56 protein-coding genes and 3 pseudogenes (1 of these 59 running past the window's edge) are annotated in these 57,671 nt (G+C 40.4%); 29 read left to right on the forward strand and 30 right to left on the reverse strand.

The features are described 5' to 3' along the window. From HUS61_RS12195 to HUS61_RS12220, 6 genes are all read left to right on the forward strand, one after another. Positions 1-142: cupredoxin domain-containing protein (locus tag HUS61_RS12195; RefSeq protein ID WP_175082563.1), on the forward strand; the 142-nt coding region annotated here is incomplete at its 5' end. A 9-nt stretch (positions 143-151) separates the two neighbouring features. Continuing rightward, positions 152-487 (forward strand): DUF2933 domain-containing protein, encoded by a 336-nt coding sequence (locus HUS61_RS12200; protein ID WP_016708242.1) that lies wholly within the window; start codon positions 152-154, stop codon positions 485-487. Then, a complete protein-coding gene (locus HUS61_RS12205; protein ID WP_016708241.1) occupies positions 480-1,145 on the forward strand; it encodes an isoprenylcysteine carboxylmethyltransferase family protein in 666 nt (221 codons plus the stop codon). The genes HUS61_RS12200 and HUS61_RS12205 overlap by 8 nt, the downstream gene beginning before the upstream one ends. Next, a complete protein-coding gene (locus tag HUS61_RS12210) occupies positions 1,129-1,551 on the forward strand; it encodes a hypothetical protein (protein WP_016708240.1) in 423 nt (140 codons plus the stop codon). Before HUS61_RS12205 ends, HUS61_RS12210 begins: the two co-directional genes overlap by 17 nt. 10 nt (positions 1,552-1,561) lie before the next feature. Next, positions 1,562-1,933, forward strand: coding sequence for a hypothetical protein (locus HUS61_RS12215; protein ID WP_016708239.1), 372 nt, complete (start codon positions 1,562-1,564; stop codon positions 1,931-1,933). 50 nt (positions 1,934-1,983) lie between these two features. Continuing rightward, entirely contained in the window at positions 1,984-2,334 is a 351-nt protein-coding gene (locus tag HUS61_RS12220) for a hypothetical protein (RefSeq protein WP_004589646.1), read from the forward strand. 217 nt (positions 2,335-2,551) lie between these two features. On the opposite strand, the gene HUS61_RS12225 is transcribed toward HUS61_RS12220, so the two are convergent. Next, positions 2,552-3,283 carry a MauE/DoxX family redox-associated membrane protein gene (locus HUS61_RS12225; protein WP_016708238.1) on the reverse strand — a complete coding sequence of 244 codons (732 nt, stop codon included), beginning with the start codon at positions 3,281-3,283 and terminating at the stop codon, positions 2,552-2,554. A gap of 1 nt (position 3,284) precedes the next feature. Next, a complete protein-coding gene (locus tag HUS61_RS12230) occupies positions 3,285-3,806 on the reverse strand; it encodes a DUF305 domain-containing protein (RefSeq protein ID WP_016708237.1) in 522 nt (173 codons plus the stop codon). Positions 3,807-4,504: 698 nt separating this feature from the next. On the opposite strand from HUS61_RS12230, the gene HUS61_RS21905 reads away from it, so the two are divergent. Together HUS61_RS21905 and HUS61_RS12235 are read left to right on the forward strand one after the other, a co-directional pair. Further along, the gene (locus HUS61_RS21905; protein ID WP_353683143.1) at positions 4,505-4,624 is read left to right on the forward strand and encodes a hypothetical protein; all 120 of its coding nucleotides are present in this window, start codon (positions 4,505-4,507) and stop codon (positions 4,622-4,624) included. Positions 4,625-4,680: 56 nt separating this feature from the next. Then, complete coding sequence (locus tag HUS61_RS12235; protein WP_229677580.1) at positions 4,681-4,821, forward strand: cupredoxin domain-containing protein; 141 nt, start codon at positions 4,681-4,683, stop codon at positions 4,819-4,821. 91 nt (positions 4,822-4,912) lie between these two features. Here the strand turns inward: HUS61_RS12235 and HUS61_RS12240 are convergent, their stop codons facing one another. From HUS61_RS12240 to HUS61_RS12270, 7 genes are all read right to left on the reverse strand, one after another. Continuing rightward, on the reverse strand, positions 4,913-8,023 hold the full coding sequence (locus HUS61_RS12240) for an efflux RND transporter permease subunit (protein ID WP_016708236.1): 3,111 nt from the start codon (positions 8,021-8,023) through the stop codon (positions 4,913-4,915). 54 nt (positions 8,024-8,077) lie between these two features. Continuing rightward, a complete protein-coding gene (locus HUS61_RS12245; RefSeq protein WP_016708235.1) occupies positions 8,078-8,992 on the reverse strand; it encodes an efflux RND transporter periplasmic adaptor subunit in 915 nt (304 codons plus the stop codon). Between the two features lie 2 nt (positions 8,993-8,994). Then, the gene (locus HUS61_RS12250; protein WP_029216105.1) at positions 8,995-10,323 is read right to left on the reverse strand and encodes a TolC family protein; all 1,329 of its coding nucleotides are present in this window, start codon (positions 10,321-10,323) and stop codon (positions 8,995-8,997) included. Positions 10,324-10,392: 69 nt separating this feature from the next. Further along, positions 10,393-10,755, reverse strand: coding sequence for a hypothetical protein (locus HUS61_RS12255; RefSeq protein ID WP_016708233.1), 363 nt, complete (start codon positions 10,753-10,755; stop codon positions 10,393-10,395). Between the two features lie 45 nt (positions 10,756-10,800). Continuing rightward, the gene (locus HUS61_RS12260; RefSeq protein WP_016708232.1) at positions 10,801-11,700 is read right to left on the reverse strand and encodes a cation diffusion facilitator family transporter; all 900 of its coding nucleotides are present in this window, start codon (positions 11,698-11,700) and stop codon (positions 10,801-10,803) included. Then, positions 11,693-12,421: a transglutaminase family protein gene (locus tag HUS61_RS12265; protein WP_016708231.1), complete on the reverse strand. Its 729-nt coding sequence runs from the start codon at positions 12,419-12,421 to the stop codon at positions 11,693-11,695. Before HUS61_RS12265 ends, HUS61_RS12260 begins: the two co-directional genes overlap by 8 nt. A 12-nt stretch (positions 12,422-12,433) precedes the next feature. Beyond that, complete coding sequence (locus HUS61_RS12270; protein ID WP_016708230.1) at positions 12,434-13,087, reverse strand: cation transporter; 654 nt, start codon at positions 13,085-13,087, stop codon at positions 12,434-12,436. An 82-nt stretch (positions 13,088-13,169) separates the two neighbouring features. Between HUS61_RS12270 and cadR the strand changes: the two genes are divergently transcribed. The 7 genes and pseudogenes from cadR to HUS61_RS12305 all read left to right on the forward strand — a co-directional run bounded on the left by cadR (position 13,170) and on the right by HUS61_RS12305 (position 19,595). After that, complete coding sequence (gene cadR / locus HUS61_RS12275) at positions 13,170-13,559, forward strand: Cd(II)/Pb(II)-responsive transcriptional regulator (RefSeq protein ID WP_016708229.1); 390 nt, start codon at positions 13,170-13,172, stop codon at positions 13,557-13,559. Between the two features lie 131 nt (positions 13,560-13,690). After that, positions 13,691-14,314, forward strand: coding sequence for a recombinase family protein (locus HUS61_RS12280; RefSeq protein WP_175082564.1), 624 nt, complete (start codon positions 13,691-13,693; stop codon positions 14,312-14,314). Next, entirely contained in the window at positions 14,278-16,038 is a 1,761-nt protein-coding gene (locus HUS61_RS12285; RefSeq protein ID WP_016708227.1) for a P-loop NTPase fold protein, read from the forward strand. The genes HUS61_RS12280 and HUS61_RS12285 overlap by 37 nt, the downstream gene beginning before the upstream one ends. A 1-nt stretch (position 16,039) precedes the next feature. After that, complete coding sequence (locus tag HUS61_RS12290) at positions 16,040-16,927, forward strand: hypothetical protein (protein ID WP_016708226.1); 888 nt, start codon at positions 16,040-16,042, stop codon at positions 16,925-16,927. Further along, complete coding sequence (gene qatC, locus HUS61_RS12295; RefSeq protein WP_016708225.1) at positions 16,920-18,254, forward strand: Qat anti-phage system QueC-like protein QatC; 1,335 nt, start codon at positions 16,920-16,922, stop codon at positions 18,252-18,254. Before HUS61_RS12290 ends, qatC begins: the two co-directional genes overlap by 8 nt. Then, positions 18,251-18,982 (forward strand): Qat anti-phage system TatD family nuclease QatD, encoded by a 732-nt coding sequence (qatD, locus tag HUS61_RS12300; protein ID WP_016708224.1) that lies wholly within the window; start codon positions 18,251-18,253, stop codon positions 18,980-18,982. The genes qatC and qatD overlap by 4 nt, the downstream gene beginning before the upstream one ends. Before the next feature lie 51 nt (positions 18,983-19,033). Beyond that, positions 19,034-19,595 (forward strand): annotated as a pseudogene (locus HUS61_RS12305) (manganese efflux pump MntP family protein). Position 19,596: 1 nt separating this feature from the next. On the opposite strand, the gene HUS61_RS12310 reads toward HUS61_RS12305, so the two are convergent. The 7 genes from HUS61_RS12310 to HUS61_RS12340 all read right to left on the reverse strand — a co-directional run bounded on the left by HUS61_RS12310 (position 19,597) and on the right by HUS61_RS12340 (position 27,640). After that, positions 19,597-19,815 (reverse strand): GDCCVxC domain-containing (seleno)protein, encoded by a 219-nt coding sequence (locus tag HUS61_RS12310; protein WP_062566147.1) that lies wholly within the window; start codon positions 19,813-19,815, stop codon positions 19,597-19,599. Then, positions 19,803-20,192 (reverse strand): organomercurial transporter MerC, encoded by a 390-nt coding sequence (merC, locus tag HUS61_RS12315; protein WP_016708222.1) that lies wholly within the window; start codon positions 20,190-20,192, stop codon positions 19,803-19,805. The genes HUS61_RS12310 and merC overlap by 13 nt, the downstream gene beginning before the upstream one ends. Positions 20,193-20,252: 60 nt before the next feature. Next, positions 20,253-20,630: a MerR family transcriptional regulator gene (locus HUS61_RS12320; protein WP_016708221.1), complete on the reverse strand. Its 378-nt coding sequence runs from the start codon at positions 20,628-20,630 to the stop codon at positions 20,253-20,255. A 222-nt stretch (positions 20,631-20,852) separates the two neighbouring features. Further along, positions 20,853-21,317 (reverse strand): hypothetical protein, encoded by a 465-nt coding sequence (locus HUS61_RS12325; RefSeq protein WP_016708220.1) that lies wholly within the window; start codon positions 21,315-21,317, stop codon positions 20,853-20,855. Next, on the reverse strand, positions 21,314-23,398 hold the full coding sequence (locus HUS61_RS12330; protein WP_016708219.1) for a hypothetical protein: 2,085 nt from the start codon (positions 23,396-23,398) through the stop codon (positions 21,314-21,316). Before HUS61_RS12330 ends, HUS61_RS12325 begins: the two co-directional genes overlap by 4 nt. Next, complete coding sequence (locus HUS61_RS12335) at positions 23,395-26,166, reverse strand: hypothetical protein (protein WP_074988938.1); 2,772 nt, start codon at positions 26,164-26,166, stop codon at positions 23,395-23,397. The genes HUS61_RS12330 and HUS61_RS12335 overlap by 4 nt, the downstream gene beginning before the upstream one ends. After that, the gene (locus tag HUS61_RS12340) at positions 26,150-27,640 is read right to left on the reverse strand and encodes a site-specific integrase (RefSeq protein ID WP_016708217.1); all 1,491 of its coding nucleotides are present in this window, start codon (positions 27,638-27,640) and stop codon (positions 26,150-26,152) included. Before HUS61_RS12340 ends, HUS61_RS12335 begins: the two co-directional genes overlap by 17 nt. Before the next feature lie 85 nt (positions 27,641-27,725). On the opposite strand from HUS61_RS12340, the pseudogene HUS61_RS12345 reads away from it, so the two are divergent. The 3 genes and pseudogenes from HUS61_RS12345 to HUS61_RS12355 all read left to right on the forward strand — a co-directional run. After that, positions 27,726-27,983, forward strand: a pseudogene (locus HUS61_RS12345) (PhoH family protein); the annotation flags it as partial. Positions 27,984-28,045: 62 nt separating this feature from the next. Continuing rightward, positions 28,046-31,474 (forward strand): response regulator, encoded by a 3,429-nt coding sequence (locus HUS61_RS12350; RefSeq protein WP_175082565.1) that lies wholly within the window; start codon positions 28,046-28,048, stop codon positions 31,472-31,474. Continuing rightward, positions 31,443-32,366, forward strand: a complete 924-nt coding sequence (locus HUS61_RS12355) for a diguanylate cyclase (RefSeq protein ID WP_175082566.1) — start codon at positions 31,443-31,445, stop codon at positions 32,364-32,366. The genes HUS61_RS12350 and HUS61_RS12355 overlap by 32 nt, the downstream gene beginning before the upstream one ends. A gap of 32 nt (positions 32,367-32,398) precedes the next feature. Here the strand turns inward: HUS61_RS12355 and HUS61_RS12360 are convergent, their stop codons facing one another. Further along, entirely contained in the window at positions 32,399-32,779 is a 381-nt protein-coding gene (locus HUS61_RS12360; RefSeq protein ID WP_175082567.1) for a DUF3192 domain-containing protein, read from the reverse strand. Between the two features lie 163 nt (positions 32,780-32,942). After that, a complete protein-coding gene (locus tag HUS61_RS12365) occupies positions 32,943-33,887 on the reverse strand; it encodes a D-2-hydroxyacid dehydrogenase (protein ID WP_175082568.1) in 945 nt (314 codons plus the stop codon). Between the two features lie 94 nt (positions 33,888-33,981). Between HUS61_RS12365 and zntR the strand changes: the two genes are divergently transcribed. The 4 genes from zntR (at position 33,982) to HUS61_RS12385 (ending at position 37,290) form a co-directional block, all read left to right on the forward strand. Beyond that, positions 33,982-34,395: a Zn(2+)-responsive transcriptional regulator gene (zntR, locus tag HUS61_RS12370; protein ID WP_082874003.1), complete on the forward strand. Its 414-nt coding sequence runs from the start codon at positions 33,982-33,984 to the stop codon at positions 34,393-34,395. Beyond that, a complete protein-coding gene (locus HUS61_RS12375; protein ID WP_175082569.1) occupies positions 34,379-35,659 on the forward strand; it encodes an SO_0444 family Cu/Zn efflux transporter in 1,281 nt (426 codons plus the stop codon). The genes zntR and HUS61_RS12375 overlap by 17 nt, the downstream gene beginning before the upstream one ends. A gap of 155 nt (positions 35,660-35,814) precedes the next feature. Then, positions 35,815-36,945 (forward strand): 1-acyl-sn-glycerol-3-phosphate acyltransferase, encoded by a 1,131-nt coding sequence (locus HUS61_RS12380; protein WP_054562756.1) that lies wholly within the window; start codon positions 35,815-35,817, stop codon positions 36,943-36,945. Positions 36,946-37,044: 99 nt separating this feature from the next. Beyond that, a complete protein-coding gene (locus tag HUS61_RS12385; RefSeq protein WP_175078657.1) occupies positions 37,045-37,290 on the forward strand; it encodes a DUF1289 domain-containing protein in 246 nt (81 codons plus the stop codon). On the opposite strand, the gene HUS61_RS12390 is transcribed toward HUS61_RS12385, so the two are convergent. Then, complete coding sequence (locus HUS61_RS12390) at positions 37,287-37,988, reverse strand: transporter substrate-binding domain-containing protein (RefSeq protein WP_258535993.1); 702 nt, start codon at positions 37,986-37,988, stop codon at positions 37,287-37,289. The two genes, HUS61_RS12385 and HUS61_RS12390, sit on opposite strands and share 4 nt — an antisense overlap. A 153-nt stretch (positions 37,989-38,141) precedes the next feature. Between HUS61_RS12390 and HUS61_RS12395 the strand changes: the two genes are divergently transcribed. From HUS61_RS12395 to HUS61_RS12405, 3 genes are read left to right on the forward strand one after another with little or no spacing between them, the layout of a single operon-like run. Then, positions 38,142-38,342, forward strand: a complete 201-nt coding sequence (locus HUS61_RS12395; RefSeq protein ID WP_036966037.1) for a DUF3283 family protein — start codon at positions 38,142-38,144, stop codon at positions 38,340-38,342. A gap of 2 nt (positions 38,343-38,344) precedes the next feature. Continuing rightward, positions 38,345-38,770, forward strand: a complete 426-nt coding sequence (locus tag HUS61_RS12400; protein WP_175082570.1) for a GNAT family N-acetyltransferase — start codon at positions 38,345-38,347, stop codon at positions 38,768-38,770. A gap of 15 nt (positions 38,771-38,785) precedes the next feature. Further along, a complete protein-coding gene (locus tag HUS61_RS12405; protein ID WP_175082571.1) occupies positions 38,786-43,291 on the forward strand; it encodes an EAL domain-containing protein in 4,506 nt (1,501 codons plus the stop codon). Positions 43,292-43,313: 22 nt separating this feature from the next. Here the strand turns inward: HUS61_RS12405 and HUS61_RS12410 are convergent, their stop codons facing one another. Next, the gene (locus HUS61_RS12410; protein WP_282658909.1) at positions 43,314-44,267 is read right to left on the reverse strand and encodes an ion transporter; all 954 of its coding nucleotides are present in this window, start codon (positions 44,265-44,267) and stop codon (positions 43,314-43,316) included. Between the two features lie 9 nt (positions 44,268-44,276). Continuing rightward, the gene (locus tag HUS61_RS12415; RefSeq protein WP_175082572.1) at positions 44,277-46,946 is read right to left on the reverse strand and encodes a bifunctional acetate--CoA ligase family protein/GNAT family N-acetyltransferase; all 2,670 of its coding nucleotides are present in this window, start codon (positions 46,944-46,946) and stop codon (positions 44,277-44,279) included. Between the two features lie 169 nt (positions 46,947-47,115). Here HUS61_RS12415 and HUS61_RS12420 point away from each other — a divergent pair, with 169 nt between their 5' ends. Next, positions 47,116-47,832, forward strand: a complete 717-nt coding sequence (locus HUS61_RS12420; RefSeq protein ID WP_054562750.1) for an SIMPL domain-containing protein — start codon at positions 47,116-47,118, stop codon at positions 47,830-47,832. Here HUS61_RS12420 and HUS61_RS12425 read toward each other — a convergent pair. From HUS61_RS12425 to HUS61_RS12450, 6 genes and pseudogenes are all read right to left on the reverse strand, one after another. After that, on the reverse strand, positions 47,821-49,077 hold the full coding sequence (locus HUS61_RS12425; protein WP_175082573.1) for a lipopolysaccharide biosynthesis protein: 1,257 nt from the start codon (positions 49,075-49,077) through the stop codon (positions 47,821-47,823). The genes HUS61_RS12420 and HUS61_RS12425 overlap by 12 nt on opposite strands. Before the next feature lie 4 nt (positions 49,078-49,081). After that, positions 49,082-49,765, reverse strand: a complete 684-nt coding sequence (locus tag HUS61_RS12430) for a hypothetical protein (protein ID WP_175082574.1) — start codon at positions 49,763-49,765, stop codon at positions 49,082-49,084. A 99-nt stretch (positions 49,766-49,864) separates the two neighbouring features. Further along, entirely contained in the window at positions 49,865-51,700 is a 1,836-nt protein-coding gene (locus HUS61_RS12435) for a DUF885 family protein (RefSeq protein ID WP_175082575.1), read from the reverse strand. A 40-nt stretch (positions 51,701-51,740) separates the two neighbouring features. Continuing rightward, positions 51,741-52,874 (reverse strand): radical SAM family heme chaperone HemW, encoded by a 1,134-nt coding sequence (gene hemW / locus HUS61_RS12440; protein WP_175082576.1) that lies wholly within the window; start codon positions 52,872-52,874, stop codon positions 51,741-51,743. Beyond that, positions 52,871-53,470: an XTP/dITP diphosphatase gene (locus HUS61_RS12445; RefSeq protein WP_175078650.1), complete on the reverse strand. Its 600-nt coding sequence runs from the start codon at positions 53,468-53,470 to the stop codon at positions 52,871-52,873. Before HUS61_RS12445 ends, hemW begins: the two co-directional genes overlap by 4 nt. 7 nt (positions 53,471-53,477) lie before the next feature. After that, a pseudogene (locus HUS61_RS12450) lies at positions 53,478-53,819 on the reverse strand (DUF4426 domain-containing protein); the annotation flags it as partial. Between HUS61_RS12450 and HUS61_RS21910 the strand changes: the two are divergent. Next, entirely contained in the window at positions 53,805-53,879 is a 75-nt protein-coding gene (locus tag HUS61_RS21910) for a hypothetical protein (protein WP_353956784.1), read from the forward strand. The pseudogene HUS61_RS12450 and the gene HUS61_RS21910 overlap by 15 nt on opposite strands. A 97-nt stretch (positions 53,880-53,976) precedes the next feature. Here the strand turns inward: HUS61_RS21910 and HUS61_RS12455 are convergent, their stop codons facing one another. Genes HUS61_RS12455 through HUS61_RS12465 form a run of 3 tightly spaced genes read right to left on the reverse strand, consistent with a single transcriptional unit; the run spans position 53,977 to position 56,086 of the window. Further along, entirely contained in the window at positions 53,977-54,510 is a 534-nt protein-coding gene (locus tag HUS61_RS12455) for a YggT family protein (RefSeq protein ID WP_054562743.1), read from the reverse strand. A gap of 23 nt (positions 54,511-54,533) precedes the next feature. Further along, positions 54,534-55,355: a pyrroline-5-carboxylate reductase gene (gene proC, locus HUS61_RS12460; protein ID WP_062566131.1), complete on the reverse strand. Its 822-nt coding sequence runs from the start codon at positions 55,353-55,355 to the stop codon at positions 54,534-54,536. Between the two features lie 17 nt (positions 55,356-55,372). After that, positions 55,373-56,086 carry a YggS family pyridoxal phosphate-dependent enzyme gene (locus tag HUS61_RS12465; protein ID WP_175078648.1) on the reverse strand — a complete coding sequence of 238 codons (714 nt, stop codon included), beginning with the start codon at positions 56,084-56,086 and terminating at the stop codon, positions 55,373-55,375. Between the two features lies 1 nt (position 56,087). Here HUS61_RS12465 and HUS61_RS12470 point away from each other — a divergent pair, with 1 nt between their 5' ends. Both HUS61_RS12470 and HUS61_RS12475 read left to right on the forward strand, forming a co-directional pair. Next, the gene (locus tag HUS61_RS12470) at positions 56,088-57,128 is read left to right on the forward strand and encodes a type IV pilus twitching motility protein PilT (RefSeq protein WP_054562740.1); all 1,041 of its coding nucleotides are present in this window, start codon (positions 56,088-56,090) and stop codon (positions 57,126-57,128) included. A 14-nt stretch (positions 57,129-57,142) separates the two neighbouring features. After that, positions 57,143-57,671, forward strand: the start of a protein-coding gene (locus HUS61_RS12475; RefSeq protein ID WP_054562739.1) for a PilT/PilU family type 4a pilus ATPase. The gene runs 605 nt beyond the window's last position; the window shows 529 of its 1,134 coding nt (coding positions 1-529); it begins with the start codon at positions 57,143-57,145; the stop codon falls past the right edge of the window.

Genomic DNA, 57,671 nt, shown 5'->3' on the forward strand with positions numbered 1-57,671 from the left:
AATGCTTATTCCTTCATTGGATATAAGCGAACAGCTTAAGTTAAATGAAATTACTCAAATTACCTTATTAAACTTGTCACCGGGAGAGCATGAGTTTCACTGTCAGATGCAAATGTATCGCGGTGTCTTAAAAGTCGTTTAGGAGGGCAATATGAAAAATCAACACCCTAATTTTTGGTCAACACCTACAGGCTGGGCTGCACTGGCACTTATTGCCGCAGTGACCTACTTCTTAGTGCTTGAGCATGGTCAACATACGCTGCAATTTCTTCCCTACTTGATTTTATTGCTATGCCCCTTGATGCACGTATTTATGCATGGCAGTCATGGTAAACATGGTCACGATCATTCACATGCGCCTGATGAAAAAAAGGAAGAGAGCTTTCAAGAACTCACGGATAAAAATGCAGCCTATCGCGATGGCTACATACAAGGCTTAGAAAAGGCACGTAAGGAATCACATAAAAAGGAGAGCAGTGATGAATGAAACATATGATTATGGCTTATGGTCAATGGTGATACTGAACTCAGCAATTTTTATCTTTTTTGCCTTTAGTTTTGTCAAACCAAAAACATCAACTGATTGGAGAAGTCTAAGCGCGTTCTCTGCCTTTATTGTTGCCCTATTTACTGAAATGTATGGCTTTCCTTTAACTATCTATTTTCTGTCGGGGTGGCTGACGGAGACCTATCCAGAAGTAAATTTCTTTGCGCATGAAAATGGGCATTTATTACATACTTTCTTTGGATTTCAAGGTGATGCCCATTGGGACCCATTTCATATAGTGAGTATGGTGTTTATTGTTGCAGGTTTCTTTATGTTGTCTTCAGCATGGAATGTATTGCATCACGCGCAAAAACATCATCAATTGGCTACAACTGGATGGTATGCAAGATGTCGCCACCCACAGTATGTAGCTTTCATTCTAATCATGTTCGGCTTTTTATTGCAGTGGCCGACAATCCCAACACTTGCGATGTTTCCGATCTTAGTCGTTGTTTACGTCAAGCTAGCGAAACGCGAAGAAGCACAGGCGATTGCTGAATTTGGTTCGGAGTACCACAGGTATATGGAATCGACACCAAGTTGGATCCCAAGTTTTAATAAAAGTGTAGAAGGTAAAAATCATGAAAACGTTAATTAAATCAATTTTATTTATTGGTTCACTACTGATAACCACTAGCTTATTTGCCCAAAACAATGAGCATAAACATGAAGGTGCGAACAAAGCTGGTATGCATCAAGGCATGACAATACCACATGAGAACATGGGAGAAATGCATAAAAAGATGATGGAAATGAAAAAGGAAGTCCATGCCATTAAAACTGAAAAAGATCCTGACAAGCAACAGCAGATGATGGTTGAACATCACCGTTCAATGATGAAGATGATGCAATCCATGCACAAAAACATGGAAGAAATGCCAATGCATCAACAAATCAAGATGACTGAACATCATTTAGAAATGATGGAGAACATGATGCCGCAGATGAACCGGAAAATGGAAGAAATGAAAGATAGCAATCAACAGCATTCACACAAACATTAGGAGAAAAATTATGAGCGATTTAGATCATAGAGTTGGCGTTAGAGAGCAAAATTTAGTTGTTCGAAATCTAAAGCTTAGCCATGTCACAGAAGAAAGCTGTGACGAGTTAGTAAAAGAAATAGATCAGCTTTTTGGTATAGATGAAGTTAGTTACAACATCAAAGAAGGTGAAATACACCTTGCCTATGATGCCGCAAACGTAAGCCTTGATGGGATTGAGGAGGTAATCCGTAAGTATGGCGCAGATGTTCATGATGATTGGTGGACACATACTAAAGAAAGTTACTATAAATTTGTTGATCAGAACATCAAAGATAACTCTGTTCATAAGCCTTGGAGTTGTCATCAAGCACCTTCGGGGGCTGGCCGGAAAAACAAATGAATTCATAAAAAAGTGTATAGATAATTAGTTAGTCAAATGAGGTAACAGTGATGAAAACACCCTATATAAAAGCTCTTTTATTGCTTACATTCGGTTTATATTTAGTGGGTTGTTCCAATACCACTTTTTATCATAAATACATGATGAGAGGTCAGGTAGTAGAAAGTTCTGATAATCGAACTCTAATCTGTATTGGTGCTAAGCATGGCGCAGAGGTTGGGCAAAAATACAGTGTTATTAGATTCCATGAAAGAATAGTATTGAGTGAAGGTGAAGATCCCTACACTATCGAAAAGGTAGGAACGGTACAAATTACTAAAATTGTGAATGATCATTTCGCAACTGTAAAGCTAGTGTCTGGTGACATTGCAGCGAAAGATATGGTGGAACTTGAAAACTAATAAAGTGGTGGCGAAAGCCACCACAAGAGCATAACAATAAAACTTAATGAAAAAGCTTTAGTGTTATTTTGTACAACCTTTGAGATTGTTTGCTCAGTTCTGGTTATCTTGATGCCAGTACGACAGAAAAAAATGTTACATATGGATTAGAAAGGTGTGGGCTGGCATCCTAGGTCTAATCTTAACAGTTAAGGGGCCGCCGAATAGAGCTATACCTTTACATCAGCAGCATAATCAATGCTCCCGCGATCATAAATAAGTTTTCAGATAGCGATACAAATCCAAGTGGCACACTGCTATCGCCGCCTACACAGGCACACTTTAACTGGCGTTTGTCAATGTAAACGGCTTTGAAAACTGAAATTGCTCCAACTGTGCCGATAAACAATGAAAATGGTGCCACTGCGAGAGGCTGTAGTTGGGCAACCATACCAATACCTGCATATGCTTCAATGAAGGGATAAATATAACCATATCTTATCCATCTCATCGCTAGTAAATCATAAGTAATAAACGAATTTGTGAAACTGTATAGGTCTTTCAGTTTTTGCACCGCTAAGAGCGTCATTGAAAAAGCTATAAATAGCATCAGTGTTCTGATGGAGATAAATGAGCCGGAAGCAAAATGTTGAGATGCGACAGCAAGAAGTGCAGCTATCGAGAAAATGGCTACAACTGGCGTGTAGGTTGTGCCAGTTTGACCTGCTTCATCTTTACCAAAATACTCTCTTAAGTCATCGTATCCTCCGACACGCTTTCCTTCAATAAAGGTTTGTGGCGTAGTTTTGACATCATGCTTATCTTTGAAGTCATCAGCTTGTTGTCTTGACGTGAGCTTATGATCTTCTACATCATACCCTTGCCTCTCCAGCAAATCTTTCGACCTTAAACCATAGGGGCAGATATGTTCGTCAGTGACCATTCTGTACAGGGTAGCTGTCTTAGTCATCTTAGCCTCCTTTGTTCAGTGTGCCTTCAAACTTTGGGAGCGGTCGTTGCTCAGCCTGAGCTTGTGAGCTGACCTTTCCATTTTCAGAAATATCCTTAATCAGCCATTCCATTTCTTTTATTTCTTTTCGTTGGGCTTTAATAATACCATTTGCCAATTCACGCACGCGTACATCCTCCAAAGTTGAATGCTCACTAGTAAGAATAGCAATGGAGTGATGAGGAATCATCGCTTTCATGTAGGCAGTGTCAGAAATTGTGCTTTGAGAGCGAACAAGATAAAGACATATGGCGAACAGTATTGTCGCCAATAGAAAAATAGCCATGTTGAGCTTCTTGTTACTGTACATGCCAAGCATAAAGGCCAGCATGATCATTGCCATACCTGCTCCCATATACAACGACATATAGATACGCGTTTCACTAAACCATATATGTGATACTGCGTAAGTGTTGAGATACATCATGACAAACATAGCAATGGTTGAGGTGATGATCATTGCAGCAAATCTTGAGTATTTCATAAGTAATCCTTACATTGATAGTGTAAATATTTCCCACTGTTAGCCTATTATTCTCTACATGTGGTCATGTTCTCGAAAAATTGCAAGTAATGAGCCAGTATCAATAAGAGTATTTGTAATACGATTGACTCAATTTCAGCGCAATTATTGTGAATCAGTACTAATCTACACATTTCGGTGTAAGAGTTTATGGGCAAAAAATCTTCTTTGAAGGAGATCAAATCAGCTTATATTTAGAGTTTGAGTTTTGAACTTGTGATAGACACAGGCGGAATTGGCTTTAGTTAACAATCTAATGTGGGAACTCAAAGTACTACAAGCTGAGCTTCAACAAATGTAAGCTCGTGTACAAGTGAAGACACAGTTAAAGCATGTGGAAGAATTAATCTTGATAGTTAGAGTTGTCATTTATTTCACTTTTTAAATGAACGAATATTGATCTTTTATCTCGTTCATGTTCGAAAGCTAAAAGTTTCCTACACATGAAAGTGGTTTTGCAAGAGTATCTACTAGAGAACAAGATTTGAATGCTCAACTGTTCAGTTGGGCTATTATGGTTGTAAAAAAATATTATAAGGCAATGTGTCTGGTACTTCGGTTAGAAATGAAAAAAGTTAAAGAAGCTAATCGATTTCATCAGGTAGGGTGATGAGGTAATAGTTACTCGCCTTGATCGGCTAGGCCGATCATTAAAGTCTATTCTTGAGGACATTGAAAGTACTCACAAACGGGGCGATTGTTCAAAGATTATTAATGGTTCTGTCAGTACAAAAAATGATAATCCGTTTACCAGTTTCATTCATAATCTGCGCAATTAGCAATAATGACGTGCGTTCATAACGGTCATAAAGAGCAATCCCCCTGCGCTGAAATAATGCTTATTCCTTCATTGGATATAAGCGAACAGCTTAAGTTAAATGAAATTACTCAAATTACCTTATTAAACTTGTCACAGGGAGAGCATGAGTTTCATTGTCAGATACAAATGTATCGCGGCGTCTTAAAAGTAATTTAGTTTTAAATAGGTCTTTTTACACACCTGAACGAGCAAAAGTAACTTAACAAAAGGCTTCTCGAAAACATTACGAGAAGCCTCTAAATTAAAGTTAAGATTTGTATTTACTGTAAACAATTCTATATAGAACAGGCAAAACAACTAAAGTAAGTAAAGTAGAGGAAATAATCCCTCCAATTACCACCGTTGCTAATGGCCTCTGAACTTCAGCCCCAGTTCCGACGTTTAATGCCATAGGAATGAAACCTAAGCTAGCAACCAAAGCGGTCATTAATACAGGGCGAAGCCTGATAGTTGCACCTTCGATAATTGAGTTTATTAGCTCTCCTGTTTCAAGTAATCGCTGTTTAATGAATGACAGCATCACCAGTCCATTTAATACAGCTATCCCTGAAAGAGCGATAAATCCAACAGCAGCAGAAATTGAAAGAGGCATGTCTCTTAACCACAAAGCCAATACGCCGCCTGTAAGTGCTAAAGGCACACCACTAAATATGATCAGGGCATCTTTTATTGAACTAAATGCTATGACAAGCAGTGTCAAAATTACAAACAATGTGGCAGGTACTACGATGGATAATCTTTGCGTTGCACTCTCAAGTTGCTCAAATGTTCCGCCGTACTCAAGCCAATAACCAGCAGGCAATTCAACATTTTGTTGAATTTTTTGCTGTGCCTCTTGTACGAATGAGCCTAGATCTCGGTTTCTAACATTTGCTGTAATTACAATTCGTCGCTTACCATTTTCTCGGCTTATTTGACTTGGAACTGTCGTATAATTTAACTCTGCAACTTCGCTTACAGGTACAAACTCACCACTTTCTGTCGCGATTGGCAAATTACCTAGCTGATCAAGGTTGGCTCTCAACAGCTCAGGATATCTAACTACAATTTCAAATCGACGATCACCTTCGAATATTAACCCTGCGCCTTCACCTGACACGACTGTTTTTAACCAAGACTGTAAGTCGCTTGCATCCAACCCGTATAGCGCTAATGCTTCAGGCTTGGGGTTAACGGTAAAGATAGGCACGTCATCAACTTGTTCGAGCCGCGCATCAGCAACACCTGAAATTGTATTGAGTGTAGCCAAAACTTCTTGTGCAGAAATGACAAGTTGGGATAGATCATCACCGTAGAGCTTAATCCCTAAATCAGCTCTTACTCCGCTAATTAATTCGTTAAATCGCATCTGAATTGGTTGAGTAAACTCATAATTATTGCCGGGAATAGAGCTGAGATCTTTTTCCAGCCTTTCAACAAAATCCTCTTTCGTTAAATTAGGGTCGGGCCATTGCTCTCTCGGCTTTAATATCAGAAAAGTATCAGTCACATTTGGCGGCATCGCGTCTGTCGCAACTTCTGCTGTGCCCGTTTTTGAAAACACCGTAACAACTTCATCATATTTCATAATTTGTTGTTCAAGTACCTTCTGCATTTCTACAGCTTGGTCAATACCCGTGCCCGGAATACGCATCGCGTGCAGTGCAATGTCACCTTCATTAAGTTGAGGAACAAATTCAGATCCTAATTTACTACCAAGTAATATGCTAAATGTCACAAGTAAAGCAGCGCCGCAAACAACTAGCCAACGTAGTTTTAAAGCCCACTTCAAAACAGGACTATAAACTGACTTAGCGCCGACAATTACTGGACTTTCTTTTTCGCTGATTTTGCCTTTCAAGAATAAAGCAACCGCAGCGGGGACTAGCGTGAAGGTAAATACCATTGCAGACAATAGAGCGATTATCACCGTTGCGGCCATCGGATGAAACATTTTGCCCTCGACACCCGATAAGGTAAACAAAGGTAAATAGACAATCGTTATGATCAATACGCCAAAAACACTAGGTCGTATAACCTCATTGGTAGCAGAATAAACAATGTCTAGGCGTTCTTTCAGGGAAATGACAGAACTATTTCGTTTTTGGCTTTCTGCTAACCGCCTAATGCAGTTCTCAACGATTATTACCGCGCCATCGACAATCAATCCAAAATCTAAGGCTCCCAGACTCATTAAATTCGCAGAGACTTTGCTTTGAACCATGCCCGTGATTGTTGCCAACATTGCCAAAGGAATTACTGCGGCGGTAATCAAAGCGGCGCGTATGTTACCCAGTAATAGGAACAATACGAAGATAACCAGTAATGCACCTTCAATAAGATTTTTCTGTACGGTGCTAATTGCTTTATCAACCAGAGTTGTCCTGTCATATAAGGGAACTATGGACACGCCTTGAGGTAAACTGTTTTGGATTTCACTAAGCTTGTCACCAACAGCCAATGCCACCGAGCGTGAATTTTCTCCTACCAGCATCATTGCGGTGCCAATCACACTTTCCTTGCCTTCCAGTGATGCAGCTCCTGTCCTTAGCTCTTTTCCTATCGCAACTTCGGCGACATCTTTAACTTTTACAAGTGTGCCGTCGTCGCTTTTTATAATGACGTTTTGGATGTCTTGAATAGATTGCAACTGAGCTTGTGAACGAACAAGAATTTGCTGTCCGCTTCTTTCGATGAATCCAGCCCCTTGATTTGCATTATTTCGCATTATTGCATTTGATAGTGCTTCACTGGTAATACCGAAGTGCAACATCCTTAACGGATCGGGATTGATATGGTATTGCTTTTTATAGCCACCAATTGCATTGATTTCCGTAATCCCTTTAACCAATGCAAGTTGTGGTTTCACTACCCAGTCATGGATCTCCCTTAACGCCATCGCATCATAGGGTAAGCCATTATTCTGCTTTGCACTTTCGTCGGCAGTTATACTGTACATGTATATTTCACCGAGGCCCGTAGCAATTGGTCCCATTTCTGGTTCAATGCCAAACGGTAGTTGCTCCTTAATTGCGCTAAGTCGCTCATTGATTAGGTTTCTGGCAAAATACAAATCTGTGCCTTCTTCAAACACAACAGTCACTTGCGACAGGCCATATCGAGAAAGTGAACGGGTATAATCCAGCTTAGGTAAACCCGCCAAGCCCGTTTCGACGATAAACGTAATCCGTTGCTCTGTTTCCAAAGGTGAATAACCTTGAGCCTGCGTGTTTATTTGTACCTGTACATTGGTTATATCTGGCACAGCGTCAATAGGTAGCTTCTGATAGTTCCATATTCCTAAAGCGATGATAAACAAGGCCATAAGCAACATAGTACCACGTCTACGGATAGATAATTCTAGTATCCAAGCGATCATATTTTCACCTCGATAATACTGAAGCCAATATGTAGAGGACAAAAAGGTCGGAGATTAGTGTTCATGTCCAGCCTCCGATTTTTTTAGATCAGCAACTAGCAGATAACTGTTCTTTACAACCACACTTTCGCCGACGTTCAAACCGTCGATGATAGCAATATTGATAGCGTCTGAAGCGCCAGTTTTTACGGCGCTAGGGTGGTATTCATTGCCTTCTTTAATAAAAACAACATCTTTGCCTTCAAACTCTTGAATGGCTCCTTTTGGCACAACAACTGGAGCAGAGTGTTGACTGGTCGTAACCGCACCTTTAATTACAGTGCCAAGCGGCCACTTGTTGGTTTTGTTATCCAATTTTACAAATGCCAATGAGTATGGCTTGTCGTTTAGTGATGGTGTTAAATAGCTAATTTGCGCACTTTGATTAAATTCAGTGCTATGAATTAGCACCTGCTGGTTAGCGTTAACCTTACTTAGCTGAGTAGGAAACACTGATAGTTGTGCCCAAACCACGTCAAAATTGGCTATTGTCAGCAAGTTTTCACCATTTGTAAGCTCGCCAATATTGGCTTGCCTAGCGACTATACGCCCAGACATTGGTGCTTTTATCGAATATTGATTTAAGCTCTCATTGGATTCAATCACTACCAACGTTTCACCTTTTTTGACCTCTTCGCCGAGATTGACTTTTACTTCCTTAATAACACCATCGAATCTAGCGTTAACGTGCGCAAGTGAGGCAGGATCGGCAACGATTTTTCCATATACAACTTCTTCGTTATGAATAACACCGCTAGTTGCTGCTACTGTTTCAATGCTGTTTTGTTTAGCCATCTCAACAGACATAGAGACTATTTCATCTTTGTGTTCTTCACTGGCTGAGGTCGTGATGGAGGTGAAACCAATTACAGCAACAAGCATTAATTTGAAAAGGCTGATTGGTGAATTTAATATATTTTTCTTTTTCATGATTAATTCTCAATAAAGCTTGAAAGTTGGCTTTCTGTATTGCCGGAAGAAATTAATGGAATGCCTGATAAGGACTCAATGGAGGCGCTTTGTTTGTGAACCTCACTTGCGGCAAAAATAAGCGCATATTGCATCTCAATAAGCTCTTTTTGAACTGAAACTAGCTCTAAATAACTAAAGCGCCCGTCCGAATAGGCTTTTTGCACTAATGACAAAGCACTTTCTTGAGGCGGAATAATACTGGTTTGTAAGGTTTCAACCGTAAGGCGAGCCTCTTCCTGAGCCGCATAAAATGTCGCTAATTGGCTGTAAATTGCTCGCTCACTGGCTTTCCGTTGCTGCTCAACTTCATCGAGTTTTGCTTTTTGAGATTGATAGCTGCCTCTATTTCTATCACTCGTAAACAGAGGGACGCTAATTCCTGCAACCAACGCAGTCTCATTGCTACCTTCAAGTCTTTTCACACCTGCGCTCCACGTTATATTAGCGTGGCTTTGTGCGTTGATTGATTGTAATTGAGCTTGCTGAATTCTCGATTGCTCTGCATAAGCTAATATATGAGGACTTTGAGAAAGTTGAGCCATGATGTATTCGAGTGATATTGTTTTGGGAAGTGCAAATAAATCGCCTGATACACGAGAGAATTGCGGTGATTGTTCTCCCCACATAATAGCTAACTTACGAACACTGGCCTCTAACTGCTTGGAAATGGTTAGCGTCTTTAGTCGAGCTGTTGCTAAAGCTGCATCAGCTCGTTTTTGCTCTGATGACGGTGCCGAACCAACACGAACTTTTTTGGAGACAGTTTGATAGGTTTCTCGTGCTAGCTTTTCTGCATTTTCATTGACGAGCATGATTTGCTGTAACGTCAAAACATCGATATAGCGAGCTGCTACTTCACCCAAAATATCGAGTGTTTGTATTCTTTTTTCAACAGCTATTGCTTGCTGTTGGGCATTAACATAAAGCTTTCTGCTATTTACCTTATCTCCCAATTCCACCACGGAAGATATTGATAAGGTAAGTTCAGCGTCGCTGAATCCAGATACATCACCTGTACCTGCAAAGTTTTCCAATTCAGCGCTGACGTTATATTCAGGTTTTAACCCTGCGGTAGCTAACTCGCCGTCTAAACGCTTTTGTTTGTATTTAAAAGCTGTTAGCTGTGGGTTGTTTGCAAGTGTTCGTTGTATTGCCTCTGACAATGAAACTGAATCAACAGTTAAGTCATTTGCAAATACATTATTAGTTGTCACTAAAAACGACAACAGAAGCAACCGTTTTACTTTCTTCCAAGCAAGTACGGGGGCCTTAAAATAAGACATATTCATATTTTGTCCTGTTTATTTTATGAAACGAGCGTTGGCTTCACCGCCTAACGCGCCAATTAAATAAAAGGACTAACTTTTGGGAGGTCGAAGTAATCTGGAAGGGGGAGCTTCAATGACTACTTTTAAATAATCAAATACCTGACTTGATTTGAAATCAATGTCTCTACTGATGTAAACATGCGTAGCAAACTGTACATGCGAGCCATTGCAGTGTCCGCAATGATGACAATCAGCGGGGTTGTGTTGGTCATTATCTGCTGATGATTGTATTAATTTTTCAGAAGAAATGTGGTCATCTAAAGCATGAACATGCTCGGTTTTTATATGCTCGGAATCAACAATATGAACATCAGCAACTTTTGCCACAGCAGAAAATGACTGAAGTAATATCAGCACTATCATGATGTATGCAGGGAATTGTTTAATATTCATTTCGTTTCAACTATCTCTTAGTTATGCCAATGTTAACACTATCGTTTAGCTTGCGTCACGACATTGCTCGTCTATGAACTCTATTTCAATTGTTGTATGAGCAAAATCAAACTCTTTAAGCTCCTGTCGCAACTCTAGCTTGTACGATTTCAGCTCTTCGTTAGATATTTCAGTGTTTAAAACAATATGGGCGGTTAAAACGTTGTGTTCACCATCAAGTGACCAGATGTGTAAGTGATGTACTTCACCCACAATGGCTTTAGAAACTATTTTCGATTTAATATTTTCAATAAGATCAATATCTGGTGTCGCTTGCAAGAAGAGCATAAGTGTCGTTTTCAGTGTTCTTACAACATTAAATAAAATAAAAAGGGTAAACCCAATTGATAAAATAGGATCGAGTATGGGCCATTCAACAAACATCAATACGATTGATACAATAAATATAGCTATCCAACCTAAAACGTCTTCAAGCAAGTGCCAGTTTAAAACTCGTTCATTTAAGGTCTTTCCATGACTTAGCTTATAGGCAGCGTAACCGTTTACCACCATGCCAAAAATAGCTAATAAAAGCATTCCTTCGACTTGAGGCATTTCGGGGTTAGCTAATCTTGGTATGGCCTCAATTAGTATAAAAACAGAACCAACAGTTAATACCAAACCGTTAATCAATGCGCCAAGCAATGAAAAGCGCTTGTAACCATATGAAAACTGGCTAGAGGCAGGCTTGTTACTGAGCTTATTTAATCCCCATGCGGTGCCTATGGAGATGCTATCTCCTAAATCATGGATAGCATCTGCCATGATTGCCGTACTATTGGTTAACCAACCTCCGATAAATTCGATGATGGTAAACGTGAGGTTTAGAAAAAAAGCCCAGCCAATGCGTCTCGAAGCGTCCTCATCATTGTGAGGGTGATCATGACCGTGAGAGTGGTTATGCATGTTGAGCCTCGGCGGTTACATTTTTTCTTCTAAGCCTTTGTACATTCCAATTAATGATATGACGGATAAAGTTTTGGTACGCCCAACGTTTAATACCCGTTAGATTGGTTCCCTGCTCAGCATAGAATTCATCGGGTGAGTCATAAAAGCCAAAGTCGTCGTGTATGCCTTCTTTTTGAATATAAGTATCTTTACCAACCCAGTTCGTCTCTGGGTTACTTATGCAGGTAGTAGCTATTCCATAACCACAAAAATTATCTTTAGCTTGACTGAATTTGGATTGAATTGAACTTAGGTAAGCTTCGTCGAGAATGAAGCCTTCTAAATTGATCCACTTACCTTCATAGAGCACTTCTACCCAGCTATGGATAATGGATTTTGGGGCAAGCCAAAATACATAAGAAGGAATAGCGCCTTTCTGAAGCTGTTGGTCAATCGTGAAACCATGAAATCGGCACTGAATACCAAGCGCTCGGAATAGAGCCATTAACAAGTTTCCCTTGGTATTGCACTGTCCATAGCCATCCGCTAAAACTTCACTCGCAGATATATCATCGCTGCGGTTGTAACCAAACTGAATCTCATCTTTAACAAAGGTGTAAGCAGCTCCTATTGTGTTGTATTCATCCATTGTATTCCAATTCCGATCTGCTATTAGAGATTGGATGCTGTGATCATCTAAGTCTAATATTTGTGTTTTCTCTAAATAATTAGCACTCATTATCCATCTCCTTTAAGAACATGATTTTGATTTACTTCCACTACAGCTATTGTTTTCGCTTGTTAACTCTGCGTTGCTCAGCTCTTTCTTCGCATCAGTAATAATCAGGTAAGCCCCTCTTAAAATTAGGGTTGCAATCACACTACCAATCACAATGTCAGGCCAGCGAGAATCAAGTAGCATCACTAAAACACCAGCAGCAATGACCCCCAAGTTTGCGATCACATCGTTGGCTGAAAATATCCAGCTTGCACGCATATGGACTTCACCATTGCTTTGCATTCTGATTAAAACTAAACAAATGACGTTTGCTATTAATGCTACAAAACCAAAGCCGATCATGAACCAAGAGTGAGGCTCACCTTCTCCGAGTCTTCTTACTATGTCAAAGATTACCAGTATTCCGAGTGTCAGCTGAAAGTAACCGCTGATAAGGGCTGCATTGGCTTTATGCTTTAAAGATCGGCTCACGGCATATAGAGCAATACCATAGACAATTGCGTCAGCCAGCATATCCATTGAATCTGCTATCAAAGCCGTTGAGTTTGCATATAGGCCCACAGTAATCTCAACGCAGAACATAACCGCATTAATACCTAGCAACCAATACAGCACATGTTTTTGTTTCGCATCTTTTAGTTCGACTTCGCAACCACAACCACTCATTGCACGGCCTTAGTTATTTGCTTGATAACTTAACTATAAAGTCTATAGTGACTATAGAGTCAAGATTTAGGACTAAAGTTTTATGAAGATAGGTGAACTTTCAAAAACGACAGGGTGTTCGATACAAACAATTCGGTATTACGAGAAAGAAGGGTTGCTTTCAACTCCTGAACGTACTGAAGGGAATTACAGGTTATACGGTGAACGGGCTTTAAAAGAATTAGAGTTTATAAAGCATTGCCGAAGTTTGGATATCCCTCTAACAGATGTTAAACGCCTTATGGAACTGAAAAATAAGCCAGAAGAAAGCTGTGCAAGTGTTAATAAGCTCATTGCTCAACAATTGGCCTTAGTTAACAATCGAATGAGAGAACTCAAAGCACTAAAAGCTGAGCTTCAACAAATGGCAAGTTTGTGTACAACTGAAAACACCATTGAAGCGTGTGGAATAATTAAGTCACTTGATAGTTAGAATTGTCATTCATTTTCTATCCGTGTTGTGTACGAATAACTATATTTTATTACGTTCATGTACGAAATTTATTTAATGTACTTTCGTTCACTTGATTGTTAAGATGTACGAAAGTTACAGGTTTCGTACATATGAAAGTTGGTTTTGCAAGAGTCTCAACTAAAGAGCAAGATTTAAATATTCAACTGTCCAAGTTGGACGCTCATGGCTGTGAAAAAATATTTCAAGGAAAACAGTCAGGTGCTTCCATTAGAAATGAAGAAAAGCTAAAGGAACTCATCGATTTTATCAGGGAGGGTGATGAGGTAATTGTTACTCGCCTTGATCGGCTAGGCCGATCATTAAAGTCTATTCTTGAGGCTATTGAAAGTATCCACAAAAAGGGGGCTTGTTTAAATATTATCGACGGCTCTCTCAATACTAAAAATGATAATCCGTTTGCCACCGCCATGATCAACCTATGTGGAGTATTCGCTCAACTTGAGCGGGATCTTATAAAAGCCAGAACCGCAGAAGGTCGCGAAGAAGCGAAGGCTAAAGGCAAACATATGGGTAGGTTGCCTGCTTTATCAGACAAACAAGCGAAAGAATTATATAAAGATAAATTAAATGGTGAATCGATCTCTGCATTAGCGAAGAAATATTCTGTTAGCCGCCCGACGGTTCATCGAACTATTGAAAGAATGGAACAAAAAAATAATAAACAAAAGGAGATGTTATGTGGTCTGATAAAGAGTCGAAAATTGACTTCTTAAACTTTAATGAAACGGCTGAGTCGATTAAAGATCTTATCACTGAAAAGGAATTAATGCCTATTAGTATAGGTGTCTTTGGTGATTGGGGCGCTGGAAAATCCACGATTCTTGAACTTACCAAAGCATCTTTGGAAACTGATGAACAAGAATATATCCAAGTGCATTTCGATGCATGGACTTTCCAAGGATACGATGACGCTAAAGCAGCGCTATTAGAAACAATTGCATCTACTTTAGTAAAAAAAGCAGCAGACGATAAAAATCTAAGTGCAAAAGCAATAGAGTTTGCTGGACGAATAGATAAGATCAGACTGATGGGACTGCTAATGAATGGTGGTGCAGCATTAGCTGGTATACCGACTATGGGTGGTATACAGAAGATCATGGGACTATTCAGTGGTGGTGACGATGGTGAACTTGATGTTGATGATGTAAAAGGTGCTGTCGATGGCGCTAAGGATGTTGCGAAGAAAAACAAAGGTTTGATCAAAGATAAGAAATCATTCTCACCTCCTAAAGAAATTAAAGAATTCCGAAAAGCATATTCTGATCTGTTAAAGGAGTTTGATAAGCCACTTATTGTCTATGTCGATAATTTAGATCGCTGCTCTCCATTTAATGCCATTTCAACACTTGAGGCGATCAGATTATTTCTATTTTTACCAAATACCGCATTTGTCATTGCCGCCGATGAAGACATGATCCGTTTGGCAGTACCTGAATATCACAAAGGTGCATCTCAACGACATCAAACTGATTATTTAGACAAGCTTATTCAAATTCCTGTGCATGTACCAAGGCCCGGTGTTCTTGAGATAAGGGCATATTTAATGATGCTCACCGCTCAAGACCACGGAGTGACAGATGCTCAGTTAGAAGCGATAAGATGTGCCCTTGAAGAATCATTAAGGCTTTCTTGGAAACAACCACAAATTACCGTTGATGAGCTTCTTCAGGATCACGATATCGAAAAGCATTCAGGACTCAGAAGCAAATTTGTAGTTGCTGAACAGTTAGCTCCACTATTAGCTGAATCCACAAACATTAACGGTAACCCTCGCATAGTTAAGCGATTACTCAATCAAGTTAAGATGAGAAAGAAAACGGCTCACCGTCGAGGAATGCAGCTTGACGAGAAAACTATCACTAAGCTGGTAATTTTTGAGAGGTGCTTAGGCACTCAGGCTACTAACAAGCTTTATGAATTAATTGATAAGGAAAACGGATATCCAAAAGTTTTAGCGGATCTCGAAAATTCAGAAGTTGAATTTGATGAAATAAAGTTACCTGAAGAGTGGAAACTCGACCTAGCTTTTATTGATAAATGGTCAAAATTACCTCCAATGTTTACTGAGATGGATTTGACCCCAGCGGCATACCTTAGCCGAGAAAGCATTCCAATGGGTGCTGTTAATGCGGTAATGTCGGGAGCTGCTCAAAAACTTGTAGAAGAATTAATGAAGCAAAAGGTAAGGGTCAGTGGCGTTAACTCTACTGCGATTACCACAACTCCGAAGGAAGAGTACATGTCAGTCATGGATGGTTTGATTGAAAACTTTAAGTTGATTGGTGATTGGACCGAAAAACCAACAGGCATCTATGGAGCCGTGTTACTTGCCAAGCAGGATGATAAATGTTGCTTAAGTCTTCTTACATTCTTAAAAAGCTTGCCTCGTCAAAGGTGGCTCAATCCAATCTTAAAAGAACTAGAGGGAATTAAGTAATATGGGTACGTCCGCATCGTCTACAGGACCGAATAACAAGAGTCCGCTAATTCCATCTTGGGCAGAGCAAGGAGATCCCGTCACAATAGAGCCTGCATCAGGTACTGATGGGGATGATCAAACTGGTTCTGATAACAATCAATCTGATGATCAGAATGACCATACCAACGATATTGACAATGACAAGGTTCAACAAGAAATCGGTGGTTCGCCAACAGCAACGCCACCTCCAAATAGGTTTGCCAGCGCCAGAAGAGCATTTGGTAAATATGCACAAACAGGTGGCTCAACCTCAGATCTAAGGCGTTCATTAAAAAGTTACTCTAGAAAAGGCTCTGGCGGAGGTAAAAGCACAAGCCGGAGACTAGCAAGCGGTATAACGGCTGGTTCTGGATTGCTTGGTGTCATGCGTGGCGACACCGTAACGGTTAATAATCAAAGCTTATCATTAGGTGATCTAACTGGGTTATCGACTGACCAAGCAATTGACAAAATTGCTAGTCATTTGGCACCTGATAATGCCGATTCGGATGCTGTAAGAGTTGCGTTGGATTACGCACTAGAAGAAGCACTCCCCGATACAGAAGAATTTGACCCAAACAGTTTTACTGACGAAGTTATTCAAGAAGCCATAGGCTGTTATTTAACAGATCTTATTTTTCAGGATGTGGTTGAAGGCATGGGCAGAGCTTGGTTTCATGTTGAGCCTGCAAGTAAGCATCATCAAATGGAAGTAGAATTAAGGGAATTAATAAAAGTGATCACACAAGAGCAGTTAGACAAAGTAACTAATGGCAACCCTAGTACTATTAGCAAGGAAAATATTACTAAAATTCAAGCTGATGCAATTGCAATGACAGTGGATGAATGGGAGAGTTTTGATGACTAATTTTTATTTTAACCATGACCCAGCTAACTTGCCTGATTTTTCTGAAGACTGTCATCCTGTCCAAATGTTTCACACGCATCAAAATGACATCACTAAGCACAGCTTGGTGTCAAAACAACTACTACAAACAGTTCGTGATTTAGGATTGCATGTAGATGCTGATGCAATAGATCTGATAACAATTGCAACCGCCGTTACCGCCGCTGATACATTTGAATTGAGGGATAATGCAGAAAATGCATGGGCTAGAAAAATGCATTTACATGTTCCTGTTACCGATGAGGATATGTGGAATACTGTTGAGCCTGAACTAAGTTCTTTGCTCAACTTTCTAACGGGCGATCAATGGCAGTTTACTTTTGAAAAAACAACTATGCCGATGCCGACTCCTAAAACAAGTGAGCAAGCGAAAGCAAAAGCAAAATCATTAATTGGACTCAACTCAGTCTGCCTTTTTTCAGGAGGTCTTGACAGCGCAGTTGGTGCAATTGACATTTTAAACGGAGAGTCAGCCTTAAAACCGCTTTTGGTTAGTCACGCTTATCGTGGTGATGGCGCAAAACAGGAAGATATTAAGCATTTATTATCCCCGCCATTCGGCGAATTGTCCTATTCAATGTCTCCTCATATTATCAAGCATTTAGAAGGTAAAACTGACATTAGCATGAGGGGAAGAAGCTTCAACTTCCTAGCTATGGCGGTACTTGGTATATCAGCCTTAAGAAATGCTAATTGCGATAGCAGTATTGAAACTATTGTCGTCCCTGAGAATGGCTATATTTCTATAAATCCACCGCTTACCAGAAGACGGATTGGTAGCCATAGTACTAGAACTACTCATCCTAATTTTCTAAGCAGGCTTGAATCTTTGCTTAGAGACACTGGGTTTCATGTCAAATTTGTAAACCCCTATCAATTCAAAACTAAAGGTGAAATGTTAGCGGAATGTGTTGATCAAGACGCAATTAGAAAAGCAGTTCCTCTGAGTGTTTCTTGTAGTCATTGGCACAGAGAGCATAAACAGTGTGGGCATTGTGTACCTTGCCTTATTCGAAGAGCGTCAGTTTTTCATGCTGGTTTTACACAAGATGCGCCATACAAGACAAAGCGGTTGAGAGGTCTTATTAAAGAAAAAGATACTCGCGATGATCTCCAAGCGGTTCAAACTGCCATTATCCGGTTGAAACAGACTGACAATTATCGTTCTTGGCTTCGAAAGTCAGGACCAATACCACAAGATAAAGATATACGAGAAAAACTAGAATCAACTATTAAGCGAGGATTAGCAGAGGTTGAATTATTTCTCCAAGCGGATAAATCATCATGATGGATCTTCATTGCCATGTTGATTTATATCCAGATCATAAAGAGGTATTGAACGACATAAAAAGCAGTAATTATTACGTGCTATCAGTAACTACGGTGCCTTCAGCTTTTGAAGGTACTGTTCAGTTAACAAGTGGCATAAAACACTGTAAAACGGCTTTGGGGCTTCACCCTCAACTTGCTCATTTAAGGAAAAATGAACTACCTCTATTCGATAAGCTAGTTGATAGAACTAGATATATTGGAGAAATTGGGCTGGATGGCTCAAAAGGTTATGCTGATTACTTTGATGATCAATTAGAGGTTTTCACGCATATTTTGAAAAAATGTGAAGACTTTGATAACAAAATACTAACTATCCATAGTCTTAATGCGACAGGTGAAGTACTTGAACAACTTAAGTTATACCCCAATGCTGGTACTTCTATTCTTCATTGGTTTTTAGGTACTAAGAAGCAAGTTCTAGAAGCCGTCGAGCTAGGCTGTTTCTTTTCTATTGGGCCAGCCATGCTTACTTCAGCCAGAGCTAAAAAAGTAATATCGTGGATACCTCAAGATAGGATTTTACTCGAAACTGATGGCCCTTTCGCCAAAGTGGCGGGGAATATTCTGTTTCCTTCAAGTGTTGGCACTGTTACTGAATATCTGGCTGAAATTTGGTGTAAAAATAAGGCTTCGATAATTGAGCAACTGTCAGCAAACCTTAGGTGTTTAACATCAGTCAAGTAACTAATTATACGTCACGTAATCTTATAACAATTTTATTCAGGTTTAATCGATTTGTTTGAAGTATTTGTATTAGCTATAGCACTCAGTATGGACGTGTTTGCAGTATCCATAGGCTTAGGTTCTAAAAAAGTAGCAAATGCTGAAAAACTCTTTATTAAAGCCGTTGCTTATTTTGGATTTTTCCAAGGCTTTATACCTCTTTTAGGCTATTACAGCGGTAAAGGATGATCATCTTGGATTGAAGATTATGCACCTTGGATAGCTTTTATTTTGCTATTATTTATCGGTGGCAAAAATGATTTATGAGTCCCAATCTGAAGGAATTGAAGAAGATATTGCTAATGTTACTCATCGTGTGCTATTTGTTCTTGCTATTGCCGCCAGTATTGATGCAATGGCGGCAGGTTATGCAATCACATTGCTTGAGGTAGACATAGCCGTAGCTTGCTTGATAATAGGCGTCACGACGTTTGCCTTTAGCTAGATTGGTGTGAATATCGGCGAAAGAAGTGGCGTATGGCTGGAGTCTAAAGCTGAACTATTTGGTGGTTTAGTGTTAATCGCAATCGCATTTAAGATATTACTTGGTTGGCACAGAACCACCGAATACTAGGCTACTTACCTGAGCAACATGCATTGCCTTCTTGAATAGGAGGACACTTAACTGTTCCATAAGAGCAGTAAACGCAACAATCACCTTTGAACGGTTTAAGTAGTGCTTTACAGCTTTCGCATTCGTAATACCATTGGCAAGCGTTTGTAGGCATGGTTTCAACTTTGCTAAATCCACATTCAGGGCAAGTTATCTTAGATTTTAATTCTATACCTTGCATACTGGTTCCTTAATGGGCTTAACAATATCTAAAATAGACATTACGACCATCCAAATGATCCCAAAGTAAAATAAGTAAGTGCTCCAGTCGTATTGCCATAAAGGATAAAGGGTCAGCAATACTGCAATTGGGCCAATGACACTTAAAATGCCTCTTAATGACTCTCGATGTTGATACCAATTATAGAAATTAACTAACAACGCTAGTGAAGCAAATAATGGCAATAAGGTGTTCACCGCTATCCCTTCAAAATGTGAAAGAAAACCTAACCCAAGCGCAGATGCCAATGAGCCGAGCGCAGGAAAACATGCTGTGCAACTAAGGGCGGCTAGCCAAACGCCACCAGAACCTACTTTATCTAGAATTTTATTGATCATAACTATCTACCTCAATTTTTAAGGTAGTATAAACTCCGTACATAAGTACGGGGTCAATAGCTATTTAAGTGAATTTATTACCGGGCAGGATTGAGGGTCTTGATTGGCCTTGCAAGAATCTGTCATATCTTGAATTACTTTCTCTAACCGCTGTAAATCAGCAATTTTATTACGGATGAGATTAAGTTTTTGCAATCCCATCGATTCTATATCAGCGCAACTGCTACTTAGTGACATCAGTGATTCAATTTCTTTCAGCGTAAACCCTAATGCTTTAGCTTTCAGAATAAATTTGAGTTGATTAGCGTGTGTCTCGTCATACTTTCGATAACCTGATTCGGGTTTTGGAGGCTGCTCTATTAAACCTTGGCGCTCATAAAAGCGGATCGTTTCAACATTGATATCTAAATCTTTTGCCAGTTTTCCAATGGTTCTCATAAACATACTCTTTAGAAGCAGAGACATCATTATACAATTAATGCGGATTGCCTAAACTCAATTTTATTGCATGAACGGGGTCGCTAAGCGTCCGCTTTGTAGAATTAAGTTCACATATCCAGATCACTCTGACCGTCTCTTGTTCGCTCTTGCTGCCTGTCAGGTGAAGTCTAAACCTAATCAACAAAACTGTAAGATGAGATATGAGCTACTACATCTAATCTATTGTTTCGTTGAAACTAATTCAATAATTTCACCAGTAGACGTATCCACTCTTATTTCTGTATGTTGCCCTGAGTGCTGAAGTTGATTTTTTAAATCAGCATTAATCAGTTTGAGCTTATCTATTTCAGCGTACATTTCTTGTAATCGCACCAGTAGCTTTTCAAAATCCTTATCGATTTCCTTAGGGTCAATCTCGTTTTTTTGCTTTTCTTTAGCAAGCTTGCTTTTTAGTTCGGCTACCTTTGTTCTGAGTTGTTTTATTAAATTATCTTTATTTTTTTCTTCCCAAGTTAATTGAGCTTTTTCAATATTTTCTCGTAACTTTACCCATTTTTCTTCTTCTTTAGATAGATTTGCAATATTTCTTTTAGCTCTCGTTGCTACTGCATTTTTGGTTATCTTGCTGCCATCAGATTTCATCTCTTCAAAAGCACGTTTTATATCATCGTATGCGCTACTCATGCTTGTTCTCCTTGGTTTGTATGCGCTTTGCCTTCATCTAATACATAGTCAGCTGCTGCTATATTATTTTTCCAGTGAATAGCAAATAGCTCGTAATCTTCTTGCTCTTCTTTGGTTAATGCCGCATATGCCTCTAGTTTCTGCGTTGCTTCTTTTTTTATTATTTGCCAATTGACCTTGTGGCGTTTGGTAATGATTTTACTACCACAATACACACAGCCACTAGGGATTCCTGCTCCTTTTATCTTGCAAGCTTCTCCCGCAGTGCAGTACCCCGTAGGTAAGCCACGTATGTTTTTAATATTTTTGACGAGAAATTTTTTCAGTTCTTCAATTGAACTGAAATGGATCTGCTTAATCACAGTCGAATCTTTACTTTGACTATCAGTAATACCTATTATCAGATCTTTAGATGTTTTATTAATTTGCTCACCAGCACCACCTTTAAGTGATTGTGACTCGGCTTCATCTATTAACTCTTCTGCAACACGGTCAATTAAAATCTCATTAAACTCTTCAGTAGTTTTAATTAAAGTTGTTGAGGCCAAAAATGCTCTTCGAGTATAAACAAACGTCATTAGGCTAGTTAAATGTTTAAATTGATATCTAATATCATCAAGCTCACCTAATTTATTGGCAATGACAAAGTAGGCCAACGTATGTCGAAACATGTGAGCGGTTAATCTAAACGTATCGCCTTCTTCGTATGGGACACCTCTATTCTCTCCTCTAACTTCTTTGTAGTTAGATTCAAGGCGTTCAAGCTCTGCTATATCATCATCGTCTAGAGTTAAGTCAAAAAGCTCAATGTTTTCACTGTTTTTAACCTCAAATTTTGTGAATCGCCCAGTATCGCTAAAACTAACACTACAGCTACTATGTGAAACCCCGAAAAGACGGTTTCTTTCTAACCCTTCTTTCAAATTGTGTGCTTGACTACTTGTTATATTGGCTCTGCATGAAGAAAGTACAGCTTTTGCCCTTTCTTGCATACCGATCACATATTTTTCGTAAATACCAACACACTCATGTACTTCAGCGTTTGAAAACCATTCCATCTCAACCTTACTGTTGTCGGTTTTGGTCATAATTGCCGTAATGTAATAAATATCATCTTTGTAATTGGCACAGCCAACCTTGCATGTAAGTACTTCGTTATATCTCATACCTGTATAGGCCAAGATATTAATGTATGTGGCTAATTTTAAATCTTCTAATTCTTCGGATAATTGAATGAATTCCTCTTCATTGGGTAAGTTTCTTACATGTTTTGCTATTAGCTCACCTGTATTCATTTTGGGCGGTGGTTCAATGGAGCCTTCATGTAAACTATCTATTAAGCGTGCATTTAATTCTAGCCATCGTTCTATCTTATCCTTAGAGTTTTCAACTATTTTTTCTGCAAACTTCAGAATTTTTTTCATTACTTTAGTAGGAATGACAGGGTGCGAATAAGTGACTGGTCTCGGATGGTGTAACTCGTTTAGTTGGTTAAGCACATCAATAAAAACACTACACACCTTAGGGCCAAAAAGACGAAAGCTTCGTTGCACGTCAAATAGTTTAGTAAATGAGTGTGATTGTCTGTAAATAGCTATTTTCCCGACTTCATATAAATAGTCTTTTATGAGATTCCTAATAACTAAGTCAGATTTGAACTCCAACTCATGAAATGAGTGATAACCTCTTTGTCTTAAGAAGGCTGCAATTAAATTTAGATACGTTACATCATTTTGAAGTGTAGAGATTTTTAGAGGTTTACCGCCTACAACATCACCATGTGTGAGTTTAATTAGTGAATAAATTCGAATTTGATATGCTAATTCATCAACACCTTTAAAATTCACATTTCTTTGCGTTTCTTCATAGCTTATCCAAGTGTCATCGCCAAAGTGAATAGTGCCATGTTTAGCAATATTCAATGCTCTGTTTTCCCACAAAGCAATCGAATTAAAAGCGCTAGTATCATCAACTTTAAAATCTTCTAACACCTGAACCAAAGGTTTTATAGTGATTTGACCTGTATGTGTTTTTACAACAGCGATATCAAGTAGTTTTGTTTTAGTTATCTCTTTGGTCATAGCAAACCTGTGTTTTTCCAATGAGGATGAATACCCTCTGTTCTCAATAATTCTTTTCCATCAATCACAGCTTGAGCATTAAGCTTGGCAATATCAGTTAATATTTCGTTAACTCTATTTTTCAACTGCTCTATGTTTTCCAGTTGCTCTGTTACAGAGTCAAATGTTGCGGCTGAGTTTTCCATATCAGCAACAACAAAATCCCGGTATGACAAAAGTTTCCAAACATGCAATGCGTCAGCAACACAGCGATAGAACGGACACCACAAGCATGCGTTAAAGTCGGCACATGCATGCTCGTTTGTATCTCGCTGGTCTAATAATTTCCTGTTTTGAGATTCGAATGCCACTACTGCGGATTTATCTTTTGAGTTAATGCATGTGCCATTCGGGACTTTTTTACCGTCTTCTGGTGGAGTCTGCAAAATGATTACTTTGTCGGTAACATCGCGAACAAAATAGTCTGCCATTGTTTTTGTCGCTCTGTTGATTGTCATTGCAACATCTTTGTTATCTTGCATTAAATAATGACGCAAGAACGTTTCATAAGAGTGCTTGCCAGCTTTTTGATACCACTTAAATTCTTTGGCAACTTTTCGGTAAATGTAGTTAAGCCCTGATTTTCTGATCTTTTGCGAATTAAATACGATATCACACCCAAGCTCAGTCAATATCCTATCTATAGAGGTCTTGAAACGTGATGCTGTTAATAATTGAATCTTTACTTCTCCAATACTATTTACTTTGGGAAAAACAAAAATTCTTTTTGATAGGTTCTCAATAGAAGGGCGGTAAATAGACGTAAGTCTAGTCGCAGCCTTAATATCAAATATTACTGGTTCGACAACGTCGCCGTATAAGACGCCTTCTTTTTCTAGATCTTCGGCTTTAATTTCAAATTTATGCCATTGAGTTTGATAATTAGCTCGGCGTTTAAATAAACGAAGAGCAGGAGTTTTACTTGAATGTAATGGCGTGTTAAAGAAAAATAAGTCGTCAGTATCAAGCTCTAGCGTAGGAGTTGAATTCCAACCAGTTTTCAATATGACTTTTGCTGCATAAAGTGTAACTTTGTCTTTAATTGTGAGTAAGGTCTCAGAAAGCCCTTTTTCTATGTAATATGCTAATTCTACTACTTCTCTATATGAGTAGAGTTTATCTTGATTCTGAGATAGTTGCTCTTGATGTTGTGCAGTTAATTCGGTGTTGACCGGAAAGCTTTTAATAGTATCTAGACCATAAAACGATAGTAATTTGTCGATAGCGCTCTGATATTGATTACCAACAAAAACCGACAAATCGCCTTGTTTTGATTTTAGTTGAATTGCCTCTCTTATAGCCTTTAGTATCTCACAGTTATTTTCAACAAAAGCATGAACCCCATGACTGGCAATAAGCTTCATTTGTTCATCTGTTAATGATGATGCATTTTCTTTCAATGCTCTAGCCATACTACCTATGTAACCTTTGAGAGTGACGATACCTATGCTCTCGCCATCAATTCGCTTTGTAAAAACTTTATGGTATTCGACTAGGTTTTGATAAAATTTATAGGCATTGTCATATACCCACTCATGCTTCTGCCATTCGGTAGTGTCACTTTCTTTAAGGTAATAGCCCAATGAGTAGGGTAATAAACTTTCCTTTGCGATTTTTTCACCCGTAACAAAGTGGTAAAGGTCCAATGCAGCGTTTAGTAGCAGTAAAAACTGCTGGTTATTTTGAGTTTCTTCTTGGTAATGCTTATAAAGGTATTTAAATCCCTGAAGGCCATTTTCTGCAAACCCTTGAATTCCACGCTCACTAAGCAGCTTAATTATTGGTGATGCTACGCTACCAGCACTATTCAACCACCTTGGAAATGATAAAGTTGAGGATCTAACTCTTGTTGTATTAGCTTCCGAAGCGCTTGCTATCTGATTTTTCAAAAAAGCATCAACTTCATTGCCAAATTTGGATGATATGCTTTGTGCATACCCTATTACTTCGGCTTCAGTTTTAAATTGATTGACTCTAGCTTTACCCCACACATCGGGTAGTATAAATTTTAAAAAAGTACGGAAGTTGTGATTGCATATAAATGATGAAACGAATTCCCTATCCTGTAATGTTGCCAATAATGGCAGTTTGACGCGTTCAGTATTCTTAAAAGTATCATGTAGACAAAGATTTATAATAGCTGTCGCAGTTTTGAGGATATTGTCCCTAATAGAAGAATCTTTGAGGCTTAATTCTGGAAGGACGAGATAGTCCAGATATTTATTTAGTAATTTACGAATCTCTTTTACTTGATGGAATTCAAGTTCGAATAATTTAGTTATGTCGATTGAAGTAGCCCCATTTACTAGCCTAAAAGGAGCGTTGATAGCGTTATCATAAAAATGAAACTTAGCTAAGTTTTCTAAGGCTTCTTCTATACGAGTAGCATAACTAGGTAGCTTGACATCATTTATTTCATTAATGCAAAAGTATTCCAGTTCTTGCCAAATTTCAAAGTCTGATAGAGCATTTAATCCCGAAGTTTGAATTGATGTCGCAGTATCTGTACTAACCTTATTAAGGGCTAGAGGAAGAGTATGTTGTAAACTGACACAAGCATTCCGCAAGCGACTCATTGAAATAGCAGTGTCGTCATCTGCGCTAATATTGTTTTCTTTGTCATATGCCCTGTTAAATAAAACGTCTAACTGTTTGGCTAGAACAATTGAATGAGGTTTAAATCTAGCAGGAATACGATTGGACTTCCGCGTTTTAACTTGCTGCTGCATCTTCAGCCTCACGCATCAGTAATTCGTCAACATCACCGTAGATATCTTTCACCCACTCTGACATTGCTCCGTATGCATCCACTGCTACACTTTTGGCAAAGTCGATGTAACGTTTGGTTGTTTTAAAACTTTCGTGACTCATCAAGGTCATTAGTGTCTGTCTGATGGAACTCTCCGATTCACCTTTGTCAATTAGGTATTTAGCGACATAAGTAGCAAAGGTAGCGCGTAAGTCATGGAATGTGCGTAATAGTATTTCTAATCCCTGCTTCCTTTGTTCTTTTCTAACTATGGAAATAGTATTCCCCGGTGTATCTTCGCTTATCCGCGATCCTGAACTATTCATAAACAAAGGAAGCGGATGTTCACTATTGTCCATACCATGATTAGTCTCATGTTTGGTACGTCGCTTCATATTTTGAATTGTCAAAGTGTGATTGTACAAAAGCTTCATTAGAACTCGCGCTATTGTTAATCTCACTGGCTTATGTCCTTTTCGTACAATGTTCAATTTTGGAATACGTTTCTCGTTTTCTTTTTCATCAGGATCAAAAAGGTCTTTCTGGTCGATGGCTGAAATCTCAAAAGAACGAAGTCCACCTAGCAAAGCACATTGCAAATAAAGCTTATAAGTCTCTTTTTGAGCCGTATCCGTCTCCAGCAACTGTTTAAGTTCTTTTGGAGAATATGGTTGTAGATCTTTTTCGGGTGAGTCTTCCTTTTGTTTCAATGTATTTGGAATGCTCAAATTACTAACCCACTTCCATAAGCCTCCAGAACGTGTGTTGCTAGTAGGTAATTGAAACAATGAACTTACACTTGATTTAGCTTTCGATTTAATACGTACCTGTTTGTATTCAAGTGAGAAGGGGAGGCTATCTATAGCCCCGCGCTTATGGCTCCATATATAGAATGCTTTAACAGCTCTAATTCGTTCTTGAGCGCTGTTAAAGCTTATGCGTTTAGACTTATCTTTGGTTTCGACTCTTTCACATAAATGTTTGTGATATCTCCACACAGGTAACCTAGAAATATCATCATCTACAGATTGTTTTGAAAGTGGTGCAGCTATTACTTCAAAATAGGATGCATCATCTTTATCCAACCAATCTAAGAAAGCTTTTAAGTGCTTAGCTATACTGCAAACAGACTTAACATCTAATGGCTTTCCCGGTTGGCTGGCATGATAAGCGTCACTAAAAGCCTCATTGTCTATTTGATTCTTTTTGAGACTGAAATGACCTTCAAAGCGGTGCATTAAAAATAAGTTCATTTCTTGGCATTCGGTGAAGCGAGTCGGGTGATATAGCACTGGAAAATTAGGTTCTATTTTATCGTGCCTATATGAGTGAGTTCTGATGCCTTTTTCAGTCTTAATAGGTTGCCCTGATTTATCGAGATGAAAAGACATTCCTTTTCCAAAGTTGACTGATGTTTTAATTATTTTAGTTTTTGTTGTATTTCGAAGTATCATTTTCGTTCACCTTTGATTCTTAGCTAGAGTATGTGTGTAAAAGCTTTTTTGTTCAAGTTTATTAAGGGTATGATAGTATTATATCAATTCGGGGGTGATTTTGGATGAAAGTCAAAACTTAACTGCTTCACAACTGAAGACCATTATTACTCGCTGCGGCGAAGGCACTAAACTCATTTGCTCAGGTAACCTAGCGCAAATTGATAGTAATTACCTCACGCCAGTTACCTCAGGCTTAACTTATATTGTTGAACGTTTTAAAGATTTTCAGGGCAGTGCCACTGTTAACTTAAACGGTGTGGTACGTAGCCGCTTAGCCAGCTTTGCTGAAGAAAATTTATAACTTGCCAGTATTCCTATGCCTCGTTAACCTAGCTGTTATCGAGGTAAGGTACTTATAAGCCAGTGAATTTTTTACCGTTAAAGCATTACTATCGCTCTTTGGCAGTGGCACTTATTGTGCCACTGCTGGTGGCGTTTTTTTTGTGTTTACACCTATATAATTTAAAACTTGAGCGGGCGATAGAAAGCAGGCAAAACGGTTTTGATAATATATCAGCTCAGCTTAGCCATGCTATGAGTGCCGCAGATGGCCTTATAGACACCATGTTCAAGCTTTACGAGCAGCCACTTTCTTATGATTTTGATCCTAGTTGGGCACGCAATGTGAACCAGTTTGATCACTATTATTACCAAAGTGTTGGTGATGGAGTGGGGGAGGTTGTCGGGCAAGGAAAGTTTGCCTCAACCGCTTATGCAATTAATCAATGGCGACGAGTTATTGCCCTCGGCCCGTCTTTTAATACCACGCTGTCGCTTATTCAATCTTTAGAGGCGGTTGCTTATGTTAATGAGCAAGGCTTTGTTTATATTAAGCGCCGTAGCACAGCAAAAAGTGAATTTCTGACCAGCGTGTTAGATAACAAATTTCGACCTTTATCAATAAATAGCAACAAACTTGCTTCGAGCTCTGTATTGACGATTAATGGTCATGCCTACTTTGCTATTGGCAAGCAACGAGCTGCCAATAGTCGTGATTACATCGTGTTGATTTATGACCTTAAAGCAATTTCTAACTGGTTAAAAAAAATAGCGCCTAACTATGGTGAGTATATTTTTATCAACCAAGATAACCAAGTTATTGCCAGCTCAAAAACAGCACTTAATACTGCCATTAGTGCTAGCGAGCATTGGCCGAATGTCGCTGTAGATATGAGCAAGAATAACCACAGTCATTTAGTGCAAGAAGCAACAAACTTACCTATTTACACTCGTTTCTATGAATCAAAGCAAGCCCTGAGTGAACCGGTAGGCTACGACATTTTTTTAGAATTCGCATTTTTGAGTGTGTTTTTAGTGATGATGTTCAGCGCTGTTTTTTGGTTAAGTCAGCGTATTTTTGTAAAACCAATGACACACTTGATGAATTATCTTGAGCAGCATGATGAAGGCAAACAAGCGTTAGTTCATTATCGTATTCCTGTTGATTGGCAGCCTTGGTTCAGCCGTGTGAAAAAGGTGTTTAGCCGTAATGAAGAGCTCGTTCAGTCGTTACAAGAGGCAAATAAAGCGCTTGATTCGCAAGTACAGGTAAAATCAAAACAATTACGCCGTAGTATTGATGCGAAAGAGCGTCACTTAGCGCTATTAAATACCATGCTCAATAACGTACCGGATCTAATTTATTTTAAGAATATTGATGGTTCATTTTTAGGCTGTAATAAGGCGTATGAGCGCTATATCGGCTTGCCACAAGAGAAGTTAGTTGGGCAGCAATTATGTGATATTAGCGATGATAATGGCGAGTTAAACGAGCTTGAAAAGCAAGTACTCAAAGACCGCCAAGCTTATCAAAAAAGATTGACCACAGAAGATAACAGTTATCTATTTAGCATCGTGCCATTTTATAACGAGCATCAGCAATTTCTCGGCACCATGGCGATTGGTCGTGATATTACCGAGCAGCATAATGCGCTCAATGCATTACAAAGCTCCGAAGCAAAATTACGTAGCGCCATGGAGTATGCCGCTAATGGGGTGCTGTTGGTATCGCTTGACGATCAGGTGCTGCAAGCAAATAAAGCGGCACGTAAAATCTTTGCAATTGAAAACGCCAATGAGCTCAAATTAATAGACTTATTTGCTGAGACGTCTTATCAGACATTAAAAAATACCCTGACAGAGCTGTTGCATGAGAAGAAAAAAGTTTATCACTTTAGTCTTGAACAGCAAGATCTACAGCGCTGGCTACAAATTAGTGTGTCATTAGTTTGGAATGCTGAGCAAACCCCTGATTACTATGTTGTTCATGTACAGGATGTGACGGATTTAGTAAAAGCAAAAGATGACGCAGAGCGGGCTACATTAGCTAAGAGCCGCTTCATTGCAAACCTTAGTCATGAAATACGCACACCACTCAATGCTGTACTAGGCTTAATTGACGTGATTGCATTGCAAGGTTTAACACAGCCGCAGCGTAATCATGCCGAACAAGCAAAATCAGCAGCCAATAGCTTGCTTACTTTATTGAATCGTATGCTCGACTTTGCCCGCGCTGAAAGCTCGCAAGTACAACTTAACAAAGCCCCTTTTAGCGTACCTGACTTAATCGACTACTGTCAGGGAATAACAGCCCCTTTATGCGCAAATAAAGATATCGAGTTTAAAGTCGAATGCGATAAAAGCATTAGCGATAACTTAGTGGGTGATCAAATTTGCTTGCAGCAAGTACTGGCTAATTTACTGACCAACGCTGCCAAATTCACCGAACAAGGCACAGTGACATTAAACTTAATGCTGGTGGAAGAGTCAGCTGAGCAGCAACTCATTTGCTTTACTGTTAAAGACACCGGTATTGGTATTAGCAAGGCAGATCAAAGCCGCTTATTTGATGCATTTACTCAAGGTGATGAATCATTAACGCGCTCTCATCAGGGGGTTGGTTTAGGCTTAGCGATTGTTAAGTACGAAGTTGCGCTAATGGGAGGCGAAATTAAGCTGGAAAGCGAAAAAGGTAAAGGCAGTGAGTTTTGCTTTTGCTTACAGCTAGATAAAGCCGCGGAGCCTGTGAAAAAAGAGCTGGTTTCATTGCCTTCTAGTACTGATTTATCTGGCATGTTAGTGCTGGCTGTGGATGATAACCCGCTTAATTTAAGCATTATTAAAAGCATTTTAGAGCAAATTGATGTCACCGTTGTGTGTGCACATAGTGGTGAAAAAGGCATTGAGCTGGCAAATAGCTTAAGGCCCGATCTCATTTTTATGGATATTCAGATGCCAGAAATGGATGGTTGTCAGGCAACGCGTATTATTCGTCAGTCATTCACCAAAGAGCAAATGCCGATTTACGCACTCACTGCACACAGTGAAAGCGAAGATATTGAGCATTCCATCGCGGCGGGTATGAATAAGCATTTAACTAAACCGATTGTTGCTAGTAAGTTGTTTTTAGCAATGAGTGAACTTGATAACACAAAAGAAGTCTTTTTTGATCAAGCTTTTATACTGTCTCAGTTTGCAAACAATACTAAGTTAGTATTAACTATGTTGTCGAAGTTTGCGACTATGGCAGCAGAGCAGTTATTACAAATCTCTACATTAAAAACTACCGATGAGTTGGTCCGTGTGGTTCATAATGTAAAAGGGTCAGCCGGAAATCTCGGTTTTAAGCGATTGTCAGCGTGCGCTCAGCAATGTGAAGCTAGGCTTAAAGCAGATGGCGAACTGCCCGAACAATTAAATGATGAATTGCAGTGGCAAATAAAACAGGTCATCGCATTCATCATCGAACAAGGATCTACTGATGTTGAAAAGAGCCAAGGTACTGATTGTTGATGACGATCCGTTAAACCGCTTGGTATTAGAGAAAACATTGCAGCAAGACTATGATGTTTTTTGTGTTGAGAGTGGCGAAAAAGCACTGACGTTTTTAAAAACGCAAACTGTTGATTTGTTGATCTTGGATATTGTAATGCCCGGCATTGACGGCTACGAAGTGCTTACTAAGTTAAAAGAAAGCGCGACTACCAGTATGTTGCCTGTAATATTCATTTCTGCCAATACCAGTCACGATGATGAAGCGAAAGGCCTTGAATTAGGCGCGATGGACTACATCACTAAACCATTTAGTGCTGCTATTGTGCGTGCTCGAGTGCGTAATCAGCTGCTGATCAAACAAAAAAATGACTTGCTAGAAATGCTCGCCTCAATTGATGGCCTAACCGAGATCCCTAACCGACGTTATTTGGATGAAAATTTAGCGCGAGAGTGGCGTCGTTGCCGTCGAGATCAAACCCCGTTATCGGTGTTATTGATGGATGTTGATCACTTCAAACGTTACAACGATTGCTATGGTCACCGAGCAGGTGATGATTGCTTAAAACAAATTGCTCATGCCTTAGTTGGGGCGTGTGAACGAGGCAGTGACTTTGTTGCTCGTTATGGTGGTGAAGAGTTTGCTGCGGTGTTACCCAATACTTCAGCTAAAGAGGCTATGTCGTTTGCAAATAAACTGCGCAATGCGGTGAATGATTTAAACATCCCTCACAAAGCGTCGCTAAATGCCGAACATGTCACAATTAGTATTGGTATTGCGACCACAGAAAATGGTCAGGTTTATGCAGAACAAGCCTTACTTGAAGAAGCTGATTTAGGTCTTTATCAGGCTAAAGATGCCGGACGAGATCAGATAGTATCGAGAATGATCGCAGTAAATGAACATGAGTAGGCAAAGCCTACTCGCTCGTTTCAAATTATTTATTAACCATTGCTAAGTGATTTATAAATCGTATCACCCACGCCAATTAACTTATCATTTTTAAATACGAGTGGCGTACACTCGTCTTTAGTCATCTTGCCATCAGAGTGAATACTATGTGTTGCATAGAATAATACTTGGTAAACATCATCACCTTGCTTTAATAACTCGGTAAAGTTAGGTGTATTTAGTTTGTTTAATACAGTTTGGTAGCTCGTATCTAATGCAAGATTAGAAATCACTTCACGGTTATTTTTATGCTGTTGCTGCCAGCTAGAAGAGTTACCAGCCCAATGTGTATCGGCTTCGCCGTCAGAAACAGCAATGACACAACCAGTTAAAAATGGTGCAGTTAGCGCGGCAATTAGAAGTGCTTTTTTCATGTTATTTTATCCCGAAGAAATTGTTTTATAGTTATTCACTTAAAAGCAAACTGCTTGCCAAACTTATAAATTGTAACTAAATCAATTGTTTATGTTGTTTTTAGTCAATGGGCTAAGTAATAAATTGCTAACTACTTAGCTCTATTGACTAATAAGTTGCGGTTTAGACCAACCTGTTACGTGCTTCGCCTTGATTAAATGCCTGGATATTTAATGCAATTTCGTTAACTAGGCGCACGATAGATTCTTGGCTGGCCCATGCGATATGTGGAGTAAGTAATAAATTTTTACCTTTGTATAGTGCCAGCGGGTTTTCTTGCTCTGCGGGTTCTTTACTAAGTACATCAACACCGGCTCCAGCAATAACATTATTAGCTAATGCGTCAGCTAAATCGGCTTCGTTGATGATCCCACCACGAGCAGTATTAATGATGATAGCTGACGGTTTCATCATGCTTAATTCTGCCGCAGCGATTTGGTTGCGCGTTTCATCAGTAAGCGGGCAGTGAACACTAATGATATCGGCTGTGGTTAGGGCATCATTGAAACTAACACGACCTTGACGAGGCGTTTGGCCTTTTCGTTCACTAATGATGACATTGGCACCAAAGGCGCGTGCTACATCGGCAACGGCTTTACCCAGTGAACCATAGCCAACAATAGCCAGTGTTTTACCGGCAATTTCATTAAAGCTGTAATCTAAACGGCAAAACATAGGGCTTTGCTGCCATAAGCCTTGCTGGCAATCATTAATGTATCTGTGAGTATTGCCCAGTAAATTAGTGATAAGAGTAAAGGTATGCTGCACCACACTCGGTGTTGAATAGCCCGCGACATTTGTCACTGCGATGTTATGCTCTTTGGCTGCTACCAAATCAATATTGTTAGTCCCTGTCGCTGCAACGCATATTAATTTTAAATTAGGTAATTTGCTCATGGCGTGCTGATCAATCACCACTTTATTACTGATAACGATATCTGCATCTTGGCAGCGCTCAACAACCTGTTCTTGAGCGGTTAAATCGTAACAGGTTAACTTACCTAATTGCGCTAAGGCATCTAACGAAGTGTTGGCTAATGTCGCTGCATCAAGGACAGTAATATTCATGTGCTTTCCTTTTTTAATTTATTGCTTGACCTTGGGGTGTACTCCAAGGTTTATAGTGAGCATAATAAATAAACGCTTCACAATGGAGACGGTGATGAAAATAGGTGAGTTTGCCCGTCAGTTGGGTGTCTCAACAGATACGCTACGGTACTACGAAAAGCATGGTTTGTTAACGCCTAGTTCGCGTTCAGACGTGGGATATCGTTTTTATTCTGAGAATGACTATAAACAAATGGCGTTTATTCTCAGAGCAAAGAATGTTGGCTTTAGTCTGGCTGAGATCAAAGAGCTACTGCAAATTAAGTTTCATAAAGATCAGCATTCTTGTCATGAAGTTAAAGAGATGACGTTACAAAAACGTGATCTCGTTGCACAACGAATTGCAGAGCTTACTCGCTTTTATGACTCACTTTCATTATTAGCAGATAAATGTTGTGGCGGAGAAGAACCTGCTGAAAACTGCTCAATACTAACGACGCTGGAGGATATCGATGGACTTACTCAATAATTTTTGGCATCTGTTTTTACTCTCAGCGCCTTGGTTAATGCTGGGCTTATTCATAGCAGGTCTTCTCAATGTGTATTTGCCTGCTAACTTTCTTAACCGACATTTAGGCAAAGAAGGGTTATGGACCACAGTTAAAGCAGCCTTTATTGGTGCCCCAATGCCCTTGTGCTCATGTGGTGTGATCCCTGCGGCCATTGGTTTAAGAAGGGCAGGAGCGTCAAAAAGTGCTACCACAGCATTTTTAGTTTCAACCCCTGAAACTGGGGTCGATTCGGTTTCGGTTTCTTATGTGTTACTAGGTCCATTTATGGCGGTGATACGTCCTATTGCCGCCGTGTGTAGTGCCATTGTGGCCGGTGTCTTAGTAGGGAAAGACAGTGAACTTCATCAAGTGCAAAGTTCAGAATCAGATGAAAAAGACTTAGAATCAACATCTTGTTGTAGCAGTAAACAGCTTGAGCCTGTGACTACAGCGAGTTGTTGTAGCAAAGAGGCATCTACTAAGCCCGCACAAAGTTGTTGTAGTAAGCAATCACCTCAAGAACTTGAGCCTGCTAAAACAACAAGTTGTTGTAGTAGCAAGGAATCGCAACCAACACAGGAGCCGCAACACAGTTGCGCAACTGAAAAAGCAGCACCTTCGCAGAAAAGCTGTTGCAGCACTGAGCAGTCAACTAAAGTCGTTGAAAGTCGTTTTAGCAAACTGAAACGCGCGGTGAGCTTTAGTTGTAACAAGCTGCTTGAAGACACCATGATTTGGCTAATGATCGGTTTATTTTTTGCTGCTCTGGTACAAACTTATGTACCAGAATCTTATTTAAGCCAATGGGGTAATGGCATTCTGGCGATGCTGGTGGTTATTTTAATCAGTATTCCTATGTATATTTGTGCTACTGCATCGACACCTATCGCGGCAGGCTTATTACTCAGTGGTGTGTCTCCGGGGGCGGTGTTGGTGTTTATGTTGGCAGGGCCGGCAACTAACATTGCAACGCTTGGTGTGGTTGGAAAAGAGCTTGGCAAGCGTGCGGTATTTGCCTACTTAATAGGAGTGATTGGCACGGCGCTGGCATTTGGCTTTTTAACCGATTATTTAGTGGCGCAATATGGTTTTGTGGTGGCGCCGATGATGGGGGAAGAGCATGAAGTTCTACCACATTGGTTAAGCCTTGGGGCAGGTATTGTGTTGGCAATTTTAATGCTTAGATTACTGCTAAAAATGGTATTAAAAAAGGCGTCGCAAACTGGTAAGAGCATTGCTTAATTGTTTGTTATAAATATATATTTTCCACATTAATTGGCATTTAATTTGGTTAACTATCGCGTCTCGGTTCGCATTTAAAATTGCCTGAGTTATAATCCGCCAATTATTTTTAACGGCACGCTCTGCGTGCCGTTTTTTAACTTAAGTAGTTTTTAATGAGTGAAAGTGTGGATAAATACGCCGACATAAGACCTTACAATGATGATGAAGTAGCTGATTCAGTAGCGCGTTTGATTGCTGATAATGCCTTTGTAGATGTAATCGCTAAGTATAACCTACCGCGCTTTTTATCGAACTTCCCATTTATTACTCGCCCATTAGTGCGCAGTCAGCTGCGTAAAAAGTGGGGCAACACCGCATCGGTTGAGCAAGTTCAGCATGAAGTGGCTGATTATTTAAATAAACTAATCACCCGTACGACTTCAGAAGTGACGTTTTCGGGCATCGATAAACTAGACCCAAAACAAGCTTACTTATTTATCTCTAATCACCGCGATATCGTGCTTGATCCTGCGTTGGTGAATTGGGGCTTGTTCAAGCACAACATGCCGACAGTTCGCATCGCAATTGGTGATAACTTACTGCAAATTCCTTATATCACTGAGTTAATGCGTTTAAACAAAAGCTTTATTGTAAAGCGCTCAGCGAAAGCTCCGAAAGAGATGTTAAAAGCGTTGTCGCAGCTGTCTGCTTATATCTATGACTCACTTGCTGAAGGCCACTCAATTTGGATAGCGCAAAAAGAAGGCCGAGCAAAAGACGGTTTTGATCAAACAGATCCTGCCTTACTTAAAATGTTGCAGTTACAAGGTCGTAAGCAGAAAAAAGAATTTGCTGAGTACGTACGCGAATTAAAAATTGTGCCAGTGTCTATCTCTTATCAATACGAGCCATGCGCGATTGCTAAAGCGAAAGAGCTTTATCATAAACAGCAACATGGTCAGTATGTGAAACAGCAAGGTGAAGATATTGCTAGTATTGTTGAAGGCTTTAGTACAGCTAAAGGGCATGTACATTTAGCGTTTGGCGAACCAATTGAATCGGGCTGCGAATCACCTGAAGAGCTGGCAAAAACCATTGATCAGCAAATTGTTGATTCGTTTTTCTTACACCCTGGTAACTACATAGCGGGTGGTTGTACGCAAGCTGTGATTGACGAAAAAGATGCTGCAGCTTTTAACGAGCGACTAGCAAAAGTGCCAGAGGAGCTAAAACCTTTGGTATTAGCTATGTATGCTAAACCTTTTCATCGTAAAGCAGAACTTGCCACAAGCGAATCTGAGTAAGCGAAACAGATAGTTTAAGAAGCCACTTTATAAAGTGGCTTTTTTTATGGTTAATTTTCAGGCTATACTTTTAATATTACTTATTAACCGGCATTTGTGATGCAACAGATTGAAATATTTGAAATTCCAAGCCCTTGCAAAGGAATATGCCAAGTTAATAACCGAGGCTATTGTAAAGGTTGCTACCGTAGTCGTGATGAGCGCTTTTATTGGAATAAGTTTACCAATGCAGAAAAACGTAAAGTCATTAGCTTATGCCAACAGCGCTATAAACGTTTCCTTCAGAAAAAACAGCAGGCAGAGCTGCAACAAAAAAATCCTGAGCAAGGCGGTTTTGATTTTTAAAATTTACTGAGGCTGTATTTCGATTTTAAAAATTGCACCGTGCCGTTTTCATCAAGCTTTTTAAGTACTTTAGTTAGTTGCGGAATAATCGCTTTATGTCGTTTATGCACAAAGTGAAAGCTCTGCATCGGCATTAAAACCTGTTTATGAAAGGCTGTTTGATCAAACCCCGGGTGCTTAGTCGACAGTAAAAATTCTAGTAATATTGTTCCTTCAACACGTTTTTGCGTGAGTAAGTTAAGCTGCGCAGTGACATTTCTGACCTTGATCACATCACCATCAAATGGATGGTTATCGATATAACTCTGTGCAGCCGGGTAGCTTGACTGAATTGCTAACGATTTAAGATCTTCATATTGGCATTGTCGGCAGTTTTTCAGTAGCACTAGATTAAAATCAAAAAGCGGATAGTCTACTTTCAATAAATTAGGGTAATCATCTTTAACATTGGCAATGCGGCCAAGTTGCCCATCGAGTACTCCTTGATTCGCGGCAACCAAGGCATTTTGATGATTAAAGTCGATAATATGGATCTCATAGCCAATTTCTTTGTATGCCATTTTAATTAAATCAATAACATAGCGAGCTTGTGGTGTATCGGCGGGGCGATTAAAGATCAATAAATTAGTGCTGGCACTACTTGAGAAGCAAAAAAACAGCAAAAAAAAGGCAAATCTGTGACTCAGATACTTCGACAACGTGCGTTCCTTGCGTACATAAATTGCTCGTTAATTTACTGATATGTGTTTCCAAAATCAAGCTTATCCGTGGGCTTTTTAAGCTAATAAAAGGGATTAAAGCCTGTTAATTTTGTTATACTTGCAAAATCAAAAATTTATTGCTGAGAAAGTATGAGTTTCAATTTATGTAAATTGCCACGAGAGCAAAAATATCAAATTCAATTGGATTACGAAGCGTCTTTTTGGGCTTATCAAATAAAGCGCGGTAAGAACACTCGCGAAGGTGTTTACACTGCAATAAATAATCGCCCTATGTCTGAGCAAGCTTTTCTTAAGCAGCAATTTGAGCATTACCTTTCGTTAATGAGCTAACCATGGCTGTGTTTAGATTTTGTTTACTTGAGCCAATTAAAACGCCGTTAGTAAACAAATTTTATGATAAACACAAGGCTCGCGGCAGAGCGAGCAAAGCTGACCAAGTATGGGTTGCTTACAAAGGAACAGAAATAATTGCCGCTTGCCGAGTTCAAAACCAAGCTGGGCTGTTATTTTTGTCTACCCTTTATGTTGATGAAGTATGGCGGGGTCAAAAAATTGCCTCACAATTACTTGCGGCTGTCACCGCCGCACAAAAAGGGACAGTTTTTACCTTCGTGTACCAAAATCTGATTGATTTTTATCTACAAAATGGGTTTAACTATGCATTAACATTACCCAATTCTTTGCAATCGTTGTTTGAGGTATATGCGCATCGAAACGTAGTTGCGATGCACTTTACGCGTGACACAGTGCCAAGTTAGCAATTTGGAACGTCAATGACTAAGTTCTTCTCCAGTATAGCGTTATTTTTTATTTTGACCTGTGGCTTGTTTAGCCATCCCGCTATCTCGCAGGTAAAACGTTTATCAACCAGTGAAGGCTTATCGCAAAGTTATGTAAACACTATGCTTATCGATAACAGTGGCTACTTGTGGTTATCGACTGAAGGTGGCCTCAATCGCTACGATGGTTATCAGGTGGTTCATATCAAAGGCCCTAATGGTGAGCTTGAAGATGCCATCATTGACCGTATTTACCAAGATCCACAAGGCTATATCTGGATAGCTTCACTACAAGCGGGTTTATTCCGCTATGATCCCACTTCCGATACTTATCAGCAGTTTATTGCTAAACCAACCACTGAAGAGCAAATTTTTATTGAGTCGGTGTTTAGCATGGTAGCTGTTGATGACAAAACACTTTGGCTAGGGCGAGGCTGGGATTTTGCCAAACTAGACTTAGAAACGAAAAAAATCACCTCTATTTTTGAAATTCCTGAGCGAGTTAAAAGCAGTGTTATTCGAGAGCTTTTCGCGTACCAAGGTTATATTTTTATGGGCACCAGTAATGGTGCTTATGTCTATGAGCTGGCATCAGGAAAAGTCCGTAAACTTGAGCATTTGCAAAATGAGCCAACTCATATTTATCAAAATTATGTGAAATCGTTCGCTATTATCAATGAACAAACATTGCTAGTGGGGGCTGTTAGAGGGCTTTATCAGGTTGATATTAGCAATTTAAAAGCCATGTTTGATACCCCAGACATCGCCTTTAAAAATAAAACACTCATCAGTGAATTAAATATTTGGAAGATTATTCCTGAGGCTAACTCTATTACGCTTGGCACTGATAAAGGGTTATTTGAATATAACCCTGAAACGGGTGAGTTAGCTAAGAATATGCGCCTAAAGGAAAGTGGTTACACACTAGCTGACACCAGCATTATTGATATTGTGAAAGACCGCTCTGGTGGAATGTGGCTGGCAACCAAAAATGATGGTGCATTCTATCAGTCATACGACAATTACAATTTTATCAATGTAACAGCCAACTCATTAACAGGCGATGGGCTATCGCATCATTCAATTTGGAGTATCACTGAGTTTCAAAATCGTCTTTGGCTTGCCACCCATAATGGTTTAACAGCGGTTGATTTAGAAACCTACGAAAGTGAAGTGTTTTTAAAAGATTATCAGGTTGACCTTATAACTACTGAATTCAGTATTTACCAAATCATGCCGTACAAAGATAAGTTATGGCTGCATACTAATCGCGGTATATTAAGCTTTGATCCGAAAACCGGGCAGGCCACCCCAGTCAAAGCCGCAAACCCCGAGAACCAAGTTTTAATTAACGATTGGGTGCATGGCATATTGTTGATGCCATCGGGGGATCTTTACTATGTTCACCCTGATTACGGCATGTTTGTTTATAATATCGATAGCCAAAAAGTGACCCGACTAGGCGGCAAGTTTGATGAGTTTGAGCCGTTTTTAGCCTACGGATTTTTACCTGCGTTGTCGTCAAACCCAAAAGCGCCGTTATTTTATAATGCAGGTATTCTGTATCAAGTTGACCCTGATACATACGAGCTCTCGACGATTTACAAAGTGCCTGAACAGCATGAAAATGTTGCTGTGAATGTGATGTCTTACATCATAGATAACAACAATGTGTTGTGGTTATCGCTTTCAAACTTTGGCTTAATCGGCTTAGACGCCAGCACTTACGAACATATTTATACCATCGACCTTGAGAAGAATAAGTTAGGTACTTTGTTATACGACATGGTGCTTGATGAAGCAGGTATGATCTGGATGAGTAGCCACAAAGGACTTTGGCGACTGAACCCTGATAATTTACATTTTCAGCAATTTACTGGCTCAGAAGGGTTATTCTCAACCGAGTTTAATAGTGGTGCATTTACTAAGCTTGAGTCAGGGCAAATTGTCTATGGTACGCTAAAAGGCTTTACCTATTTTTACCCTATGGATAACCACTATCAACAAGCTTTAATTGATCACGTAAATATAACTAACCTTGATTTGATGTCGCGCGATTTACCCGCTGAGCTAAAACAGCCAATCGATAGTGTCGTCCTTGAGCATGATGATATAGGCCTTGAAGTTGCCTTTTCGGCGATGGCATTTAACTATCAAGAACGTATCATCTATGAATATCAGCTGGGTGATGGTCAAAAAACTTATACCCGCAATAACAACCGAGTGCTCTTCCCAAAACTCAGTGCAGGAAAATACCACCTTAAGGTATGGGCAAAAGATCCATTAACCGGAGAGTTAACGCCGCCGGCAATTTTAAATATCGAAGTGAAATACCCACCTTGGCGTGCACCTCACTTTATTGTTTTGTATGTAATTTTGGTTGCTCTGTTTGTTGCTGCATGGGTGTTTAGACGTAACCGTATGCAACAAATATTGCTAGCCGCCCATAAAGAAAGTAAAGAGAGTGAAGCACGCTTAAAACTTGCTCTTGAAGGTAGCCATTCTGGAGTGTGGGATTGGTCTTCGCAAAGCCCTATTATTTATCAGCCGCGCCTTAAAAATGAGTTAGGTTATGAAACAGACAGCGTTAATTTAGATGATTATTTAGCAAAGATTCACCCCCATGATAAACAAACTTTCCGGTTAGAGTGGTTAGAGTTTTTATCTACACAAAAAGGCTACTTCAATTGCACCTACAGGCTGCGCCATGCTGATGGCAATTGGCGTTGGTATAAAGACTTTGGCAAAGTGGTTGAGTGGCAAGACAGCGCCCCTGAAAAAGTAGCTGGTACCTACACAAATATGACCCGAGAGCTGGTATTTGAAGAAAATGCCCGCTTGTTTGGTGCGGCATTTGAACAAACTCGCGACTGGGTGTTTATCTTAGATAAAAATCTGCGTATTCGCGCTACCAATAAGTCATTCCAAGATGCCTTTGGTTTTCCTGCAGAGCCTCGCTCTAGCCGTTCGCTCACACTTGGAATGCCTATATCTACCCGTATCCATTACTTACGCATTATGCAAAAACTTGAATCGGGTGAGCACTTTTCAGCCGAAGATGTTGTTGAAGTTGCTGGCGGTGAAAAGCGCCAAGTATTAATAAAAATAAGTGCGGTTGCAGGCAATAATCGCCAACTTGATAGCTATGTGATTATAGTTACTGATATTAGCGCGCAAAAGCTGGCTGAAAATGAGCTGCATCTACTGGCCAACTACGATGCTTTGACGGGACTGCCAAATAAAACCTTGTTCAACGACCGAGTCGTTCACGCTATTGAACAAGCTGATTACCATCAAACAAAAGTGGCGTTATTAAACGTTAATATTAAGCGCTTTAAGCACTTTAATGATTCGCTAGGCCGTGAAGAGTCTGATGAATTAATTAAGCGTGTTGCTAAGCGTTTAAAACAGGTGTTGCGTCCACAAGATAGCGTGGCTCGTTTTGATGGTGACGAGTTTGTTATCCTTGCCGAAGATTTTAAACAGCTTGATGAGTTACTGCTGTTATGTGCAAAAGTGATGGATTGTGTCGATACTCATATTGAATTGAGCCAGCAAGCTGTAAAAGTGAACCTGAGTGTTGGTGTTGCTGTTTACCCTGATGATGCAAAGGACACCAAAGCCTTATTAAAAGCCTCTAATGTGGCAGTGTACCACGCGAAAAGTCATGTTGAAGGCTGTTATCAGTTCTATAAGCAAGAAATGAATTTACAAGTGCAGCGTACTTTGCACCTTGAATCACAGTTAAGTAAAGCTTACCAAGAACATGAGTTTTGTAATTTTTATCAGCCAATCGTGAGCGCTGAGACTCGCCAAGTGGCGGGGCTTGAAGTGTTGTTACGTTGGCCGAGTAATGATGAATATAAACCAGAAGACTTTGCAAATGCAGCAGAAAGCTCCGGGCTAATCACCAAAATTATGCTGCAGACTCTATCAAGAGCATTGATTGAGCTGCGCCAATGGCGTACCACGCATCCTGATTTATATATTTCTATTAATCTCTCTGCCCTTGATTTTGAAAGCGAAAATCTGGTTGAGAAAATACATCAATCAATAAGTGCAATTAAAGTACCTGCGAGCGCGCTAGTGTTTGAGATCACCGAATCAGTGATGATGCACGATTCAGATAAAGCGCAGCAAAGTATGGAAAAACTCAAAGCCCTAGGCTGTCGTATTTATATGGATGACTTTGGAACGGGTTATGCGTCACTGACCTACTTAAAACGTTTTCCGGTTGATGTGCTGAAAATAGACAAAAGCTTTGTTAATGATATTGGAATTGATAAAGGTGATGAAGCGATTATCAACTCAACGCTTACCTTAGCAAAAAGTTTGGGTAAAGAGTGTGTAGCAGAAGGAGTTGAAAACCGCACGCAATTGCAGTTCTTACGCTCTTTAGGCTGTGAATATTTCCAGGGTTATCTGTTTAGCAAACCTGTGGCAGGTGATGAAGTGAAAGCGCTTTTAGATACCCAGTGGGATGATGAATTTTCAGGGTAAAGCTAAAGCTTTACCCTTTATGTTAATCTTGGCGTTTACCACAGTGGCGGCAATACAGATTGCGATTGCGGTTTTTAAGTTCGTTATGAATCGCTTTATTCGCCTCTTGCTGACTTAAACCCAGTTTATACCGTAAGTTTTCTAAGTGTTCTTCTTCAACAGGTGATAAGTGCCCATCTTCAACGGCTTCGTGGACTGCATCGGTAAACACTTGTCTGCGTTTACGTAACTGCTCAGAAAAGCTTGAGGCCAACAAACCGGTTGGAATAGCCACCATACCCATACTCACTAGTGTGATGGCACCACCAAATAAGCGACCAAGGGGAGTCACAGGAACGACATCGCCATAACCAACAGTTGTTAATGTCACCATTGCCCACCACATTGCTGCAGGGATAGAGCCAAATTTATCTGGCTGTACATCGTGTTCAATTAAGTAAATACCGCATGAAGCAATGATCAGCACTACGGCCATAATAAAAAATGCCGCAAGTAGTGAACTACTTTCTTCTTTGAACGAGTTTAATAATAGCTGCATCGCCCTTGAATAGCGTGTCAGCTTAAAGATACGCATTAACCTAAGCACTCGTAAGAAGCGCAAATCAACACTCACAAAGACCATCAGAATGGTAGGTAAAATCGCGATAAGATCAATTAGCGCCAACGGCGAAAAGAAATATTTAATACGAATTTTTGAATTTGTTAACGGGCTTTCTTTATGCACGCTTTTATCTACACAAGACCAAAGCCTGAGCACATATTCTAAGGTGAAGATACCGACAGAAATCAGCTCAATCATTAAAAATTCGTGATGATATTGCTTTGCTAAAGGGCCAACCGACTCCAGCACAATCGCCACCACATTGACCATGATCAGCGACATTAAAAATACGTCGAGAGCGCGTCCTATACGTCGATATTTACCGTTACCTTCAAAAACTCGTGCAGTGTAATTTCTTAAACGATGCAAAATAATGATCCAGTTTTAGTTAAGTTTTAGCACCATATTAATGCTGCCTTCTTCAAAGTCGCGGGTGATCTTAAACCCGAGTTTTCGTGCCAGTTCAATCATGCCAGTGTTTTCTGGCAAGGTAATACCAGCAATTTGTTTTACGCCTTGGTTCTTGCAATGCTCAATCGCCGCATTCATTAATATTGTGCCAAGCCCTAAACCTTGGCAATCAGAGCGCACCACAATTGCAAACTCAGCATCGAGTTTGTCTGGGTCCATAAGTACACGAGACACCCCTAATGTACAGGCTGAGCCATTTTGCTCTTGGCTAACAATAAACGCCATTTCTCGGTCATAATCAATTTGCGTCATTTTCGCGAGCTGATCATGGTTAAATTGCGGTAATTCACCGAAAAAACGCTTATATCTGTCTTCTTTACTTAATGATTGATCAAACTCTAAGTGAGCTTGCTCATCTTCTGGTTTAATTGGCCTTAGCTGTGCTTGGGTATTGTTTTTAAGGGTTACTTCTTTAACCAATTCAATCGGGTAGGGGCGAATACACAAGCGTTTACGATTCGCTTTTGCTTTGTAACGGCTAAGGCCGATAGTCGCATCAAGGACCAAAAACTGCCCGTTGCTGGCTAAAATAGGGTTTAATTCAACACTGGTGATATCAGGTTGATCGATAACAAGCTGCGAGATACGAGTGAGTAGGGCGCATAAACGGTATTTATCGACCTTTTCTGGTAGCACGCGGTCTTTAAGTACGCCTTTATCGTGCGCCGCAGCAATCAGGTATTTTGCCAAGTTCATATTCAGTGGTGGTAATGCCACTGCAGCTTGAGCGAATTCAAGTCCGGTGCCTGCTTCACCCAGTAAGATCACTGGGCCAAAGTTCGGCTCTGTTTTAATAGCGATTCGTAGCTCATTAGCACCTGCTCGCGGCGCCATCTTCTGCAATGAAAAGCCTTCAATATGGGCGTCAGGGTAGGTGTTTTTGATTCGTAGCAGCATGGCAAAGGCTGTTTGCTCAACTTCTTGTGCATCATTTAAATTAAGGACCACACCACCGACTTCTGATTTAGAAGGAATACTTGGGCTAATTAGTTTTAACGCTACCGGAAAGCCTAGTTCAATGGCTTGTTCTTTGGCTTCTGTTGGTGTGTAAGCAACCTCAGTTTGAATACAATCAATACCATAATGAGTGAGTATTTGGCTTGCTTCATGGGTTGATAAATAGCTTTGCTCTTCGGCTAAAAACTCATTTACGACATTGCGTGCTGCGTCTTTATTTATTTTTGCATCATCGGTGTTTGATTCTGGCGTTTGCGTTAAATGCTTTTGGTTACGGCGATAACTTACCAAGTGCATAAACGCACCAACCGCACCTTCAGGTGTACGGTAGGTCGGAATGGCATTATTAGCGCAGACCTTTCGCGCAGCATACGCGGCATCTTCACCCATAAAGTTTGTCATAACATAAGGGCGAGCCATCTTCGGGATTTTTTCTAAGGTTTCGACAATAATCTCAGCATAGTCTTCACTCGGTGCAAGCGCAGAAGGGGTATGAATGATCAGCAGGTTTTTAACTTCTTTGGCTTGCAGCAAGATTTCTAAGGCTTGTTGATATCGCCTCGGTGCTGAGTCACCAAAAATATCCACCGGATTCGAGGTCATTTCTGATTGTGGGATCACTTTATTCAGCGCTGCTCTGGTCTCGTCGCTAAGCTCTGCCAGTTTCCCTGAGCTTTGCAAAAGCGTATCAACCGCCATTACACCTGGGCCGCCGCCATTGGTTAAAATAGTCAGCTGTTCGACTTTAAGTAGTTTGGGGTGCATTGCCAGTGTTTGTGTCGCAGCAAAAAGCTCTCGTAAGTCATTTACCCTTAGCATACCCGCTCGCTGGAATAGCGCATCATAGACCGCATCAGAGCTTTGTTTGCCACCAGTGTGTATTTCTGCAGCAAGGGCTCCGGCACTGGTTTTACCGGTTTTAATGGCAATGACGGGTTTGCTAAATGCAGCGGCTCGCGCTGCAGAAATAAAGCTGCGAATATCTTCTATATTATCGATATACAACAAAATAGCCTTGGTTTTTGCATCTCGACCTAAAAAGTCGAGTAATTCATCAAAGTCGATATCAAGGCAATCACCCACAGACACAAAATATGAAAAACCAATCTCTTTGTTCTTCGCCCAATCAAGAATCGTTGAGCAAACCGCCGCTGATTGCGATACAAAGGCGAGCTTTCCGGGGCTTGCAACGGTATGCGAAAAACTAGCATTTAAGCCAATGTGAGGAATAAGTAAGCCCAAGCAATTAGGACCAAGTAAAGAGACATTTGCCTCAGCAGCTGCTTCTTTTAATGCGTGCTTTTGGTCGGCGTTTAAGCCGGCTGCAATCACCACTGCATGTTTACAGCCAAGCTCCCCAAGCTCATTAATGATGTTGATTAAGGTGTTTTTATTAGTACAAATAACTGCAAGATCAGGTACTTTTGGAAGTGCAGCAATGCTCGGATAGGCTAGTACGCCGTGTACTGCGCTGTGATTTAAACTAACAGGCATGATTGGGCCTTTAAAGCCCCCTTGTAAAAGGTTGCGCATAACCACAAACCCCGCTCGGTTAGGAGAATTTGAGGCGCCAATGACCGCGACTGATTTAGGGTTAAAAAATTGGCTAATACGTTTAACGCTCATGCTGTTTCCTTCGCTTGCGCTGTTTGTTAAAACTTCAGGGTCTGTTAAGTTTAATACACCCAAACTAGAACTGACACGCTTCTAAAGTATTAAAAGTTATACTCATAAGATAACCTGTTTATAACTACTTTTCGAGTCAAAAACAGTGACCTACATCAAGGAGAAAAGCATGAATAAAGCGCAACCATTTAATATCGTTATTGCAGCGTGTGCATTGGCGGTTGGTTTGCTTGGATTAGGTTTTATTTTGAAAAGTGCAGCCCTTGATGTGAAAGGCATGGAGCGCACTGTTCACGTTAAAGGGTTAGCTGAAATGGAAGTGCCAGCCGACACCGTAATTTGGCCGTTACAGTTTTCTGATGCCGATAACAACCTTGAAAAATTAGTGGGGCGGGTTGAAGAAAAAAGCGATGCAGTCGTTGCCTTTTTAAAGCTACATGGTTTTAGTGATGAAGAAATCAGCCTTGGTAGTCAGTCAATTATTGATAAACAAGCCCGTGAGTATGGCGGGGAGAATCAACAGTTTCGTTATATTGCCCGTAATAATGTCATTGTTTATTCAAATGACATCGAAAAAGTGCAACATGCGTTAGGCGCAGTAAGCCAATTAGCCAAGCAAGGCATTGCGATAGTACAAGACAATTACGAAACGCGTATTCAATATTTATTTAATGGCTTAAATGAAATTAAGCCAAATATGATTCAAGAAGCAACCGAAAAAGCCCGTGAAGTGGCAATGAAATTTGCCAAAGATTCACAGTCTAAATTAGGTAAAATTAAAACAGCGCGTCAGGGGCAGTTTTCAATTTCTGATAGAGATTCAAACACACCTCAGCTGAAAAAAGTGCGTGTTGTTACCAGTGTTGAATATTATCTATCTGACTAAACCCAATACCACAGATAAAGGCAGCCGCATGCGTGTGCATACAATCACCATGCGGCAAAGCGCACCAAGCATAAAGCCACCACTAAATGCCACAGCCACCCCCAATAAGCCAAACTGATCCTTTAAAATTATAGCCATCAATACGGTGACACTGGTTGCGCCTAGTAATACGTACAAGTTGATGAGTGGGTTGCCTTTTAATTTGATCATACTACTAGCTAAAATTCTCGCTGGTAGTAACAATTGCCCGAGTAACAGTAGCATTAAAATCCAAAACCCTTCTTGTAATTGGCTTTCGCCATAGAGGCTGAGTAGTGGTTTTGCGAGCAAGGCGAGTAGCAAGATAGCGGCAAAGTTAAAGCGCCATACCACTTTCATTAACTCGCTAAGTTGCTGCTCGGTCGTTTCATCGGCCATTAAAATGGGTTTTAAATATTGGTTGGCCGCATTGCCTAAAATCGTTAGTAACCCGGCGATCACTACCGCAGGAAAGAAGATACTCACGCCTTGTGCGCCAAACCAGTGATGCACCAGTAATACATCGAGTTTTGCTACTAATACGGTGCCTGCGCCACTGGCGAGCATGATTAAGGAGTCTTTACACCATTGCTTGGTTTGGTAGCGGGCAGTGCTTGCGACGAGCATTTTTTTGATTAACCAATATTGATAAATGACTACGCACAAGATGCTACAAAACAACAAGATACAAATCTCGACTAAAGATAAATCGCCACGTATCAAGTACACGAAAAAGCAAAACCCCGCGGTTAGCAATTCAAAAATACACTGCTGCGTTATCAGGCCAATTTTTGGTTTATTCAAAGCCACTAAAAAAGCCGATTGGCTTTGCATAATGGCGCCAATCGGCACCAGTAACAGTAAATAGACCACATGCTCTTGAGCGCTTTGGTGCGGTGAAATAGCCTGAAAGCTAATCACCACAGCGGCGACAAAAATCACTCCGAATAAACAAGATGCCGCTAAATAAACATGTTTTAAGCCACGTAGTAAATCATGTTGCTGGGCTTTGTAGAGCGGGTAGCTAATACGCATTAAAGACGATGCAAACCCCATACTCGCGGGTAATAACAGAATTTCACACAGTGCGAGTAACGCCGCGAAAGTACCAAACTCATCAGTACTTAATATCCTTGCAAGGCATAAGGTAAGCACAATACGGCTACCGTGATTAAGGGCTGTAAAACTGCTGAGCGATAAAAACGCTTTAACAACATCCTTATTCATGGAGTTATTGATTGAGCGCGTTTAGTAACTGCGCTGTTGGCACTTGCAAATAGGCCGCGCACAGTAGAACTTTACTGTCGCTACTCGTTGGTTGATTGGCAACATAAAATTGCTTAAGGGTATGTATTAAGGCGCTGACTGCGCTAGGGCTATGGCTTTGGTCGACTTCCATCATAGCTAATAACGCAGAGAACTCATGTTTGGCTAGCATTTGGGTCGTACTATTTTGCGCTATAAAGCAACCAATAGGAGTGAGCTGCTGTTTATTTAATGTTTTTAACGCTTTGCCTAAGCTTTCGTTGCTTTCAAATAACATTAACGAACGCAAGTAATTAAAGGGTAGGTTATAAGCCTGACATTGCGTAAATAAATGATGTAGTAAGGTATTGCCCTGATTGTCTGTTACACAAAAAGCATTTTGAAACTTAAGACCAGGCGTGAAAAAGCTCAGTTTATCGATATCATCAATTAAGGCTACAGCTTCACTTGGCAGCGGGTATGCTTCGAGTAAATGCGCTGCCACATTTTGTAAAAACAAGTATTTAACTTCACTACTGCAAGCTAATTGATAAATGTGCTGTAATTGTGCCGCTTGCAAAACTCCCGATAAACTTTGGTAATCGGCAATGAGTTCTTTTAACTGATGATGTTGAAGTCGGCTGTTCAATTGCTCAATCGCGCTTTGCATGGAAATACTCGTTTTTTATTATTTATACATTTATAGCTCAACTACTTGTTTAAATAAATAAAAAAGGCCGCTGAGCGGCCTTTTTCAAGTCTTTATTGGTTAAGCTGCTTGTTTCTTAGCAACCCATTGGTCAACAAACTTCTCTAGTACATTTAACGGTACTGCACCATTTTTAAGTACTACATCGTGGAATTCACGAATATCGAATTTATCGCCTAGTTTTTCTTTAGCCGCTTCACGAAGCTCTAAAATTTTCAGCATGCCCACTTTGTATGCCGTTGCTTGTGAAGGCATTACAATGTGACGCTCAACCATTTTAACGCCATCAGACGTCGCATTTGGTGTGTTATTTACGTAGTAGTCGATACCTTCTTGACGTGTCCACTTCATAGCGTGGATACCTGTATCTACTACTAGGCGACATGCACGCCATAATTCCATCGCAAGACGACCAAAATCTGAATATGGGTCTTCGTATAAGCCCATTTCTTTTGGTACTAGCTCTGAGTATAAACCCCAGCCTTCAACATACGCTGTGTAGCCGCCAAACTTACGGAACTTAGGTACATCTTCAAGTTCTTGCGCGATAGCAATTTGCATGTGGTGACCCGGAATACCTTCGTGGTACGCAAGTGCTTCCATTTGGTATGTTGGCATTGCTTCCATGTCGTAAAGGTTTGCGTAATAAATGCCTGGGCGTGAGCCATCTGGTGCAGGTTGTTGGTAGAACGCTTTACCTGCTGCTTTTTCGCGGAATGCTTCAACAGCTTTAACTTTAAGGTCAGCTTTTGGCTTAACAATGAATAGCTCGTCTAGACGAGATTTCATGTTATCGATAAGCGCTGTTGCCTCATCAAGGTAACGTTGTTTACCTTCAGCGGTGTTAGGGTAGTAGAACTGCTTATCAGTTTTCATGAATTGCATGAATGCTTTAAGGTCACCTTTAAAGCCTACTTTGTCCTTAATCTCACGCATTTCGTCGTGAATACGCGCGACTTCAGCTAAACCAATTGTGTGGATTTCTTTTGCTGTTAAATCAGTCGTTGTGGTACGTGCTAAAGCATTATTGTAGAACGCTTCACCGTCAGGGAATTTCCAAGCACCATCGCGGTCATCAGCGCGTTTTTCTAACTGAGCTAAGAAGTTAATTAGCTTAGTGTAAGAAGGCTTTACTGCTGCTTTTAGGGCTTTTTCAGCATCGCTGATAAGTGCTGATTTTTCGCTATCGGCAATCTCTAACGCATTAACTTTACGTTTAAAGTCAGCTAGTAACGTTGAGTCTTCACCGTCATGGAATGGGGCGCCGCGTAAGATATTCTTGCTTGAATCAATCACGTGTGGAAAAACAAACTTAGGCGCGATAATGCCTTTATCTGCACGTACTTCAAGGTCTGTGATTAGCTGATCAATAACCGTTGTAACACCATTTAAACGTGAGATATACGCTTTAGCATCAGATACATCGGCAATTTGATGTTGGTTGATTAAAAACGCAGGGATCATCGAGTGAACACCAAACATTTGGTTCACAGGGTAGTTGTAATGACGCCATTTGAAATCAGCAATTTCGTTTTCTAAATCTTGCTTTTTAAGGTCGTAGCTTACTTTTGTTGCGTCATCTAATAGGTCGCGGTTAATTGCGTTAAGCGCAACTAGGTCAGCTTTAGTTTGTTCAAAGTCTTCTAAAACGCGCTCTTCGCTGCCATCGTCCCATTTGTCGTAATCTTTTTTGATGCCCATGTATGTTTGATAGATCGGGCTTTTCATTACATCACGGTTAAAAGTATCTTCGAAGAAGGCATTAGCTTTATCGATTTCACTTTGTACAGGTTGGCTTTGTACACTTGGTGCAGGCTTCGGTTGCTCTTGCATTTGTTGGCAGCCGCCAAGTAATGCAACACTTACCGCCGCAGCGATGAAGGTCAGTTTACGCATTATCGTTCCTTTGTAGTTGTTAGAAATTTAATTATAATTCTTAAACGAATAATTCTAGCAGGTCATTTAAAAAGCGGTGGCCTTTTTGGCTTACCTGCCAGTTATCTTTATCATCAATTAGTAAGCCTTTTGCAATTGCATCAGTCAAGGCTTGTTCCTGACTTTGCAGTGACAAACTTGTAAGCAAAGGTAAATCAGCTTTGGGGCAGGGTTCGACTAAACGAAAACGATTCATAAAGAATTCAAAAGCTAAGTCGTCTTCTGCTACTTGCCATTGTTCGTATAAATACGGTTTGGCAAGATCCATATAACCTCGAGGGTGTTTTACTTTCACCGTACGGGTGATGACTTTATTTTCATCAGTAATTTTACCATGGGCACCGCAGCCGATACCGAGATAATCGCCAAATCGCCAATAATTCAAGTTATGACGGCATTGGTAACCGGGCTTCGCGTAGCCTGAGATCTCGTATTGCTCATAACCTGCTGCTGCGAGTAACGCTTGACCTTGTTCTTGAATATCCCAAAGGGTGTCGTCATGAGGTAAGGTCGGTGGTTTAGAAGCAAACTGAGTATTTGGCTCAATGGTTAGTTGATACCACGAGATATGAGGTGGATTAAGGGCGATAATTTTTTCAAGGTCACCCAAGGCGTCTGCAACAGATTGCCCAGGTAAGCCATGCATTAAATCAAGGTTAAAACTGTTTAGCCCCGCTTGATGCGCCTGTTTAGCCGCATAACTTGCTTCATCAGCACCATGAATACGGCCAAGGGCTTTTAGCTTGTCATTTTGCATGCTTTGCACACCAATCGAAATACGATTGATGCCAGCGGCAACATATTCTTTAAAGCGACCGGTTTCGACAGTACCAGGGTTTGCCTCTAGGGTAATTTCACAGTCATCAGTTAGGCCAATTAATTTATCGACTTCACCAAGTAGGCGAGTATAAGCGTCACCGGTTAATAAGCTTGGGGTGCCGCCGCCAATAAAGATGCTGTGGATTTTACGTCCTTGCACTAAATGCAAATCGGCCTTGAGATCATCAATAAGATGCTGAACGTATTCTTTTTCGGGGATCGTGCCTTTTTGGCCATGGCTATTAAAGTCACAGTATGGGCACTTTTGCACGCACCAAGGCACGTGCACATATAAACTTAAAGGCGGTAAACTCACAGGCCGCCTTTTTGCTGCAATTGCGCAAGTAGTTGTTTTAAAGCTTGGCCGCGATGGCTAAGGGCATTTTTTTGCTCTTTAGTTAACTGAGCGCTAGTACATTGCTCAGACGGTACGTAAAAAACAGGATCATAACCAAAACCACCTTGACCATCTTGGCTATGGGTGATTTCGCCTTCCCAACTGGCACTACAAATAAGTGGTGTAGGGTCGTCGGCGTGGCGCATTAATACTAACACACACCAAAAACGCGCACTGCGAACTGGGTTATCAGCAAGCTCTTTCAGTAGCTTGTCGATATTATCTTGATCGCTGGCACCCGCTCCGGCAAAACGTGCAGAGTACACACCTGGTGCACCATTTAGACCGTCTACTTCAAGGCCAGAGTCATCAGCAATCGCAGGCATGCCTGTGATCTTTGCTGCATGGCGCGCTTTAATAATGGCGTTTTCAACAAATGTGGTGCCTGTTTCTGGCACGTCTGGCACTTGAAAATCGCTTTGTGGAACCACGTTAATATTAAGTGAGCTGAGCATACTTGCCAGCTCTTTTACTTTGCCAGGGTTACCCGTGGCTAAAACCAAGGTGTTGTTCATAGGTCTATTAATCTACGTAAAATTTTTGCTGAAACTTCAGCGTTTGTACTTTGCCATTTTGATTAATTTCGATATCAAAACGGTAAATTTCTTCGTTGCTGTAATCGATTTGCGCGAGGTAATAAATCGCATCGCCTTCCACAACTTCTTTAAATGTAAGCTGTTTTTTATTACCAAGTAGGTTACGTGCAGTGCCAGTTAAAGTTGCAGTCTGCGCAGTTTTATCGCTGTTTTTTAATACCGAAATATTAATAATCCCTTTGCTAGGGCTACGCTCTAAATCATAGTTTTTAGCAATGTTTGGCTGAATAAAAGTTGATGGAAATGCAATGTAATGAACTTCCCAAGGGCCAAGAACCTTGTACTGAGCGCCTGCTTGTTCATCAGCTTTGGCAAAGGTTGTAAATAAACTCAATACAATCAAAGAAAAATAAATAAATTGCTTCATGGTATATCTCACTTAACAAAAGAGGCCTTTCGGCCCCTTACTGCTTAACGTTAAACGCTTAGCCAATTAAATCCATTACTAAAAACTGTAAAAACTGTAGACCAATAATCAACACTAAGATTGATAGGTCTAGACCACCTAGTGGTGGGATAACCTTACGAATGGGACGTAACATCGGCTCAGTTAGCTGGTGGAATACAGCCTCAATTGGGTTGTAGCCTTGGCTTACCCAACTTAGTAAAGCACGAATAATTAATACCCAAAATAGTAAGTTTAGGCCTTCTTTAACTACCGTAATTAACGCTTGAATAAATACCGGACCTGGCGCCCAAGCGTTATAAAACATCAGAAAAATAACACTGAGTTTTGCTACAGCAACTAAATAAGCAAGCACTAACGAGGCAATATCAAAGCCACCCACTCCTGGGATGATTTTACGAAGTGGGTTCACTGCGAACGAAGTGGCTTTCACCACAAACTGGCTCATAGGGTTGTAAAAGTCAGCTTTTGCCGCTTGTAACCAAAAGCGTAAAAGGACCACCATTAAAAAGAGATCAAAAATAATCCCAACTAAAAAGTGCATGGCTTGCATAGTTTTACCTTCAAAAAGTAAGCTTAAAGTTCTTTTTCCATCGCTTCAGCGCGAGCAATACAGGCATCCATTGCATCTGCAACTGTGCCGACTAAACCTTGTGATTTAAGATGCTCAACAGCTTCGTGAGTCGTCCCCCCTTTAGAGGTTACGTTTGCACGTAGCTGAGAAATACTGATGTCTGGTTGCGAAAGAGCCATTTCGGCAGCACCCAGTGCGGTTTGTTGCACTAAACGGCGTGCATCTTCATCACTAAAGCCAAGTGCTTTCGCTTTTTCTTCAATAGCTTCCATAAATAAGAAGAAGTAAGCAGGTGATGAGCCTGTAACAGCAATGATGTCGTTGATTTGTGACTCTTGCTCAACCCAAACAACAATGCCTGTACACTCAAAAACTTGTTGTACAAACTCGTGCTCTTCAGCAGTTTCGCCAGCGCCATATAGACCTGAAACACCACGACCTAGTAATGATGGTGTATTAGGCATACAACGCACCATTTTCACATCTTGACCTAGCATTTCACGTAAACGGCTAACGGTAAGGCCTGCTGCTACTGAAATAAATAGCTTGTCGCTAAAATCAACGCCTGAATCTTGGAATGATTGGCAAAGATCGCCCATCATTTGTGGTTTAACAGATAAGACAATCACATCTGCATCGCGAAGTGCCGCGTTGTTATCCGCGGTAGTTTGCACCCCGAAATCAGCAGCAACCTTAGCTAATTTTTCTTGGTTGCGATTGGTTGCAATGATGTTTTTTGCTGCAAAACCGTTCTTTACCATGCCGCCAATGATGGCGTAGCTCATGTTACCCGTGCCTATAAATGCGATTTTTTTGTCTGACATATGTCTGTTATCACCTTTTAATTTCGTTGGCCAAATATATCCGTGCCAATGCGTACCATGGTTGAACCTGCTGCAATCGCCGCTTCAACATCGTTACTCATACCCATCGACAAGGTGTCTACTTGGGGATATTGGGCCTTTAGTTTATCAAAGCAAGCGCTTAATTGCTCAAAATATTGTAATTGTAGCTGGGCATCGTCGGTTTTGGCAGGAATCGCCATCACACCGCGCAGGCATAAATTAGGACATTGATTGACGAATTCGGCCAATGCCATTAGCTCGTCTGGGTGGCAGCCTGACTTAGCCTCTTCTAAACTAATATTAACTTGAATTAATACATTGAGCGGGGCTTTGTCGGCTGGTCGTTGCTCATTAAGACGTTTTGCAATTTTAGTGCGGTCAACACTTTGTACCCAATCAAAATGCGTGGCTACTTGGGCACTTTTATTTGATTGAATAGGGCCGATAAAGTGCCAAACAATGTCTTTATAATCTGCCAGTGCTGTAACTTTTGTTACCGCTTCTTGAACGTATGATTCGCCAAACTGGCGTTGACCATGCTCATAGGCAGCAATAATATCGTCGGCAGGTTTTGTTTTTGAAACAGCCAATAGGCTGATTGATTGCTCATCGCGGTGATTATTTTTTGCAGCTTGAGCAATTCTTGCGTAGGCGGATGTAAGTCGTTCTGCTATTGTAACCATATAATTATCAGTTGGTTGTGGAGTCATAATGGATATTACCGAATTATTGGCCTTTAGTGTGCAACACAAAGCCTCGGATTTACACTTGTCATCAGGCGTATCACCTATGATACGTGTTGATGGTGATGTGCGTCGTATTAATATTCCAGCATTAGAACAAAAAGATGTAAATAGTCTGGTATACGATATTATGAACGATAATCAGCGTAAGGACTACGAACAAAATCTCGAAGTGGATTTTTCTTTCGAAGTACCAAACCTTGCGCGTTTTCGTGTTAACGCATTTAATTCAAACCGTGGCCCTGCGGCGGTGTTTCGTACTATCCCAAGTGATGTTTTAACGCTGGATGATTTAGGTGCGCCTGATATTTTTAAAACTATTTCCGATAATCCACGTGGTTTGGTGCTAGTCACCGGGCCAACGGGTTCTGGTAAATCAACCACATTAGCGGCGATGGTTGATTATATTAACCAAAATAAGCATCACCATATTTTAACTATCGAAGATCCAATCGAATTCGTACACGAGAATAAGCTGAGCCTTATTAACCAGCGTGAAGTACACCGTGATACGCATAGCTTCTCTAATGCGCTTAGAAGTGCACTACGTGAAGATCCGGATGTAATCTTAGTGGGTGAGCTGCGTGACCTTGAAACAATTCGCTTAGCGATGACTGCGGCAGAAACAGGTCACTTGGTGTTTGGTACCTTGCATACTACCTCTGCACCTAAAACTATCGACCGTATCATTGACGTATTCCCAGGTGAAGAAAAAGACATGGTACGTTCAATGTTGTCAGAATCATTACGTGCCGTAATCTCGCAAACTTTACTTAAAAAAGTGGGCGGTGGCCGAGTTGCAGCTCACGAGATCATGATAGGTATTCCTGCAATCCGGAATCTGATCCGTGAAGATAAAATTGCACAAATGTATTCATCAATTCAAACCGGTGCATCGCATGGTATGCAGACCATGGATCAATGTTTAGCAAACTTAGTTAACTACGGCATTATTACAACCAATGATGCGCGAGCTAAAGCGCAAGATAAAACCCAATTTGGTGGTTAACGGAGCTATTTAAAATGTCTTTACCTTTAAATCATTTTTTACAAGTTATGATCGACAAAAAAGGCTCAGACTTGTTTGTTTCGAGCCAGCTGCCTGTCAGTGCAAAAGTAAACGGTGAATTAATACCTTTAAGCGATGAAAAACTCTCTGATGAGGATTCACTTGCTTTGGTCGAGTCAGCAATGAACGACAAACAGCGCAAAGAATTTCATGACAGTAAAGAGTGTAACTTTGCAATTGCAACTGATGAAGGCCGTTTCCGTGTTTCTGCTTTTTGGCAGCGTGATAGAGCGGGTATGGTTATTCGCCGTATCGTAACGCAAATCCCAGATGTCAACGAACTAGGTTTGCCATCAACATTAACAGACGTGATTATGGCAAAACGTGGTTTAGTGCTGTTTGTGGGTGGTACGGGTACGGGTAAATCAACCTCGCTTGCAGCGCTTTTAGGTTATCGTAACCGCAATCAGCGTGGTCATATTCTTACCATTGAAGATCCTATCGAATTTGTTCACGAGCATCGTAAAAGTATCATTACCCAAC

This window comes from Pseudoalteromonas sp. 0802 (assembly GCF_013350085.1).
Classification (GTDB): domain Bacteria; phylum Pseudomonadota; class Gammaproteobacteria; order Enterobacterales; family Alteromonadaceae; genus Pseudoalteromonas.

Coding starts and splice junctions, on each gene's coding strand:
- HUS61_RS12395 (WP_036966037.1), top strand. CDS start 38,142: ATGAGTTTCAATTTATGTAAATTGCCACGAGAGCAAAAATATCAAATT.
- zntR (WP_082874003.1), top strand. CDS start 33,982: ATGAAAATAGGTGAGTTTGCCCGTCAGTTGGGTGTCTCAACAGATACG.
- HUS61_RS12375 (WP_175082569.1), top strand. CDS start 34,379: ATGGACTTACTCAATAATTTTTGGCATCTGTTTTTACTCTCAGCGCCT.
- HUS61_RS12250 (WP_029216105.1), bottom strand. CDS start 10,323: ATGAATATGTCTTATTTTAAGGCCCCCGTACTTGCTTGGAAGAAAGTA.
- HUS61_RS12240 (WP_016708236.1), bottom strand. CDS start 8,023: ATGATCGCTTGGATACTAGAATTATCTATCCGTAGACGTGGTACTATG.
- HUS61_RS12425 (WP_175082573.1), bottom strand. CDS start 49,077: ATGAATAAGGATGTTGTTAAAGCGTTTTTATCGCTCAGCAGTTTTACA.
- HUS61_RS12245 (WP_016708235.1), bottom strand. CDS start 8,992: ATGAAAAAGAAAAATATATTAAATTCACCAATCAGCCTTTTCAAATTA.
- HUS61_RS12320 (WP_016708221.1), bottom strand. CDS start 20,630: ATGAGAACCATTGGAAAACTGGCAAAAGATTTAGATATCAATGTTGAA.
- HUS61_RS12280 (WP_175082564.1), top strand. CDS start 13,691: ATGAAAGTTGGTTTTGCAAGAGTCTCAACTAAAGAGCAAGATTTAAAT.
- proC (WP_062566131.1), bottom strand. CDS start 55,355: ATGTCAGACAAAAAAATCGCATTTATAGGCACGGGTAACATGAGCTAC.
- HUS61_RS12445 (WP_175078650.1), bottom strand. CDS start 53,470: ATGAACAACACCTTGGTTTTAGCCACGGGTAACCCTGGCAAAGTAAAA.
- HUS61_RS12415 (WP_175082572.1), bottom strand. CDS start 46,946: ATGAGCGTTAAACGTATTAGCCAATTTTTTAACCCTAAATCAGTCGCG.
- qatC (WP_016708225.1), top strand. CDS start 16,920: ATGACTAATTTTTATTTTAACCATGACCCAGCTAACTTGCCTGATTTT.
- HUS61_RS12285 (WP_016708227.1), top strand. CDS start 14,278: ATGTGGTCTGATAAAGAGTCGAAAATTGACTTCTTAAACTTTAATGAA.
- HUS61_RS12230 (WP_016708237.1), bottom strand. CDS start 3,806: ATGAAATACTCAAGATTTGCTGCAATGATCATCACCTCAACCATTGCT.
- HUS61_RS12435 (WP_175082575.1), bottom strand. CDS start 51,700: ATGCGTAAACTGACCTTCATCGCTGCGGCGGTAAGTGTTGCATTACTT.
- HUS61_RS12355 (WP_175082566.1), top strand. CDS start 31,443: ATGTTGAAAAGAGCCAAGGTACTGATTGTTGATGACGATCCGTTAAAC.
- HUS61_RS12400 (WP_175082570.1), top strand. CDS start 38,345: ATGGCTGTGTTTAGATTTTGTTTACTTGAGCCAATTAAAACGCCGTTA.
- HUS61_RS12220 (WP_004589646.1), top strand. CDS start 1,984: ATGAAAACACCCTATATAAAAGCTCTTTTATTGCTTACATTCGGTTTA.
- HUS61_RS12340 (WP_016708217.1), bottom strand. CDS start 27,640: ATGATACTTCGAAATACAACAAAAACTAAAATAATTAAAACATCAGTC.
- HUS61_RS12210 (WP_016708240.1), top strand. CDS start 1,129: ATGAAAACGTTAATTAAATCAATTTTATTTATTGGTTCACTACTGATA.
- HUS61_RS12255 (WP_016708233.1), bottom strand. CDS start 10,755: ATGAATATTAAACAATTCCCTGCATACATCATGATAGTGCTGATATTA.
- cadR (WP_016708229.1), top strand. CDS start 13,170: ATGAAGATAGGTGAACTTTCAAAAACGACAGGGTGTTCGATACAAACA.
- HUS61_RS12270 (WP_016708230.1), bottom strand. CDS start 13,087: ATGAGTGGTTGTGGTTGCGAAGTCGAACTAAAAGATGCGAAACAAAAA.
- HUS61_RS12290 (WP_016708226.1), top strand. CDS start 16,040: ATGGGTACGTCCGCATCGTCTACAGGACCGAATAACAAGAGTCCGCTA.
- HUS61_RS12310 (WP_062566147.1), bottom strand. CDS start 19,815: ATGCAAGGTATAGAATTAAAATCTAAGATAACTTGCCCTGAATGTGGA.
- HUS61_RS12470 (WP_054562740.1), top strand. CDS start 56,088: ATGGATATTACCGAATTATTGGCCTTTAGTGTGCAACACAAAGCCTCG.
- qatD (WP_016708224.1), top strand. CDS start 18,251: ATGATGGATCTTCATTGCCATGTTGATTTATATCCAGATCATAAAGAG.
- HUS61_RS12215 (WP_016708239.1), top strand. CDS start 1,562: ATGAGCGATTTAGATCATAGAGTTGGCGTTAGAGAGCAAAATTTAGTT.
- HUS61_RS12335 (WP_074988938.1), bottom strand. CDS start 26,166: ATGCAGCAGCAAGTTAAAACGCGGAAGTCCAATCGTATTCCTGCTAGA.
- HUS61_RS12330 (WP_016708219.1), bottom strand. CDS start 23,398: ATGACCAAAGAGATAACTAAAACAAAACTACTTGATATCGCTGTTGTA.
- HUS61_RS12265 (WP_016708231.1), bottom strand. CDS start 12,421: ATGAGTGCTAATTATTTAGAGAAAACACAAATATTAGACTTAGATGAT.
- HUS61_RS12325 (WP_016708220.1), bottom strand. CDS start 21,317: ATGAGTAGCGCATACGATGATATAAAACGTGCTTTTGAAGAGATGAAA.
- HUS61_RS12205 (WP_016708241.1), top strand. CDS start 480: ATGAATGAAACATATGATTATGGCTTATGGTCAATGGTGATACTGAAC.
- HUS61_RS12465 (WP_175078648.1), bottom strand. CDS start 56,086: ATGACTCCACAACCAACTGATAATTATATGGTTACAATAGCAGAACGA.
- HUS61_RS12430 (WP_175082574.1), bottom strand. CDS start 49,765: ATGCAAAGCGCGATTGAGCAATTGAACAGCCGACTTCAACATCATCAG.
- HUS61_RS12360 (WP_175082567.1), bottom strand. CDS start 32,779: ATGAAAAAAGCACTTCTAATTGCCGCGCTAACTGCACCATTTTTAACT.
- HUS61_RS12200 (WP_016708242.1), top strand. CDS start 152: ATGAAAAATCAACACCCTAATTTTTGGTCAACACCTACAGGCTGGGCT.
- HUS61_RS12365 (WP_175082568.1), bottom strand. CDS start 33,887: ATGAATATTACTGTCCTTGATGCAGCGACATTAGCCAACACTTCGTTA.
- HUS61_RS12455 (WP_054562743.1), bottom strand. CDS start 54,510: ATGCAAGCCATGCACTTTTTAGTTGGGATTATTTTTGATCTCTTTTTA.
- HUS61_RS12405 (WP_175082571.1), top strand. CDS start 38,786: ATGACTAAGTTCTTCTCCAGTATAGCGTTATTTTTTATTTTGACCTGT.
- HUS61_RS12260 (WP_016708232.1), bottom strand. CDS start 11,700: ATGCATAACCACTCTCACGGTCATGATCACCCTCACAATGATGAGGAC.
- HUS61_RS12380 (WP_054562756.1), top strand. CDS start 35,815: ATGAGTGAAAGTGTGGATAAATACGCCGACATAAGACCTTACAATGAT.
- HUS61_RS12225 (WP_016708238.1), bottom strand. CDS start 3,283: ATGACTAAGACAGCTACCCTGTACAGAATGGTCACTGACGAACATATC.
- merC (WP_016708222.1), bottom strand. CDS start 20,192: ATGATCAATAAAATTCTAGATAAAGTAGGTTCTGGTGGCGTTTGGCTA.
- HUS61_RS12385 (WP_175078657.1), top strand. CDS start 37,045: ATGCAACAGATTGAAATATTTGAAATTCCAAGCCCTTGCAAAGGAATA.
- HUS61_RS12420 (WP_054562750.1), top strand. CDS start 47,116: ATGAATAAAGCGCAACCATTTAATATCGTTATTGCAGCGTGTGCATTG.
- HUS61_RS12235 (WP_229677580.1), top strand. CDS start 4,681: ATGCTTATTCCTTCATTGGATATAAGCGAACAGCTTAAGTTAAATGAA.